Origin of the sequence: Macrococcus sp. PK (assembly GCF_022501545.1) — a bacterium.
In the GTDB taxonomy this organism is placed as follows: domain Bacteria; phylum Bacillota; class Bacilli; order Staphylococcales; family Staphylococcaceae; genus Macrococcoides; species Macrococcoides epidermidis.
Genome location: NZ_JAEPRF010000018.1, coordinates 1 through 57,671, shown reverse-complemented (window position 1 = coordinate 57,671; position 57,671 = coordinate 1). Strand labels below are relative to the sequence as shown.

Below are 57,671 nucleotides of genomic sequence, written 5' to 3'. Positions count from 1 at the left end.
ATCTTAACAATTGATAAGCAACGTGCCATTGTGAAGTTTTATTAAAAAGTTTTTCAAGTTTTTGTTCTGTTGATAATTCCGTCATACGTTCTCCTCCAATACTTCTTTATTATAAACAATATCTATTTATATAGGGGAATTAAATTTAATGAATTTTCATTATTTAATTGTTCTTTGTTTTAAAAAAGAAGCAGCATCGCTACTCCTTTTCATTAATATCAAAACCATATTTTTGATACACTTTTTTACTTTGATTATTCTGTAAATACTGATAAAGTTCCTCAGTTTCTTTCTTATGTTTAGTGTCTTTTATTTTAGCAATTGGATATGTTATCGGCTCATGTAAATCATCTTGAATTTTGAGTGTATGCTTTATTTTATTTGTTGATTTGAGGTCTGATGTGTATACGATACCTGCTTCAGTATTATTGGTTTCTACATAGGTCAATACTTGACGTACGTCCTTCGTTAATACTAATTTTGATTTGACTTTTTGATATAGTTTTTTGTTTTCTAAGGTTTGTTTACCATATTCGCCTGCAGGTACTAATTCCGGATTGCCAAGTGCAATTTTTTTTATCTTTTCTTGTTGTAAATCATCAAGAGATGTTAGTTTCTCTTCTGTTATAAGCACGAGATGATTTTTCAGTAAAGACTTTGTATCCTCTTTATCTACAGCTTTATTTTTTACTAAATCATCAACTTTATCCTGTGCAGCTGAAAAGAATATGTCAACCGGAGCACCGGACATTATCTGTTGCGCTAATGCACCAGACGCACCATAATTAAATTTAATATCAACATGCTTGTGTTCGGCTTCATAAGATTTTTCGATATCATTTAATGCATTTTTTAAACTTGCTGCCGCTGAGACAGTAAGTATTACTTTTTCCTGTGACCTTCCTTGTTCTTTCTCTTGATTTACACAGCCACTAAGTAATATACAGACAATAAATATTAAAAATGTTTTCTTCATTATTTGCCTCCTAGAATTATTATGTATATTTTACCATATAAAAAAGACATACTACGTCATAACGTAATATGTCTTTTAACTTAAATCCGTCATTTAATTAATTTCTGATTAAATAATCAAACGCACTTAATGCTGCTGTTGCACCAGAACCCATAGAAATAATGATTTGTTTATATGTCTGATCTGTACAGTCCCCTGCCGCAAAAATACCTGGTACATTTGTAGCACCATTTTTATCAACGATAATTTCACCGCGGTTATTTCTAGCAACTAAGTCTCCAACAAATTCAGTGCTCGGTACTAAACCGATTTGAACAAATACGCCTTCCAGATCAAGCGTATGTTCTTCATTTGTATTGCGATCAACGTACGTCAACGCTTTTAACGTAGCATCTCCAGTTAATTCTTTTGTTGCAGCTGATTTAATAATCTCAGCATTATTTAATGATGCTAAACGATCTTGTAGTACTTTATCTGCACGTAATTCTTCACCAAACTCTAGTAATGTAACATGTTTAACAATACCTGCTAAATCAATTGCTGCTTCAACACCTGAGTTACCGCCGCCTACAACTGCAACGCGCTTACCTTCAAATAATGGACCATCACAGTGCGGACAATATGCCACACCTTTTGTTTGATATTCAGCTTCTCCTGGCACGTTCATGTTACGCCATTTTGCACCTGTTCCGATAATTAATGTTTTAGATGTTAGTTTACCGCCATTCTCTAAAGTAACATGTACTAACTCATCAATTTTTTCTAACTTTTCAACACGAACAGCATTCATTACATCGATATCATAACTGTTAATATGTTCTTTTAAGTTTTGCGAGAATTCTGGTCCAGTCGTTTCTTTTACTGTAATAAAGTTTTCAATACCAGCAGTATCATTAACTTGACCACCGATACGTTCAGCCACAATACCTGTACGTAAACCTTTACGTGCTGCATAAATTGCTGCACTACCACTCGCGGGTCCGCCACCGATTACTAATACATCAAATGTTTCTTTTGCATCAAATTCAGAAGCATCTGCTCCACCACCAAGTTTACCGATAATCTCTTCAACAGTCGCTTTACCGCTACTAAATTCTTCACCATCTAAGAACATTGTAGGAACAGCCATAATATCTTTAGATTCTTCTCTAAATGCTGCACCATCAATCATTGTATGTGTAATATTTGGATTTAATACCGCCATCATATTTAAAGCTTGTACAACATCTGGACATTTCGTACAAGTTAAGCTAATGAATGTCTCAAAGTTAAAAGGTCCTTCTAACTTTTTAATTTGATCAATAACAGATTGATCTGCTTTAGGTGCACGACCACTTACTTGTAATAAAGCTAAGACTAGAGAAGTGAATTCGTGTCCAAGTGGTACACCGGCAAATGTAATACGTGCTTCTTCACCAGGACGTGCTAATGTGAAGCTGGGTGTACGTTTCAAAGGTGCTTCTTTTAAAGTGATACGTGAAGACATCTCTTTGATTTGAGTGAGTAAGTCCATCATATCTTTACTTGTTTTATCATCTCCAGCACTCGCTGTAATTACAACGTCGCCCTCCATTAACTCTAAATATTGAGCTAATTGTTGCTTTAATGTATCGTTTAACATTACATTTCCTCCTTTAAAGGATAAATTTCTATATTTTATTACAATAGATACCACAACGCAAAAATTTGCGTTGTGGCAGTCTTTTAATATTTATTTATTGTTGATTAAATTAGATTTTACCAACTAAGTCTAAACCAGGTGTTAAAGTTTCTCCGCTTTCTTTCCATTTTGCAGGACAAACTTCACCATCATGGCTAGCTACATATTGAGCAGCTTTAACTTTGTCTACTAATACTGAAGCATCACGACCAATTCCATCATTGTTGATTTCCATTGTTTGAACAACACCATCTGGATCGATTAAGAATGTCGCACGTTGTGCAAGGCCTGCTTCTTCATCTAACACATCAAAGTTGTTAGCAATAACGTGAGATGGATCACCAATCATTGTATATTGAATTTTGCTGATAGCTTCTGAATGATCATGCCATGCTTTATGTGTAAAGTGCGTATCACATGATACAGAATATACGTTAACTCCTAAACCTTGTAACGTTTCATATTGATCTTGTAAATCTTCTAATTCAGTTGGACAAACGAAAGTGAAATCTGCTGGGTAGAAGCATACGATATTCCAGCTACCTTTCATTGATTCATTTGATACTTCAACAAACGCATCTGATTTTGGATCATAAGCATTCGCAGTAAATGGTAAGATTTCTTTGTTAATTAATGACATGTGTAATTCCTCCTGAGAATTTAAATAAGTTATTTTAGACAGCCCCTAGATTAGAATAATTCTAATCTCTACAAAACTTATTATTACATGATGCTCGTTTTAAGTCAACCAACTCAAACTTTAAAATTGTGAAAAATATTTGACGTATTATTTAATATTTTTTTGAATAAAAATAGTTACTGTATTTAAATGGCATAAAGATTACTTTTTTCAATATCAATTACAGTAACTTATTCTCATTTACTTGAGCATTAAAGTAACAAACACAGCCAGTATAACTAGCGGAATAACATAGCGCAGCAAGAATGCCCAAAGTTTAAATAGCCCTCGATATTTTTCATCCATTAATTCCTGCTTTGCAATTACAGCATCTAGTTTGTAACCCGCAAATAACGCATAACATAATGCTCCAATCGGTAACATAATATTCGAAACTAAATAATCCATATTATCAAAGAATGTTCCCGCTAAAAACTTCACCTGGCTTAAAGTACCATTCGATAATGCAGAAGGTATACATAAAATAAACAATAGTAATGCGATTACATACACATATTTTTTTCGTTTCTTTTCTTCATTTTTAATTGCATTTGAAACATTAATTTCAATTAAAGAGATAGATGAAGTAATAGTTGCAAAAAAGAATAGCGATAAAAATATAAGATAAAAGATACTGCCGAACGGCAACTGATCGAATACATACGGTAAAACGATAAACAATAAACCCGGACCTTGCGTATTATCAATACCTAGTGAGGCAGTCGCTGGAAATATTGCAAGTCCTGCTAGTATCGTAACCAGTATATTTAAACCTACAACAGAAAAGGCAGATTGGACAATGTCCGTCTTCTTATCTAAATACGATGCATATGTTAACATGCCACCAAACCCTACTGAAAGCGAAAAGAATGATTGACCTAAAGCAAAAAGTACGCCTTCTGCATTCAGTGAATTAAAATCAGGTTTCAGAAAATATACAACACCATCCATTGCATTTGGAAGCGTTAAAGAACGAATGATAATCACAATAAATGCAATAAACAACATAGGCATCATGATTTTTGAAGCTTTTTCAATCCCATCTTGAATACCACGGGAAACAATTATCGCAGTAAGAAAAATAAATAATGCAGCGCCAAGTATTGCATATATCGGGTTACTAATCAATTGACCAAATAATCCCTCGTAATTCTTCGTGTGTTGATTTGTAACTATTACATAAACAGTCCTCATCATATAGAGTAAAATCCATCCACCAATTACACTATAAAAACTAAGTAAGAAGAAAACACCAACATTACCGATATGACCGATTAGGTTAAAATATTTATTACCAGTAATTTTTCCGAATACCTCTGTGCTATACGTCTTTCCATGTTTACCTATTACAAATTCTGCTAGTAATAACGGCATACCTATAAATAATGTGAATATCATGAACAATACTAAAAATGCTGCACCACCATTATCAGCCATGACATACGGGAATTTCCACATCGCACCAAGTCCTATCGCCGAACCTGCACTTGCTAATATAAATCCAATTTTCGATCCCCAAACAGTTCTTTTTTCCATGTGTAATCCCTCACTTCATATAATTTTTTAAACAAAAAAGAGGCCAATGCACATGCATTGACCTCAAAAAAGAGACCTTATGCATACGCAACCGGCCTCAAGTAACGCGAATGAAGCCGCCATAGACACTTATATCTATGACGGGCATAAATATAAGTTATGACAGCTGCCACCACATATTTAATTTTGCACTGTTCTGTACAAAAGTCTTCATTCTAAATTACCTCACTTGTTTAAGATTACTGATAATTCTATCAGTATATTGTTTATGCGTCAAACAAATCTATTTAACGTACATCTGTTATATGCGTTATCGGAAAATACATTGCCAATAAATAAGCACTTACAACCATTATCAAAAAGACAGCTATCAATAAAATATCCCGATAGCTAAATGGCACATGGTAATAGTAAGTTCTAGTACCATTATGGAATCCTTTTTTCTCCATTGCAACAGACAGACGATGTGCACGTCTAATATTTTGACTTAATAGCGGGATAATCAAATGCTTTATGCGATTCAATCCTCTGTATTGGCTCGAATCTATAACGTGATAACGCATTTTCAATGCATTGCGTAATTGGAAGAATGACTCAAACATCATCGGCACCATACGGATTGCTGCCATAAAGGCATAGGCATATTTAGGTTTCACCTTTAAATGTTGCATCAAACTATAGAATACTTTTACAATTTCACTTGTAAACGCAATACTTAAACCAAAGAAACTGACTGTAATTGTTCTAAGTGATAAATGTATTCCTCTATATAAACTTTCTTCTGTAATATGCACGATGCCCCATTGAAATAGCGTAGTACTGCCGTCACCATAGAAAATCATAAATAATGACGAAGTGAAACTAAATAATATCATTACACTTACAAAAGCCGTAATAAGTTTCAAACGCACACCACTCAATCCAATCATAAAGATAAACATAATAATCGCTAGATATAGCATCCAGTCAAAATGATGAATGAATATGACAAGTGCAAATAGTAAGACTCCTAATATCAACTTAGTAATCACATTTACATGATCCATAAATGTATGATAAATCTTAAACTGTTCGTACATTATCACCCCTCCTCATTTCAGAAAGTATGCCATCCTGAATGCGTAACACGGTAGAAGGGTATCGCTTTATGATTTCGTCATCATGCGTCACCATAATAATCGTCTGACCGGATTGCACACGTGCTTTAAATAACTCAATTAGTTCGAACGTATTATGACTATCGAGACCAAATGTCGGTTCATCTAGTAACACAATATCAGCTTTTGTACTTAATGCCGTCGCAACACTCAATCTTCTCTTTTGTCCCATAGAAAGTTCAAAAGGATGACGATCTTTTAGATGGTACAGATTTAATTGCTTTAATAAATTTGATGTACGTTCCCCAGCTCGGCTTTTATCTAAAAATTGAAAGTTAAAGAAGATTTCATCGTATACACTACCTTGAATAAATTGCAGTTCAGGATTTTGATAGACGAGGTACATATTACGTGCTGCATCTTTTACTTTCTTCAAAGTTTTATCATCGTATTGCATCAAACCTTTATACGGGATAAGCTGCATCAAAGATTCTAATAACGTTGTTTTTCCTGTTCCGTTCTTTCCAGTAATCGCAATCCATTCATGACTGCTAACGACAAGTTTATCAATATGATACAACGTCTTTTCTTTACGTTTTACTGCCACATCTTTTAACACGAGTTCAAATTCATTTGACATATGCTCATAATGCAATGGTTTTGGTGCACACTTATATGCATTAGGATGCCATACACCATACTGGTTCAATAAATCTTCATGTTGCTCAAGAATAATTTGTGGTGTGCCTTGTGTAACCAACTTACCATCAGCATCCATCAGAATAATACGATCAACATATCGCCAGATATGCTCAACTTTATGTTCTACGATAAGTACTGTCTTATCCTGCCATAAATCGATCATCAATTCCCATAAATGCTTTGTTGCATCGCTATCGAGCATCGCTGTAGGTTCATCTAAAAACCACGTATCAGCATTCTGCAGCAATGACCCTGCGATTGCGAGTTTCTGTTTCATACCACCACTAAGTTGATTGATTGGTTGCGAAGGTTCAACATCCAGTCCTACTTTAATCAAAACATCATTAATTAATTGATTCATTTGCGATTTATCAACATTTTGATTTTCCAGAATAAAAGCTAGTTCTTCATATACTTTCGGCATACAAAATTGACTGTCTGGATCCTGAAATATAACACTAGCATTCATGTCGCGTTCTAACACATCATATTTCATCGGTAAATCGATCAACTCAGGGACGATGCCACTTAGTACGTTCAACAATGTGCTCTTTCCAGAACCTGAAGGTCCGAGCAATAATACTTTTTCTTTCTCTGCTATCGTAATATCGATACCGTCAAATATCTTTTCTGTTTCACCGGGATATTTCAATCTTAAATTTCTAAAAGATAACATCATCTATAAACTATCGTAATCTGATTGAGTTGATGTTCTGAATAGCTTCGTTACACCAGTCTGATCCAATGTTTTAACAATTAAATATGACAACACCCCGGTTACTAATGCGCCACTAATCAAACGCATTATAATATAAAGCAGCACGTTCCATCCTGCTACTTCAGACATATATCCATAGAAATACTCAACTGGCAGACTTATAATTGCAGCTGCAACACCCGCTAATATACACACCATCATGCTACGTGATTGATATTTGAATAACATAAATACAAATTCACATGCCAAACCTTGTAAAAATGCAAAAACAAACGTCGGAATATCAAATTTCCCCATTACAATTGTCTCTCCTGCACCTGCTGCAAACTCAGCCAGTAATGCAATTCCTGCTTTTGGAACAATTAAATACGCCACAACTGCAGCCATAAACCAAACACCATATATTAACTGTTCAAAATGTAGCCCCAGTGGTTTCATTGCCTCATAAGGTAACCAGACAAAATTGTACGCTACTGCAAATAATACTGCTACTAATACTGTCACTAAAATTTCTGACAAATTCAAACCCTGACTATTTCTGTTCATTTTCATTCCTCCATAAAAAATACGCATCCTTCTATAGAGAAGACTGCGTACGGAAAAATAGCCACACTTATACTGTGACTATACACTTCCCTACGCTAGTATCATCTAGATCAGGTTCAAAGGGTCTAAGGCTACAGCCTTATCTCAGTTTTTTATAAAACACCCCTAGTGCGCTTATTTGATTTGTTATGTTTACAGTACTCGCGAAACTAAATTTTGTCAACTCGAAATTTTATTTCAACGTCTAATCATGAATAAATTGCAAAGTGCTATTTTATTCATTTCAGTTCATAATATGTATAAATATTCAAAAAGAATGTGAGTGATTTCTGTGCCAAAGATAACTATTTTACCAATATCAGAACAAGATTTACAACCACTAATCTCCATCAGTAAAAAAACATTTGATGAAACTTTTAGACCAGATAATAAAGATGAAATCATCGATCATTACCTGTCAACATCTTTCACCGAAGAAAAAATGAAAGCGCAATTGGACAATCCGAATTCAGAATTCTTTTTTGCTTACTCTGATAAATACGTTGCAGGTTATTTAAAAATAAATATAAGCGATGCACAGACCGAATCGATGGCTGAAGATACACTTGAAATAGAGCGCATCTATGTCGATAACCGTTACCAGAAACAAGGCATCGGTAAACAGCTATATGACAAAGCAATTGAACGTGCAAAGAATCATAATATAAAAAGAATTTGGTTAGGTGTATGGGAACATAATCATAATGCTCTTGCATTCTATGACAAGATGGGATTTAAACATACAGATTCTCACGTTTTCCGAATGGGGGATGAAGCTCAAACAGACTTTATCATGACGCTGGATTTATGATATTGTTCACTATTTCACAATTTTACTCTATACACCTTTCTGAGTAACGGATATAATAATATTGTATTTAATGCATTCATATATTTTGTATAACAGGAGGGGTCACAATGCCCATAGAAATTCCAGCTAAAACTATCGAAGATACTTATGCTTCGAAAGGCAACATTGAAAACGTATTAAACCAAGTAGCAATGAAAGAAGTGATGGCAGATAAGACACCTGGGCGCTATATGTTAAAAGCGATTATGTCAGGTTTTTTACTAGCTATTATGGCAGTGCTTCAACTTGCAGCTAAGACACAATTTGCTTCAACTGAAAATGCAGGGCTTATCAATTTAGTAGGGGCAATTGCATTCAGTATCGCACTCGTAATGATCGTTCTTACTAATTCTGAATTATTAACAAGTAACTTTATGTTCTTTACAGTGGGTTATTATTTCAAAACAATCACAATGGGTAAAATCATAAAAATATTCACGTTATGTTTCCTGGGAAATATTATTGGTGGATTTATCTTATTTGGAATGATGACAGGCACTAAAGTTATGACACCTGAAATGGTAGCAGCATTAACGAAAACAGTAGATGCAAAAACAATAGCATCAAGTTGGCATGCAATTCTAATTAAAGGGATATTCGCTAACTTCTTTATAAATATCGGTATTTATATTTCATTACAATGTAAGGAAGTATTAGCTAAAGTATTCTTTATCGGTGTCGGTGTTGTAATCTTTGTATTTATGGCTTATGAACACGTTGTTTACAATGCAGGATTATTTGCCGGTATGATATTCTACAACATCGATGCATTATCATGGATAGATGTACTCAAAAATATCTTCTACGCATATATCGGTAACTATATCGGTGGTGGTTTATTTATCGGATTAGTTTATGCATACTTAAACGGTAGAAGAGACGATGTCATCAGAAACTAAATAACTTTTTATTTGCGTGAAGTGTAAACTTCACGCATTTTTTATATTTTTTTGATCATGCAATAAGCTGGATATCTTTCGCCTTCTATTTGATTACCTTGTTCAAATCCAAGTTTTAAATACATGTCGTGTGCAACCGAATTAGGGACATCCACAAGTAACGTTATATATTTTATATGCGGAAAATGACTCATAATGAATTCCGGTAAAGCAATTAATGCTTGTTTTGCATAACCTTTTCTTAAATGTCTATGATCCGTCGAGAAAGATCTTATATATATACTGTTATCCACTTTAAATTGACTTTCAAACTCACTATGTTCATGTAACACAAAAAATACAACTGCTTTACCTTCATCATTTAACCCAAAAATCGGTGTACGATTACTATCTTTCTTCGCAACACTGACATTTACTTCTGGGCTTTTAACAAACCTTAATTGTTCATCAGTCAATTCAAATTGCTCTAATAAATCTTTATTGTGGTGAGTATATTGAATGAGTTTCATGAAAACGTCCCCTCTATAATCATGCTATTTCTTAAAGATTATTATTAAACGATAACAAACACAAGTAATTGCTGTTTATCGATATATTTTCCAGGGAAAAAAATGAAAAAAGATATGGAGGGTTTCTATGGACATTAACCAATATAAAGTAACACCCAATACTAAATTTGATTTCAATAATTATAAATCATCAGAAAACGAAAAACAAAATAACGATAAAATAAAAGTCGATATCATGCCTGATTTAACAGAAAAACTTGAAAAGCTCCATCTAAAATTACATGCTGCTGAAAAAAATGGTATTATCGTTGTGCTGCAGGCGCTAGATGCTGCCGGAAAAGATGAAGTGATTAGTTATATCTTCTCTAACCTGAGCGCACAAGGTTTAAAGACAACTTCATTTGGTAAACCAAATGAAACTGAACTTAAACATGACTATTTATGGCGTTATCATGAAGGTTTGCCTGAGCGTGGACAAATTGGAATCTTTAATCGTTCATACTATGAAGATGTGCTTGCCCCAAGAATTCATGATTCTGTTGAAGAACACGAAACACCTAATAATGAAGTGGATGACACTATCTGGAAAACACGATTCCGTCAAATCAATGATTATGAACGTTATTTAACTGAAAATGGATTTGAAGTCATCAAATTTTTCTTTAACATGTCTAAAAATGAGCAACGTGATCGCTTACTTGAGCGAATGACTAATAAAGATAAGAACTGGGAGTTTTCATTCAATGACGTAAAAGAGCGTGAGTATTGGGATGACTACCAAAAAATATTCTCTGAAATGTTAGAAGCAACATCTACTGAACATAGCCCGTGGTTCATTTTACCTGCAGATGATGAATGGCATACAAGACGTATTGTTACAGAAGTTATGATAGATACGATAGAGCGATTAAAGCCTAAGTTTCCTGAAATTTCACCGGATAACCAAGAAAAGCTAGAAGAATATATCTATAAATTAAAGAATGATTAATATTGAGAGCGACAAGTTAAATCAAAAAAAGTTCATAAAATGTTAAACAAAGTATTATTCTTTGTATAAATACATTCCTTTCGTTAGAATTACTAAATTATTTGCGTTACGATGAGAGTAATACTATACGTAAAGGAATGTTCGTTATGAAAAATGAAAAATGGCATCAACGCTCTATCGATGACACACTTCATGCGTTTAACACCTCAATAAATAGCGGTTTGTCCCATGAACAAGTGGAAGCAAACCAGTCAACTTATGGTCTAAATGCACTTCCAGCAAAGCGAGAGAAGCCTAAAATCATTAAGTTTTTCGGCCACTTTAACGATATTTTAATATATGTATTACTAATTGCTGCAGCGATTACAGGATTTTTAGGACACTTTCTTGATATGTCGGTTATCATTCTTGTTGCAGTTATTAATGCAATCATTGGTTATGTACAGGAATCGCGTGCTGAAAAAGCATTAGAAAGTATTCGTAAAATGATGACGAGTGAGGCCGTAGTAATTCGTGATGATCGCAGTCAAACTATTCCAGGCGAACAATTGACAATCGGAGATATCGTTATTTTATCATCCGGTGAGAAGATACCTGCAGACTTACGATTAATAGAAGCGAATAATTTAAAGATTGAAGAGTCTGCTTTAACTGGTGAATCTGTCCCAGTCCAAAAAAATACACGTCAAATCTCAGAAGATGCTGTACTCGGTGATAGAAAAAATATGGCTTATTCAAGCTCATCTATTACTTCAGGTTCTGGAATCGGTGTAGTTGTTGCAATCGGCAAAGACACTGAACTTGGTAAGATTAATCAGGCAATGACTGACACAGAACAGATGACAACCCCATTGATGCAACAAACCGGTCAGTTCGGTAAATCAGTGAGTATTGGTATTGTTGTAATTTCTATCGCAATTTATTTATTTGGTTTGTTTTATCACAATTATCCAGCAGGCGAACTACTCTTATCTGTTATCGCGCTTGCAGTTGGTGCCATACCTGAAGGATTACCTGCTGTTATTTCAATTATTTTAGCACTTGGTGTTCAGTCGATGGCAAAGAATAATGCCATCGTAAAGAACTTACCTTCAGTGGAAACTTTAGGTTCAGTTTCCGTGATTTGCACCGATAAAACTGGTACGCTTACAAAAAACGAAATGACTGTAACTTCAATTGATTTAATGCATAATCGTTATGAAGTTACGGGCACAGGTTATGAACCAATCGGAGAAATTATACCCAAGCATACTGAAACACCAGAAGCAGAACAAGAATTATACCAGTTCCTAACATGCGTTAAAACAGTCAATGAAGCACGTCTCTCACAAGATGAAAATGGTCATTTTCAAATTACCGGTGAGCCCACTGAAGGCTGCTTAATGACACTCGTACATAAAACTAATTTAGAAATTCCAAACTTACAGGCAATCGATAAAATCCCATTTGATTCACTTTATAAATATATGGCATATCTCGTCGAAGATCAGGGCAAGAAACGTATTTATATCAAAGGAGCACCTGACAGAATATTTGATCGTGTATTTACCAATTCTGATGATAGGCAGGTCTGGGAAAATAAACTAAGTGTAATCGCTAAAGAAGGTAAACGATTAATTGCAGCAGGATATAAAGATGTGCCTAGTGACACAACCACACTCTCACATGACGATTTACAAAGTGGCATCACCTTGCTTGGGTTAGTAGGGATTATAGATCCTCCACGTGAATCTTCAATAAAAGCAGTAAAAGAATGTCAAAAAGCCGGAATTGCAGTAAAAATGATTACAGGTGACCATAAAGAAACTGCAATGGCAATTGGGAAACAACTCGGAATCGGTGATGGTACTAAGGCCATTGAAGGTCGCGAACTCGATAATATGAATGAAGAAACATTATACGAAGCCGCGATTGAATACGATGTGTTTGCTAGAACAAGTCCGGAGAATAAATTACAACTCGTAAAAGCATTGCAAAAACATGACGAAATAACATCAATGACCGGTGATGGTGTTAACGATGCACCAGCATTAAAACGTGCTGATATCGGTGTTGCAATGGGCATTAAAGGAACTGAAGTATCTAAAGATGCCGCGCGTATGATACTGGTTGACGATAACTTTGAAACAATTGTAGATGCGGTACGTGAAGGACGTCGTGTCTATGATAACCTGAAGAAAACAATACTATTCATTTTACCGACAAACGGTTCTCAAGGACTACTCATTTTAGCAGCGATTCTATTCGGCATATCCATACCACTTACTCCTATCCAGGTACTTTGGGTGAACATGGTAACAGCGATTACCATATCTTTTGCACTTGCATTTGAACCTCTCGAACCAGGTGCAATGAATAGAAAGCCAAGACATAAATCTACACCGTTACTAAGTCATTATTTCTTATTTAGAATACTACTCGTATCAGTCATTGTAGCTGGTGGAATACTTCTTGCAAATATGTATTTAAGTCATCTTGATTTACATAAAACTGTACTGAATACAATCACATTGCAATCACTAGTATTTTCTTTAATCTTCCATCTATTTAATTGCCGACACTTAAATCAATTTGCAATTAATCAAGATTTCTTTAAGAATAAAGTCGCATTTATCGTCTCTGGTTTACTCATCACACTACAATTACTCATTACGTATGTGCCATTTTTTAATACGATATTAAAAACTGCCCCACTAACATTTTCACAATGGATGATTCCAATAGGTATCGGAACTGCCGTTTTTATCCTGATTGAAATCGAGAAATGGATCACAAGAAACATATTTAAATATGAGGCATAATTAGAATAAGCGATGTACAAGTTTAATGTGCATCGCTTATTTATCAATGTAATTCTATCGTTATTTTTGTACCTTTATCTTTTTCACTGTTAATATCGATAGTAAAGTCATGTACATCTAATATCACTTTAACGATTGCCATGCCTAGACCATTTGAAGTGACATTATCTTCGTTCACATTTGACTTATAGAAACGCTCAAAAATCATTTTTCTCGTCACATCAGTCATCCCATAACCATGATCTTCAATAATGAATTGTTTATTATTCTGTTCTTCTTTCAGTTCAATATGAATTTCACTGTCATTCGGACTATATTTAATCGCATTCGATAATAAATTAGTAATCATTTGATAGCATAAATCTCTATTTCCCAGGACATATACATCTTCTAACGTGGTACTCAAAAATATATCTTTCTGATTAATAGTGTACATATTATCTCGGATAACTTCTTGAATAAGCATTTTAAAATTAAAGTTTTGTTTCGTTAATGATATTTTATTCTGCTCAATTGAGGCTAAAAGTAATAACTGCTTCGTCAGACCACTTAAACGTAATGATTGATGTTCAATCTGATTAAGTAAACTCAAATCTTGTGTTTCTTTCAATTTTTTTATTTGTCCGATTAAATTTGTAATTGGAGATTGTATTTCATGACTTACATTTGCCACAAAGCGCTGATTGATTTCCTCATGTTGCTTTATCTTCTTACTCATCTCATTCATTTCTTCAGCAAGGACACCTAATTCATCTTTACGATTAACCGATGTTTGATAACCACTCTGCTCACCAATACGTTGTGCAGCTTTTTTTAGTTCGATTACTGGATGCACAATAAACTTAGAAGAAATAAAGACGAGCAATATTGATATGACAATCGTTAAAAGCAGTAATGCCGCTAAAAATGTTCGGAATTCATGCATACTTTCACCAACATCCGGTCTTATAAATACTGTATATTGCTGATGATTGATCTGCATTTTCGTGCCTACTGTATTTCTTGATTCATTATCAAAAAATCCAGTGATAAATAGATTGAATGGGCGATTTTTAATACCGTGATAAACGCCATCTCGTTCCATTTTAATCGTATCTAATTTGAGGTTATCTAATCTAAATTTTGTTCCATAATTTTCTTTTAAATCATGGTTATTGATTGCCAGTACTTGAAAATTCAAATCCCCAAGTTGCGCAAAAAACGCTTGTGGTTTTATTTCAGGGTGTTTTTCAATATATTTTTTTTGAGATAATAATACTTGCGTCACCCTTGCATCATTTTGTTCTTTCAATATGACGTGATAATACATATTAGAAATTACAAAAGCAATTACTGCACTAATGAGCATGACATGAAGCGTTGTAACAATAAACCTTGTAGATAAATGTTTAAACATGATGCACCTTATACCCTACACCACGTACTGTTACGATTTCCATTTGCGTATCATAATTTTCTAATCGCTTCCGTATACGTTTAATATGAACATCCACGGTACGTTCATCTCCCTCAAAATCAAGCCCCCAAATTGCTTCAATTAATTGCTCACGCGTAGCGATATTAGGTTGATGTTTAACTAAATAATACAGTAGTTCAAATTCTTTACGTGGCAAATAAAGTGTGTCCTGATGTATATGGAGTTCATATGAATCCTGGTCTAGTTCCACATTTCCTATTTTAAATGATGTGATATCTAAGTTATAACGTTTCAAGATTGCATTCGCTCTAAAAAGTAATTCGTCAAATTCAAAAGGCTTTGTAACATAGTCATCACTACCCGCTTCAAATGCGATGCGTTTATCACCCAACGCATCACGTGCTGTAAGCATAATAACCGGCAGTTGATGACTCTCTTTTATCGTTTCACATAATTCAAATCCGTTCATTCCGGGCATCATAATATCAACTACACACAAATCTATCTTCTCATTTTCCAGAACTTTAAGGGCAGCCTCTCCACTACCTGCGCTATATACTTCATAATGATGTTTTATAAATCCTTCCACTACTTGATTTCTTATACTTTGTTCATCATCTACAATTAAAATTTTATTTTTCATCCAATATACTCCTTTGTTCATATTCTGTTCATATTGATTGTTTATGATAACACTATCAACAAAACGAGAAAGGTGATCATTATGAATTTAGCACTTAAAGAAGTTAAGTATTACAAAATGAAATATGTATTGATTGCAGCAATCATATTTCTATTAGCATTTCTGGTATTATTTGTTTCAAGTTTAGCACAAGGTTTAGGAAAAGATAATATTTCATTTATAGAACATATGGATGGTAAGTATTTTGTCGTTTCAGAAGATGCAGATAACAATTTGCTCAACGCACCACTTGATAAAGAAGATGTAAAAGTTTTAAAAGATTTTAATATTCCTTTAGTTCAGATGCAACCGATTAAAATTCAAAACAACGATAAGTTTTTACTGACTACCATTTCTAAATTACATGCATTGCCAAAAGATGGCGATGTCGCTCTAGATGTTCATCTTAACAAGTCGTATGACTTAAAAGATAAACTAAATATTGTAGATAGCAATGAAAGTTTACGTATTTCAGACTTTGAAAAATTTCAAATGTATTCGCACATGCCTGTAGGTCTTGTTAATCAAGCAACTTATAACAAAGTTGTACCACATGAAGCTATCAACACAGCAATCATTAATCAACATGTATTAGACAATGTTTCAATTAAAGAGTTAAAACAAGACTTAAAACATTCTAAAATCATAACACCTGAAGATGCGATGAAAGCTATCCCAAGTTATGAAGCTGAGCAAATGCCTTTAAACTTAATGGTATTTTTCTTATTTTTAATCTCGGCTATCGTCATCACGGTATTCTTCTATATCATTACGATTCAGAAGACAACTGAATACGGCATTTTAAAAGCGATTGGAACAAGTCATAAAAAACTTATATTTAAACTGATTCAGGAAGTATTTATTATAGTAATTTTTAGTGTGTCATTAGCTATCTTTATTATTACCGCTATCAATAACTTTATGCCGCCAGGCATGCCATTTTATCTAAATAATAATCTTATTATGATTCTAGCTGGACTGTTCTTATTTGTATCGTTTATTGGTGTAATGTTATCTATCATCAAGGTGCTTAAGATTGATCCAATAGAAGCAATAGGAGGAGAATAATATGATTCACGTGAAACATCTTACAAAATCATTTAAACAAGGTGATACTGAAGTAACAGTATTAAAAGATATCAATTTTGAAGTCGCACCAGGTGAAATCGTATGTCTATATGGTCCATCTGGTTCCGGGAAAAGTACACTACTCACGATTATTGGTGCATTACTTAAACCAACGCGTGGTGATGTACTGATTGAGAATAAATCAATAACTACATTGAAACAGCATGAACTTACACAACTTCGTTTAAGTGAAATAGGCTTTATCTTTCAAGCCTCACATCTTGTTCCATTCTTAAAAGTGAAAGAACAATTGATGCACGTAGCGCTTGAAAATAAAATGGATAAAAAAACAGCAAGTAAACGTGCTGATGAATTACTCAACACTTTCGGTCTTGGACATCGTACAAAACAATATCCTAAAAATTTATCGGGTGGAGAAAAACAACGTGTTGCCATTGCACGAGCCTTCATGAATGAACCTTCATTAATACTTGCTGACGAACCTACAGCAAGTCTTGACTTTGAACGTGCAACACAAGTCATTGAAGCGATTCGTGAACGTGTAAAAGCACAACAAAGTGCATGTATCATCATCACTCACGATGATCGTATTTTTAAATATGCCGATCATCTTTATCGTTTAGAAGGCGGAAAGATGGTAAAAGAAAGATAAATATAAACATAATAAACCAAAGACATATTAACGTCTTTGGTTTATTATTATGGGAGAATTTCTTATTTTTCTTTAATGTGTAACTTCTGAAGTTGCGATACCCGTCACTGACTTGACCTGAACTTCCTTAAATTTCTCTTCTGTATCTGCCTTACCTAAAAATGTACCTAGGAATGCTGCAATAAAACCTGCTGGAACAGAAATAATCGCAGGATTAGCAAGCGGGAAAATAGGATCCATATTTATAAAACCTGTTCCTGCCGGGTTCATAACATTCGGACTTAAAATCACTAATATAATAGATGTCAAAAGTCCTACAACGATTCCTGCTATAGCACCTTGCGTATTAAATCTCTTCCAGAATATCGTATAAACAATTACCGGTAAGTTTGCACTCGCTGCTACACAGAATGCCAATGATACTAAGAAAGCAACGTTCATATTTTGTGCAAATAACGCTAATACAATTGAAAGAATAGAAACTGCTAATGAGGCAATCTTTGCTGCACTCATTTGTTCTTTCTCACTAATGTTACCCTTCTTAATAATCTCACCATAAATATCATGTGCAAATGCAGAAGCTCCTGATAACACAAGACCTGCAACAACTGCTAAAATCGTTGCAAATGCTACAGCACAGACAAATGACATGAGCAAATCTCCACCAAGTTTATCTGCAAGTAACGGTGCAGCCATATTTCCAGCAGGATTCGCTTTTATAATTTCCTCACGAGATAAAAGACTAGCAGCACCAAAACCTAAAAATATCGTTAAAATATAAAAAATACCGATAATCCAAGTTGCCCACATTACAGAGCTTCTTGCTGTTTTAGCATCACTCACCGTAAAGAAACGCATTAATATATGTGGTAACCCTGCCGTTCCAAATAACAGGGCAATAATCAGCGAAATATTATCAAGAGGTGATTTACCTTGGGAACCTGGATTAATATATTCTCCTTTAAAGTCAGCTGATTTAATATTTTTCATCTGACCAAACATTTCAGCAATGCTGAAATTAAAGTATTTTAATACTAGAAAAGAAATGATGAGCGTTCCAACCATTAGAAGAATCGCTTTAACCATTTGAACCCAGCTTGTTGCTGTCATCCCCCCAAACAATACATAAACCGTCATCATAATGCCAACAATAATAACCGCCCAAGTATATGGAATATTAAATAACAGTTGAATTAATGCACCTGCTCCAACAAGCTGTGCTAACATATAGAATATTACTATCGTGATTGATGAAACTGCAGCCATCGCACGCACTTTTTTTAATTCAAAACGTGCTGCGATCATATCTGCTAAAGTATATTTCCCTAAATTTCTTAATGGTTCAGCAACGATGTATAATACAATTAAATATGCCGTTAAATAGCCAATACTATAGAAGAAGCCATCGAATCCCCAAAGTGCGATAGCTCCCGCAATACCTAGAAATGATGCTGCCGATAAATAATCTCCTGCAATCGCTAAACCATTTTGCCAGCCTGTTAAACCTCCACCCGCTGTATAAAAATCTTCAGCAGAATTCGTTCTTTTTGAAGCAAAATATGTAATAAGTAGCGTTAAACTTACAAAAAATAAAAACATAATAATGACCGTCATATTCATGAGCGAGACCCCCTTTTATACTCATTAATGATTCGCTCACTTGCGGCATCGAACTGCTTCGCTTTACGCATATAAATTGTGACTAATGTCCAGACCATCACAAATAATAAGAATGCATAAATCCAGGCCCATGAAATATTCCAGAAAGCAATATTATTCAAAATTGTCGTATAACCAGTCAGAATCGGAAAGAGCAATGTCGCAACGATAAAGAACAACGTAATCGGAAAAATAAACTTTTTTCTCGCTGCAACTAAATCATTGAAATCTTTCGATGCTGCAATTTTGTTATAATCCTGTTGATTCATGAAATCATCTCCCCTTTATGTCGTGTAAAAATTCCTCCCAAGTTTCATTTTATTAATTTGTCAGAATATTGTCAATTTTTAAAATAAAATAACCGTTGATATATTAATCAACGGCTTTATAAGAATATTTAATGGATAACAAAGCTAAAACAATAAATATACTCCCTACAATCATTAAAGCATTGTAAGGTAAATGCCAGGCAATGATAAGACCACCTATTGCTGCTCCGAGTGCCATTCCAAATTGTGTAGATGACGTACTAAATGTTTGATTAAAACCTGCATTTGTATCTGAAATTTGAATTAAGCGCATTTGTGTCGGTGCATTCATCGACCATCCAGTTAGGCCTAACAACATGACATTGATACTTAATGTCCATACATTATACTGTGTCACAATAAAAGCAAGTAAAACAAAGATATAAACTGTCATTAACATCGTTAATGTCTTTTTAACACCTAGTTTCTCTATAAATATACTTCCTAAACCACTTCCGACTATACCACTTACACCGTACAGTAAATACAGCAGACTTACCATAGATGCTTGTAAGCCTAACTGATTAAAGTAAGGGGTTAAATACATATACAAAATGCTTTGACCCACAAAAAATAAGAACGATTGCATATGTGTAAATAGTATTCGATGATCTTTCAAAGCGCCCCACTGACTAAAAAATGACGTCGCTTCTTTTCCTGGAATACTCGGAAAAAATAAAATTACTAAAATTAAAATAATTAAAGATAGAGTGGCCGCAAACAAAAAGATCATCTGCCAATTGAATCGTTCTGTAATTAATATACCGAGTGGAATTCCTAACACGAGTGAACCACTTATACTCATCATTATCATACTAATCGCTTTCGTTTGAAAACTTTGAGAAACTACATTGACCGATAATGATAACCCGAGGCCAATTAACATTGAAACACATATCGCAAGAATAACCCTGGATATTAGTAGCATCGTAAAACTTATGCTTAACGCACTCAATACATTCCCAAAAATAAATAATATGATGAAACCAATCAGTAGCTTTTTTCTATTGAACGCTGCTGTTGACGACATCAATATCGGTCCTGCAAGCGCAAAAAATAACGCAAAAATTGTTATCAAATTACCTGCCATCGGAATTGATACATGATAATCTTTCGCAATATAAGGCAATATACCTGAGACCACTAGCTCGGTAAGACCTGCAAGAAATGTAAGCATTGCCAGTATTAATAGATTCTTATTCATATTTATCCTCCAAAAAAATAGCACCTTCCAAATGGAAGGCGCTGCAAGTTGCCAACAAAATTAATTGTCACCTATTTAGTTCATTATATCAATTTATTATATTCTGTAAATACTAACAGCGTACATATTTACGTTTGAAACCAATCCTATTTTTCTCAATCGCTTTCTCAATCGTCTCTAATGGTTTCACTTCGCCAGTTGGTTTGTGCTCTCGATTAAATGGTACGGCACCAACTGACTTTGCAACTGTTGTTGCTTTATCATGTAAATCTACATATGAAATTGCTACACATTGAATAAAGTTACCTATCCCTACTTTCGTTCTATCAGGAGCAGTATGAATTTCTTTCTCAGCGCGATCTAGCATCTTACTTAACTTTTCGGTATCAAATGTATCATCTTTCTTATGTCCAAGTAACCAGCTATAGCAGTTCCAGCCGGCACTCATCTTTAAATCCTCTCCAGAATCAATCCATTTATCCGCAATTTGCTGCGCAATATCTGCTTCTGAGAGCGTTACTGCTACAACATAATCAGATAACATATAAAAGTATGCGCCCTCAATCCATCGCTCATAATCTTCTTCTGTCATAGCATTGGGATCTGCAATTACACCTGCGAAATACATTGCATCATAGTTACCAGTCGCATATAGCTTATCTGCAAGCTCCTGATCTTTCTTGATTATTTTACGCATTGGCTTCATTGCACCCGTTGCTACACCGAATAAAGGTTCTTTTGCGCCATTGCCCATATATATTTTCTTCATACGTTCTTTGCCAAGAGATTCAAGTTCTGCCATTACTTCTTCAAACGTCATTTTTCCATCTCCCTGTTACTCGTAGTATAATGAATATTACATTTATTATACTGATTACTATGGAGGTACTCCAATGATAAAAGTAAAAAATCCAGATCCCATATTTTTAGAAGGAAATGAGCACGCGATACTTCTTCTTCATACATTTACCGGAACAGTTAGAGACGTTAAACAACTGGGCTACCATCTACACGAGCAAGGATACACGGTGCTTATCCCATCCTATCCAGGGCACGGATTGCCTATCCAGGATTTTGTGAAATATGATATCGATAACTGGTGGCAAACAGTTGAAGATAGCTTTTTAAAATTAAAGGAACAATATAATAATATCTCTATAATTGGTGTCTCTTTAGGCGGTCTATTTTCACTTAAGCTCGCAGAAAAATACGATGTTAATCAAATTATCGTGATGAGTGTTCCGATGAAAAAAGATCCTGAAGGTATAAAATACCGTTTGAAACAATTTGCACCGAGAATGCACAAAGTCATTTCTTCTGAGCCTTTTCCTGAATCAAATTATCAGCTTATCGATAATTACACAGGTGCCAGTAAGTTTGTTGATTATATTAAAGATATAATGAACAACTTAAATAAAATCAATAGTTCGACAATCATACTGTATGGTGATCGGGATGATACGAGCTATCATGACAGCGCTCAATTTATTTACAACAGTATTCAGTCCAAAAAATTTATTGATCATTATGCTAATGCCGGCCATTTAATGACAGTAAGTAAGGATAAAGAAAAACTTTATACAGATATATTGCATTTTTTAAGGCAGGATATTTAATATCCTGCTTTTTACATAGATTTATATTCTGTTTCAAGTGCATCGGCCAACATTTGGATTGCTATTAAAATCAACACGACAAATGTACAAGGTACCATAAATGTCCACCATGAAGAATACAACTCTGGCATATGAAACCCTAATAATGTCGTAAGCTCTGGCATAATAAGTGTAAAATCATTGCCTAAACATGCTTCAAAACCATCGCATGTCTTCGTTCCTCCAAAGAAAATACGAAAAAATGAAATATGGCTGAGTACCATTAATGCTTGATATAACATGCGGACAAAGATAATCAATAATCTATTCTTAATATTGGGATAAACATGACGTATTAATTTTTGTGTCTTGCTGGCACCAATTACGGTTGCAGCATCCATGTATTCTGTATTCAATATTTGTTTCACCTGATCTCTAACGACTACCATTGTCGTTGGTACCATCACAAGTGCAATCACGACTAACATATACCCTATTCTAAACGGCATATCATAGCTAAACTTACCTTTTATTGCTGTCAGTACCGGAAATAACAACATATATGTAACGATTGCCTGCGGTATAAAATAATATGCATTCAAAAATCCATCTGTAACAATATCTGCTGTTCCTTTACGAAAAGCGAGATAACTTCCCAGAATAACAGCAATGATAAATGAAATAAGAACAATACCAATGACAAAGATAAACGTGATGCGGTATCCATGCCAGCTCTCCATAAATATTGACGCGCCGAAGCGATCAGTACCGAACCAATTGACAACGCCAGGTGGCACTGGATTTTTTATTTCACTTGTCATCACGTTAAATTTATATACTTTTACTTTGTTCTGAAGCATATCAAAGTAAAAGACACTTGTTATAAAAGGTAAGATGAGGATAATCAATGCCAGCCATATCTTAAATAACTTCCTCATAACTTCACCCCCGTTCTAAATTCAACGAGTTTCTGAATGATAAATAACGCGATATATATCGGAACAAACATTAGTACCAATATCGTCATCAACATTATGGGGGCGTGATAATAATATAAGAATTGTGTAGCGCCAAAATAACCTAATATGACTTCCATAATTAATAGACTGGATAGCGTCATCCAGACGACCTGCTTAAAATTGATGTAAAATGTTATCCATACATTTGACAAGACATGCTTGTGCAGAATTTCAAATTCATTGAGTCCTTTTGCGCATGCGAGTACTACATAATCTTTATCCAGTTCCTCAGTAATCACCTGATCCAAAATTTTATATAACTGGACAAATGGAATTACAGACAGCATGATTGCTGGAAATACAATCGCTTCCTGTTCCCCGTAACTTGCTACTTCCATTATTAATATACCTGTTTGCTGATAAAAAAAGATAATAAAGATAATGACACAAGGAATATAAAAGATATCCGGTAAATAACCTAAAATTTTTACGAATCGCTTCATTATGTAATCAATTAACTTAAATCTTTTAGCTATAACAACACATAATATACTTAAAATAGTACCGAGCATTATACTTAAAAATAAAATAAGCATTGAATTTCGCCATGGTCTAAAGATAAAAGATAAAAACGGATGTTCTATGTAACTACCTGGTGTCTTAAAAGTGACTGTATCGATATGCATTAACTGTTTAATAAATTGGGGGAAAGCCTCAAAAAAATGAGATAAATCAAATTTAAAATTCTGATTAAAAAGTAAAATAAAGGCACTCAATAGAAAAAAATTAAATAATACTAATATTACTTTTACTCCATTCACAAATATTTTATTCAATAGCGTGGCACTCCTCTCTGAATATTAAACACAAAAAAGACAGCAATGGCTGTCTTTAATGCTTAATGTACTTTTTCATCAAAGTGTTCTTTTCTTAAACGTTCCGGATAATCTACTGTCCAGAATGTCGCATTCGGTAGTTCGTTTGGATCTGGTTGATATATCGCATATTTCCCTGACCCTTTCTCTTTCTTCTGTCTCTCAAAATCCTTAAGCGCACGTAATGCAGGTTTGTGCAGAATCCATATTGCGATAATATTACACCACGCCATTAATCCTACACCAAGATCACCCATTGCCCACGCAACGTCTGCTGTTTTTATTGCACCGTAGAATGTTGCACCAACAATAATTAAACGTGTGACGTTAATTAAAAACTTATTTAAAGATACACTACCATTTTTCGTCAAATAAGATACATTGGTTTCTGCGATATATGCATATGCTAATATGGTAGTAAATGCAAAGAAGAACAGTGCAATGGCAACGAAATATGAACCAATACCCGAATATGCCGGGTCAAATTGATAACCACTTCCATGGAATGCTTTATCAATACCCGCTTGAACATACATTGCTGTTCCAGAGTAGTCCTTCTCTCCATCAGCATTTAGTGCATATACACCGCCATCGTTAATTAAGTTCGGCATATCACCCTTCATCGCGCCGTCCGTTGTATTGAATGTACCTGATAATAAAATAATTAATGCTGTTGCAGTACATACAAACAACGTATCAACATATACCGAGAAAGCTTGAACTAAACCTTGTTTAGCAGGGTGTGATACTTCTGCTGCTGCTGCCGGATGAGGCCCTGTACCTTGACCAGCTTCATTAGAATAAAGTCCACGTTTAACACCGATTTCAATCATTGCACCAAGTATCCCACCAAACGCTGATTCCATATTGAATGCTGACTTGAATATTAATGCAAATAAACCAGGGACTTTATCAATATTAAGAACAATAATAACAACCGCTAATAAAATATATAAGATTGCCATAAAAGGGACTACTGCAGTCGCTACAGATGCAATCCAGCGAACGCCTCCAAAAATAATCAATGCTAAAATCACTACAAGCGCTATACCGATAATCCATCCTTCGAATCCAAAAGCATTCTTCATAGAACTTGCAATGGCGTTAGATTGAATACCAGGTAATAATAATGCTGTTGATACTATTGCCAGTATTGCGAATAATATCGCATAACCTTTCGCAAATCTGCCTTTCATTCCTGCTTCAATATAATATGCGGGACCCCCACGATACTCACCGTTAATCTCTCTCTTATAAATTTGAGCTAGTGTAGATTCGATGAATGCTGAACTCGCACCCAAAAACGCAGTCATCCACATCCAGAATACAGCTCCCGGGCCACCGATATAAATTGCTGTTGAAACACCGACTATATTACCCGTCCCTACACGCCCAGCAAGCGATAAAGCAATTGCCTGGAAACTAGAAATTCCTGTAGGTGACTTCTCCCCTTGAAACATCAGTCGGATCATCTCTTTTAAATGCCTGACTTGAAAGAACTTCATCATTAATGAAAATGAAATCCCTGTAATTAACAACCCATACACTAACGGTTTACTCCACACAATATCATTTAGAAAACTCACAATACCTTCCATAACTACACCCCTTTAATGTATTAACGAGAAATACTTACTTCTATATTATATAGTCACATATTACATGTTGCAATAGTATTTATTGATTATTCTGAATATTTAATTAAATATTCATTCTAAAACATTGCGATTTAGGGGTTCAATGATTAATAAATAATCATTTCCAATGAATAAATAAGCGATAATCGATATAATAGTATAAAATACCAATACTGATGGAGGTTGCATATGAACATTTTAATTACAGGCGGTACAGGACTAGTAGGTTCAGCTCTTATAAACACTATTCAGCAAAAATATAAACATGCGCATATTTATATTACAACGAGAAGCGATAAACAAAGCTCGAATGGCATCAGCTATATCAGCTGGAAAAAAGATGATTGGTATAAGGCAGTACCACAATTAGATTTAGTAGTTAATCTGGCTGGGGCATCTTTAAATAACAGATGGACGAAAGAACATAAAGAAGCGATCATCAAAAGTCGTATTGAAAGTACTGAAAAGCTTATTCCGTTATTTGAATCTCTCATCAAGAAACCTTTCTTTATATCAGCAAGTGCGGTAGGTTATTATCCCGCTTCTAAATCTTTAACTTATAACGAAACCAATGCATTCTCACCGTTTGATTTCTTATCAAAGACTATTTATCTATGGGAACAAGCAGCTCGAAAAATTGAAGCTTTAGGTGTAGAAACAGCAATCTGCAGATTTGGAGTAGTTTTTTCTAACCAAGGTGGGGCATTACCTTTGATGATAAAGCCTTATCAATACTTTGCAGGTGGTAATATTGGTGATGGACAGCAGCCATACAGCTGGATTCATATCGATGATCTTGCAGAAAGTATACTTTATATTTATGACAAACAATTAACAGGTATATTTAATATGACTGCTCCTCAACCTGTGACACAACAACAGCTCGGAACAACCATTGCGCGTGTTATACACCGACCACACTGGACGAAAGTACCCAACAAAGTAATGGACATTGTACTAGGAGAGCAATCCGTAATGGTTACAAAAGGACAAAGCGTATTACCTGATCATCTATTGCAGGCCGGATATACATTTAAATATCCTACAGTTCAGTTAGCTCTGGAGCAGTTGTACGGTGAATAAAGAAGGAAAGAAAGCAGTTGAAAAGCTGTGGCGAAAAGAAAAGTATAAAGTGATGTACTATAACCAGAATCAATATAACTTTATTCGTCAACTGATGCGTGAACAACTGGATGATATACACATATTAGAACAAATTATTGATGAAACATGTCGCATGACACCAACGCGAGGCTCGAAGTTAAATAGCTATCAGCATATGTGGGGATATTTCAAAAAAATTGCTACTGAAGATGAAAAATCACAATATCGAACATTTATTCAAAACTTTGATAATAAAGAATCAGAACTTCATACATTACTTAAGCAGCTTGCTGAAAAATATGATGTACAATATTTAAAAAACAGCAGCATCTTATTTTAAAGATGCCGCTGTTTTATTTTATATTAAATTGCTGTTTTAATAAATTTACATCCTTTGTCCAGAAGTAGCGAATATGATTTGCCTGGTACGCGACCTGAATTAAACCATTCGTCATCCAGGTAGATAGTAAATCAAAAGGCACACCCATTGCATGAATCTCTTCATCTGTCACAAAATCTTTGTGCATAATATCCCTCTTTATTTGTATGAATTAATTCATATTTTTAACTACAATGCAGTTAAAGTCAATATTATAAAGATAATTTATTTTACTGTTTAACAGCGCTATATCCACCTTTAATATTAATAATATCGTTATATCCTAATCGATGTAACACACTCACTGCTATCGCACTTCTGACACCTGATTGACAATGAACATAAATTCTTTCCTCTTTTTTAAATGGTATTTCCTCTTTTTCTAATTTACCAAAATGGACATGTTTTGCATTATCAAAATGTGATTCTTGCCATTCCTGATTGTTGCGTACATCCAAAATATTAATTTGTGTTTGATCGATTGATTTGAAATGTTGTGGTTCAATTTGTTGCATTGATCCACCAGTCACATTTTTAACGTAACCAGTCACATTATCAAATCCTATTAATTTTAAATCATTTGCTGCGTTCTGCACGTCTTCGAACGAACCGATTAACTGAATCGGTGTTTCGTAGTCCAGATACCATCCTACAAATCCTAAAAATTTGCTGTTATACGGCACGTTAATACCTTCACTTAAATTATCTAAGAAAATTTCTTTCGCCCTTAAATCAATGCTCTTTATACCGTCAAATAAATTTTGTAGTGGTGGTACTATGGCATTATCAATTAATGCTACACCATCACGATTCATATGTTTCATTTCTTTGAAATAATATGGTGGTTCTGGTTGTTCACTTGTTAATGTTTTAATGAAAGTTGCTTCATCTTTAATTTGAAATGCCCAGCTCTTTTCACGTTCATATCCTAAAGTTGTTACTGGAACTGCACCAAGTGACTTACCACAGGCACTGCCTGCACCATGTCCTGGCCATATTTGAATATAATCTGGTAATGCATCCATCTTTTTAAGCGATTCAAACATTGCTTTTGCGCCGATATCAGTAGTATCTTTTATGCCGGCTGCTTCTTCTAATAAATCCGGACGACCGACATCTCCTACGAAGATAAAGTCTCCAGTAAAGAGTCCCATCGGTACTTCTGTTGCATTATCAAACAACAGAAAACTAATACTTTCAGGCGTATGTCCTGGTGTATGGATTACTTTAAGTTTTACATTGCCGACATTAATAATATCGTCTTCTTTTAGTAATTGATAATCTCCATTAATATGCTGATATGACCAGTCATCTCCACCTAATCCAGAGACAAATGCTTTAGCATCTAACGTTTCATTCGCTTCTCTTAATCCAGATGCGAAATCTGCATGAATATGTGTTTCAGTGACTTTATTAATTGTCAGCCCTTCTTGCTCTGCAGCTTCAATATAAGGTGTAAGATCTCTCAGGGGATCGATGATGATTGCTTCTCCTGTTTTTTGACAACCTACTAAGTAAGACATTTGTGCTAATTGCTGATTAAAAAATGATTTAAAATACATTCTTTTCCCTCCATTATCAATTAAATAAATAAGTTTAAGTTTGCTTTTTCAGTATCACCTAAATATGTTGCTACTCCACCATATTCAACACCTTCAATTAACTCTTCACGTGTTACAGCCATAATATCCATACTCATCGTGCATGCTACCATCTTGATTCCCATACTTTGTGCTTTATTAATCATTACTTCTAACGAATCCACTTTCTTCTTATTCATTACGTGTTTAATCATTCGAGACCCCATACCACCCATATTCATTTTAGAAATAGGTAATTTTCCAGCATGCTTTGGCATCATTTGACTAAACATTTTATCCAATCCTTGTTTATCTACTTTTATTCCAGGACGTTTGATGACGTTTAAACCCCAGAATGTAAAGAACATCGTCACTTCTTTACCCATCGAAGCAGCACCTGTTGCGATAATAAATGACGCTAATGCTTTATCTAAATCTCCGCTAAATACTACCATCGTAGCACCATTCTTTGTTTCAACTAATTGGTGTCCATTACTATCGTTCATCACATTTACAGGTATACTTTGACCTTTTTGAATAACTGCAACGACTTTACTTCCTTCTGTTTCATTTTTAATAACCGTATGACCAGTCACTTTAGCCCAAGATTCAATATCCTGACAGAAACCAAAGTCAGTAACGTGTATTTCTAGTTGTTCACCATCCTGCATATCATCTAAATTTTCTTTTACTTTTAATATTGGACCTGGACATTGCAATCCACTTGCCTCTACAAATCTTCTATCTTCTCTTAATGTCATTGGTTCTACCTCTCCACTTTGTTCTGTATCATTTATTTTTTCTTCAACATGTTTATTTATATTCGTATCATTCTTAACCTGATTGAATTTTGATGCTATTTTTGTTTGCGACAAGTAGTTCTGTTTATATAATTTATAGCCACCATCTAAATTAATAACATCATAGCCTTCATTTTTTAAGATGCGTGCTGCATTATATCCACGTTGTCCAACCTGACAATAAATAACCACCGGTGCTGTTTTATCTATTTCTGTTAAACGTGTTCTCAATTCGCCAAGTGGTATATTTTTAGAGCCTTCAATGTGTCCCATTTCATGTTCAATCGGTTCTCTCACATCAATGATTTGATATTTTGTGTCGTCAATCTCACGCACCTGCATCATCTTCATTTCATCTTCTAATACGTTTTGTGCAATATAACCTGCCATATTTACAGGATCTTTAGCAGAAGAGAACGGTGGTGCGTATGCAATTTCAATGCGCTGTAAATCTGTAACTTTCTGTCCAAATGTAATTGCACTTGCAATCAGATCAATACGTTTATCTACGCCTTTACGTCCAACGATTTGTGCACCGTAAATCTCACCTTCAGTTGAAAATAATACTTTAATTGTCATTGGCGTCGCACCTGGATAATAACTCGCATTAGATTGACCAGAAACATGGATGACATGATATTGCTTTCCTAAAGTTTTTAAAGTTTTTTCATTTAATCCTGTACTCGCAACATTTAAATCAAATACTTTCGCAATTGCAGTACCAATGGGGTTAAATTTCTCTACTGCTTTACCATTTAAGTGATCTGCAAGTAATCTACCTTGTCGATTAGCAATCCAGGCAAATGGAATGTGAACCTCTTGTTCACTAATTGCATGTGTAACTTCAGCAACATCACCAATGGCATAGATCGATGCATCTGAAGTTTGGAATACATCGTTTGTCTTAATCGCATTTTTTACACCTAAGTCTAGTCCAGCTTCTTCAGCTAGTGTAGATTCCGGCAATACACCAATAGCCATCATCACAATATCGGCATTGACAATATCTCCATTACTTGATTGCACAGTTTGTTCATTTATCTTCTCAATTGATTGGTTTAATCGTAAATCCACACCTTTATTAATCATATGGTTATGCACTTCCATTGCCATATCCATATCAATCCCTGGCATGACCTGATCACCTAATTCAAATAAAGCAACATCTAAGTCTAATGCTTTCAAGTTTTCAGCCATCTCTAAACCAATGAATCCTCCACCTACAACAGCTGCTGACTTTACATCATTCTTCTGGACATATGAAATAATATTATCCATATCAGGTATATTTCTTAACGAGAAGACATGTTCAAGATCACTTCCCCCTATAGGAACTCGTATAGGTTTCGCACCTGTTGAAAGTATTAATACATCGTATGCAATTTCACTATGTTGTCCATCTGCCTCAATCGAAATTGCCTTGTTTTCTCTATCAATCGCAACAACATTTGTATCTGTTAAAACATTAATATTCATTCTGCTTTCCATGAGTTCTGGTGTCTGAATTAACAATTTACTTCTATCTTTTATTTCATTTCCAATATGATATGGCAAGCCACAATTAGCAAATGAAACGTAACTACCTCTCTCAATTAATGTAATTTCATCTTGTTCATTTAATCTTCTTAATCGTGCCGCTGCAGACGCTCCACCTGCAACGCCACCAACAATTACTATCTTTCTACTCATTTATTGTTCCTCCTCAATTTAAATACCTATAGGGGTATATTAAACCATATATATCAGCATGTCAAATACCCTACCCCCTATTTTTAATATTTGACAAAAATACCCCATTAGGTATATAGTAATAGACATTACAAAACAGAAAGAGGTTATATAATGGAATACGATAAAAGTGCGATGAACAGACTTAAACGCATACAAGGCCAGTTAAATGGTGTTATTAAAATGATGGAAGAAGGAAAAGATTGCAGAGACGTCGTGATGCAGCTTAGTGCTTCTCGTAGTGGGATTGAACGCTTAATTGGAGTAATTGTCAGTGAGAATTTAACAGAATGCGTTAAAGAAAGTGTTAAAAATAATGAAGATACAGATGAACTTGTAAAACAAGCTGTTAATCTGTTAATAAAAAGTAGGTAATTAATATGACAAACTATCAAACAATTAATGTCGAAACATTAAAATCACTATTAGACCATAAAAAAATCAATCTCATCGATGTGAGAGAAGTTTATGAATATGAAGCGAATCACATTCCCAAAGCAGTTAATATACCCCTATCAGTATTAGCAGAAAATACTGATCAGTTCAATAAAAATGAACACTATCACATCATTTGCAGATCAGGTAACCGAAGTGGGCAAGCTTGTCAGTATTTAAGTGGTTTAGGGATAAAAACGACTAATGTAGATGGTGGCATGCTAGATTGGGAAGCTTTATAGTGGCATTTATATTATTTGCTGTTATTGGAGCTCTCGGTGCATTCCTTTCAGGGCTTATTGGTATAGGTGGTGCGATTATTATGTATCCGATACTATTATTTATTCCACCATTATTTAATATCGATATGACACCAACGACTGCAGCAGGCCTCACTGCCGCTCAGGTATTCTTTAGTACATTAAGTGGTAGTATTAGCCAAAGAAAGAACGAAAACCTTAATTTTTCTATTATTATACCAATGAGTATCGGTATTCTTTTAGGAAGTATTACAGGTGCATATGTGGCATCTATATTCGATGAAAATATCATCAATATCGTGTATACATTTCTCGCTATTGTAGCGGTTATCCTTATGTTTATTAAAGTGAAACCAAATGAAAAGGACGCAAAGTATCATAAAATAGCATTATTTATTGTCGCTGCAGTAATAGGAATATTATCAGGTATTGTAGGTGCTGGGGGCGCATTCTTAATCGTTCCAATCCTACTTACCTTCTTTAAAGCACCTTTTAGCGTTGTAGTTGCCAACAGTATCATCGTTGCTTTCGTATCGTCAATCGGAACATTTATGACGAAATTTATTACAGGCAGTATAAATTTGGAGTATGCATTACCATTAATTATCGCCAGTTTAATATTTGCTCCATTTGGAACGAAAGCATCTAAAAATACAAATCAATCTATATTAAGATTGATACTTACGACTTTAATCATCATCGCCGCAATTAAGATGATAATAGATATAATATAAAAGAGAGCCCCAAGGCTCTCTTTTATTTTTTACACCGTCCATGACATTGGATTCGGATTTCTATTCAGTTGTTTCACATTACTCTTAGGTAAATTTTCACGTTTAACGACTTTCGGTGTCATACCACTATTAATCCTTTTATATAACTTCGGATCCATATGATTCGTTCTAAAGCTTTTGAACACTCTATGCGTTATTTCTTCACATGTCGGGCAAGTATCTGCCTGCAAGTTACTGCTCATCGTCTTCCATACTTCATATTCTCCACACGTTGTACAATTAAATGTATACTTCGGCATTATTCATCCAGCTTCGGAATAATGTTATTTGTGAATATTTCTTTTAATACGAATCATCTCATCTTCTTTTAAATTAAAGAGATGCTCTTTTTTAAATTCATCGATATTTATATCGTATTTTTTATCAACCTTATACGGAATTCCTTCCGCACTTAGTGCATGAGCTATTTCAACAACAATAAAATCAACATCCAAATGATTTGATATATAATCGTATAATACCTCATAGACTTTTTCAAGCTCATTATGACTTGCATTATAATATAATTCATATTGAATAAAACATTTTGAACCAATAAACGTCTCATTTGTTTGTATTCTGTATTTATTCAAATAGTCATTTTCAATATTAATATTAGATGAAATATAATAATAATAAGTCATAATTTCTCCTATATGTCTGTTATCAATTTGTATTTAGCGCTTATGTGCTTTCTCCGACAATTGTTGCTCCAATATTTCAATTCTTTTCTCCAGTTCTTTCTTTTTAAGTGCTTCTAATTCAAACTTATTATTTGTTTTCTTTCTTTGATTATCAATCATCATTCTAATCGAAAAACCAATTTTAATCGCAATAAGAAATAAGAAAAAATAAAAAACAATAAGCCAAAATGTTTCCATATTTTTCACCACCAAATCACTTTTTATTTGTCATCTTCTATCATTATACCTACATATAATTTTTCTTTTTCTAAATGAAATGTGATATCTGAATTTGCGATTTCTTTTTTATATTTAGTAATATTAAAAGAATAATCTTTACCATCATATGACTGTAGCATATTAATTATTTTTTTATTTTGTGCGTACTTTTCTTTTTCCCCTGCCATACCTGTTGCTATAATTTTATAATTATTATCTTTTTTTATTATATGGAAAGGTGCAATTGTAAATTTGTCTTCTTTTTCTTTATATTGTTCAAAAGTCATTATTGCAGGAATTACTTTATCCTTTTCTGTTTGTTTTGTTTGTTTCACATAAAATTTATATGAATTAATTTCGACTTCTTTACTAATAGATTTACCAAATGCATCTGCTGCTTCATTTATACTGTTAAATTCTTTATCCTTCAACTCTTCAGGAGTTGTTGCAAAATATCCACGAATATTAGGATAGTCATTTTTATTTAATTGCCATGTATAATAAGATCCTATGCCAATAATTAATACAACCATACATATAATTGGCCAAAATATTTTTTTATTCATTCGACTCAGCTCCTTTAGTTGTATAAGTATATACTACTCCATTTTTTCCTATTTTAACCTTAAATTTAACTTAAAGTTTATTAGAAAGATAAAATACAGATAATAAAAAGCCCTATGTATATAGGACTTATCAATTAGAGATCCGTATTTTTCTCTGATAATACTTTATCTTTTTCGACTAACTCTTTTTCTAATAATGCAATACGTTTTTTTAATTCTTCTTTTTGAAGATTTTCTAATTCTACTCTACTTTGTACCTTCATCGAAGAATTTTTTATCAATCTTCTAATTGCTAATCCAATTGTAATTGCCAACCAAATAATAAATAAATAATAAGCTATTACCCATATTATTCCCATTTCCATTTTATAACACATCCTTTTCTATAATATATCCTCTAATTGTAAAATATTCAATAATTTTATCAAAGAAAAAACCAAGTGGTTATCCACTTGGTTTGAATTGTTATCCTAACTGATCCAGCAGTATCGACGTTATCACACCAAATGCTGTCATTAGTCCGACAAGTCCGCCGCCTTCTTCATATGCTTCCGGCATCATTGTTGATCCAATCATCGTAATAATCCCACCTGCTGCAAAGCTTGAGATAATTGAAATCACACCTAAACTTGCATTGTCTAAGAAGACATATCCGAATAACGCACTTAGTCCTGCAACGATTGTTACGACAGCAAATAGGAATATAATCTTTCCTTTTGATTGTCCGCTTTTTAACATCCCTGTCGTACTTGATAATCCTTCGGGTATGTTACTGATAAATATTGCGATAAGGAGTAATAGACTAACACCTTTCCCACCGATCAAACTCATCCCAAGCATCATCGATTCGGGTATCGCATCCATCACTGTCCCGATAAATATACCGAGTCCTGAATCATTTTGATTAGATGATTCTTCTTTCACTAATTCATGCTGATTTGAACGCTTTCTGTGTTTACCACCGTGATGCGCAATGACCGCTTCTAAGATTGTAAACGTTAATGCGCCTGCGATAAAGCCGATCACTGTATTGATGATATGACTTTTCTCCATCGCATCCTGCAGCAGTTCAAATGTTGCTGCTCCTATTAATATCCCTACACCAAACGCCATAATAAATCCTAATACTTTTCTAGGTATCTTTATGACCATACTCACAATCGCTCCTAATAATACTGCAAATCCCGATACTGCGCCCCAAAAGAATGCACTGCCCATTGTATCACCTTTTTCTATGTATAATACATTGTTTTACCCATTTTCTATTGTAATAAATGTATTGTGATGAGATTTTTATATTTATTTCTATCTTATTTCTATTTTATTTTTCTCCATAAGAAAAAGACCCCGTAAGGTCTTTTGCTCTAGTCTATTGTAAGTCCTTCACCAACAAATGTCTGATATGCTTCATACATTCTTCCTGGTACACCGCTTTCAGCACTGTTATAACGATTGAAGTTCTTATCATTCACTACTTCTTTGATCATCTCAATCGTGTCATCACTTCTCGGGTCTTCAATCTTCTTCCCTGTCGTTTCTTCAGCAATCACAAATAATCTTACTAAATATCTCGTATATGAATCATCTTTATCGAGTGTAATCTCTAATTCTTCTGTTAGTTCTTTACTCGTCTCCACAAAACATCTGAAATCTTCAAAGAAGTCTCCAAATCTTATCAATACATGCCGATAATGTTCATCTGATAGCTTCATATATCTGAATGCCAATTGCTTAACCACCCTTAATTTTTAGTCAATTCTAGTGTATCACTTTTGTAAGCGCTTGAAAATGTCGAATTTATTTATCGTGATAATACTTATGCTTCGTCTATGCCATGTGCTGCTCTAATTCCACTAAATATACATCCACCAAGGAAAGTGCCTTCAAGTGCACCGTATCCGTGTACGCCGCCGCCTCCAAATCCTGCGACTTCTCCTGCTGCATATAATCCATGGATTGGTGTATCTTCCTGACTGATAACCTGACTGTTTAAGTCGGTTTGTATTCCGCCTAACGTCTTACGGCTGATAATATGCAGTTTAACAGCAATTAATCTTTTAGATTCAAGCATTTTATGTGGTTTAGCGGTTCTAATCAGCTTGTCACCAAGAAACTTTCGTGCGCCGTGAATAAATGTCACTTGTGGATCTTTACTGAACGGGTTATCGAGTTGCAGGTCTCGTTCTATAATCTGTGTCTTAATGTGATCTGCATCTAGTAATTCACTGCCTGCTAATGCGTTCATCTTACGTACAAGGTCGTGAATATTCTCTGCGACGATAAAGTCTTCTCCTTTTTCTTTAAATGCTTCAACGGGTCCTGTCGCATTTGCTGAAAGGCGTTCTTTTAATAGTAGCTTAATGTCTTTTTCAGTGAGATCCGGATTTTGTTCAGAGCCTGATAAGACGAATTCTTTCTTTAGGATATCTTCTGTTAAGATAAACCATGAATAGTCATATCCTGTCTTACAGATGGTTTCCAGTGTATGTAAAGTATCAAAGCCCGGATAGTCTGGTGCTGTCAGGCGATTGCCTAATGCATCAAACCATAATGATGATGGTCCGGGAATGATTCTAATCCCATGATTATTCCAGATCGGTGTATGGTTGATAATGCCTTCAGTATAGTGCCACATGCGGTCTTTATTCACGAGTTTCACGCCTGCTGTTTCACTGATGCCTAACATCTTACCATCTGTCGAGTCCGGTACACCTTGTATCATCGTCTCCGGTGCTTTGCCAAGTCGGCGTGGCCAGTTTTTCTTAATCAGTTCGTGATTTGCTCCGATACCACCTGTCGTAATAATGAGGTATGGTGTTTCTAGTTTAAAGTTGTCAATGATTTCACGGTTCGATGGTTCACCACGTTCAGCATGACTTGGCTTTAGAATTTTTCCTGCTATAGAAGTGATGGTGTTGTCTTGTATGTTTAACTGTGTCACTTGATGGCGCTCTAAAAAGCGAAAATTGCCTTTCTGTTCTTCAGCTAATACGTAGTTCACAAATGGTTCAATCAGACCTGGTCCAGTTCCCCATGTAATGTGGAAACGTGGTACTGAATTACCGTGTCCAGATGCACTAAATCCACCACGTTCTGCCCATCCTAAAATCGGTGTCAGTTTAATCCCCATACTTTCTAGATATGCTTCTTTTTCAAATGCTGCAAATTTAATATATGCTTCCGCCCATTGTTTCGCCCAGTAATCTTCTGTATCTAATCGGTCAAATTGTGCTGTATTTAACCAGTCACGTTGTGCAAGTTCGTAACTGTCTTTAACACCCAGTCTTCTCTGTACTTTTGAATTAACTAAGAATAATCCTCCGAAACTCCAGAATGCTTGTCCACCGATTGCTGTCTTCGGTTCCTGATCGATCATCGTCACGTGATGTCCATTTTTCAATAGTTCTGTTGCAGCAACTAATCCTGAAAGTCCTGCACCAATAATTGTTACCTCTTTTTTCATGATCAATTCCTTCTTTCTTTAGACAGTCTTAATATGATTATAAACGAAAAAGACAAAGCATGATTGTTCACGCTTTGTCTAAATCATATTTTATTGATTCCATAGATCGATCAATGATTGAATAGACATAAATCCTGCACCGATTGTAGCAAGTACTGCAATCACACCTAAAATGAGTAACCACGTTGGATGTTTATAATCTCCAACGATACGTTTATTTTTAGATGCAAAGAGAATTGCAGTTAATGTAATCGGTAAGATTAATCCGTTAAATGCACCTGCTAGTACTAATAATTTCACTGGTTTACCTACAAGTAAAAAGACGATTGTAGAGAATACGATAAATGAAATTACGACGATATTATTGTGTTTCGTAAATACTGGATGGAATCCTTTTAAGAATGAAGCTGATGTATATGCTGCACCGATAACTGAAGTCAGTGCTGCAGCTAATAATACTAAACCAAAGATTTTAGGTCCGATTGGTCCTAAAGCATGCTGGAACGCAGAAGCGGGTGGGTTCGTTGGATCTAACTTCACACCAGTAGCTACAACACCTAACACTGCTAAGAATAAACAGAAACGCATTAATCCTGTCGTTAAGATACCTAAGTTTGCTGCACGCGATACGAATGGTAAATTCGCTTTACCAACCATACCGTCATCAATCAGACGGTGAGCTCCGGCAAACGTAATGTATCCACCAACAGTACCACCGACAATTGTTACAAGTGGCATTACAAGTCCTAATGGATTATCAGGCATTACCATCTTCGTTAAAGCTTCCCCATATGGCGGTTGAACTTTAATCATAACAAATGCTACTGTCAGTAACATTACTACACCTAGAATCTGTGTTACAACGTCCATCATCTTATTTGCACTTTTACTACTGAATATGATGATTGCAAGTATTCCTGTAATCACTGCACCAATTCTCACGTCAATACCAAGTAATGCATTGAAACCGAGTCCTGCTCCGGCAACGTTACCGATATTAAATGCTAGTCCTCCAAGTACGATAAGTATCGCGATAAAACTTCCTAATCCTTTAAATACTTCATTTGAAATATCTTGTCCACGTTTACCTGTTACGGTTAACACACGCCAAATATTTAACTGTGCGCCGATATCAATAATGATACTCAGTAAGATCGCAAAGGCAAAACTCGCCAGGAATTGTTCTGTAAAGATTGTCGTCTGTGTTAAGAAGGCAGGTCCAATTGCAGACGTTGCCATTAAGAAGATTGCGCCGAACAGTAATCTGCGCTGTGCAGCTGTCATTTTTGGTTTCTCGTTGTTCATAATAAGCCCCTTTTCTTTGTTAGATTGTAGTGATATCTATATTTTTTTGTAACAATGTATCACGAATTTGTTCAACAAAAGCTAATGCTTCTGGTCCATCCCCATGGACGCAAATTGAATCTGCCTGAATTGGTATTAACTTACCTGTTTCTGTCTTTACTTGTTGATCTATGATCATGCGCAATACATGTTCAACCGCTTCGTCTACATTATGAATCATCGCATTATTCGCTTTACGAGAAACAAGTGTGCCTTCATCTGTATAATTACGATCTGCAAATACTTCGTTAATCGCTGTTAAGCCATTTTCCTGTGCGACGCGTACTAAATTACCACCCGCAATACCCATCACCTTTAATTTCGGATCAAATTGCTTGATCGCATTCACGATAGCTTGCGCAAGCTTTTCATCATTAAAGGTTGCATTGTAAAGTGCACCGTGTGGTTTAACATGATTTAATTCTACTTGATGTTTATTACAGAATGCCTGTATTGCACCAAGCTGATACGTAACGAGGTTCTCAACTTCGTCATAGCTCATATCGACTTGTTTACGACCAAACCCCATGAGATCATTGTAACCAGGATGTGCACCGATGCCGGTATTATTTTCCTTACACAGTGCTACCGTACGATTTAATACATTGAAATCCCCTGCATGCATACCACATGCGATATTAGCAGAAGTAATTAAAGGTATAATCGCTTCATCATTGCCAATCGTGTAATTACCAAAGCTTTCTCCTAAGTCTGCATTTAAATCAATCTTCATCTTTAGCCCTCCAGGAAGTGATTTTTCTCTAAGAATTTAATATCGATAATATTTTCCTGATACCTTGGATGCTGCATAATACGATACTGATAATCAAGATTTGTCGGGAAGCCGGTAATCACCGTCTCATCAAGAATAGATAACATTCTGCGTATCGCTCTATCACGCGTCTTCTCAAATGTTATAAATTTACCGATCATTGAATCATAATACGGAGAAACCATACACTTTTGATATAAGAATGTATCGATTCTTACACCTGGTCCACTAGGTAAATTTAAATATTCTACTTTCCCCGGACTTGGTCTAAATCCGTGATCTGGATCTTCAGCGTTAATTCGACATTCGATACTAAAACCATTAATCTGAATCTCATCCTGCACAAGCTCGAACTTATCGTATAATGCGATATTAAGTTGTGCTTCGATAATATCGACGCCAGTCACCATTTCGGTTACCGTATGTTCTACTTGAACACGCGTATTCATCTCTAGGAAGTAATACTCTTTTGTTGACTCAACGTATAAGAATTCTAGCGTACCTGCACCACGATAATTAATATTTTTCGCTGCGTTGACGGCATCACGTGTCATGCGTTCTCTTACTTCATCCGGTACGATAGCAGCAGGCGCTTCTTCTACAAGCTTCTGATTGTTACGTTGAATAGAACAATCACGGTCGTAAAGATGTACTGCATCTCCTTTACCGTCACCAATGACCTGCACTTCAATATGTCTTGCAGTCTTAATAAATTTTTCTATGTAAACACGGTCGTCTCCAAATGCTTTCTTTGCTTCTGATTTAGCCGCATTAAATAAATTTTCGAAATCTTCCATACGGCTGACGATACGCATCCCTTTACCGCCACCACCAGCGACTGCTTTAATCACCATCGGTACGCCGATTTCCTGTGCTTTCACCGTCGCTTCAGCGAGTGTCGGTATTACATCTTTTGAACCAGGTATTACAGGTACACCAGCAGTGACCATCGTCTTACGCGCCTCAGCTTTATCACCCATCTTCTCGATTGTTTCAGGTGTAGGTCCGATGAATACTAAATCATGTTCAGCACATAGTCGTGCGAAATTAGCATTTTCAGCTAAGAAACCATAACCCGGATGTATCGCATCTGCACCTGTAATTTCAGCTGCAGCAATCACATTATTCATATTCAGATAACTTTCAGTTGAACTAGATGGACCGATACAAACTGCTTCATCTGCTAAAGTAACGTGTAAGCTATCCACATCTGTCGTAGAATAGACAGCAACCGTCTTAATGCCCATCTTCTTACATGTTCTAATAATTCGAATCGCAATTTCTCCTCGATTGGCAATCAATACTTTCTTCAAAGTGTCACCCCCTATTTTTCTTTAATTGTCACTAACGGTTCATCATAGCCTACAGCAGTTCCGTTCTCGATATGAATCGCTTCAATAACACCATCAACATCAGCATGAATATCATTCATTACTTTCATCGCTTCGATGATACCGATACGGTCACCTTTCTCAACTTTGTCACCGACACGGATAAACGGCTCTTTTGATGCTTCATCCTGCATATTATAGAATGTTCCTACCAGTTGAGACTTTTGTACGTGATGTCCATGCTCGACAACTTCCTGCTCTGGTTGTTGTGTTACTTGTCCTGGTACTTGCTGTACCGGATAGGCCTGTACTTCTTTAATTGCTTTTTCGATGTAGTATTCGTTATCGCCTTCTTTTACCGAAATAACTTTTAGTTCATTACTATTCATCATATCAATGAGCTGTTGTAATTTATCTGAATTCATTATGATTCCGCCTTCTCTAATAAGTTTTGGATTTTTTGACTCGTGTGTCTGATATCAAATGCATGCATGCTTACTTCATTTATAATCTTCATCATCTTTTTCTTCTCTGCTATCGCTTCTTCTAAAGTGCCTTCAACGAGACGAATCTCACTCCCAGGACCTTTTTGCACAAGTGTAGGGATATCACTGAAATATACTGTTCCTAGCTTTGCATATCCGCCGACAGTTTGACGATCATTCATCAGTATAATCGGCTGACCGTCAGACGATACCTGGATTGAACCGAGCTGAACCGGTTCAGAGATGATATCATAGTTCGTCTTCACTTCTAATATTTCACCTGACAGACGGATACCCATTCTATCTGATGTATTAGAAATTTCGTATGTGCTTGATAGTGATGCCGCTAAATTTTTAAATCGGTCATATTGACGACCTGGAATAAAACGAATCGTGCTTACTTTATCGATAAAATGCGTGTTAACGCGTCTCGTTTCAACAATTTCCGGTTGATTGAATGCAAGAAAATCATCTTTAATCAACGTACGTCCATCTAATCCGCCTAGTTTAATCTTCATATGCGTTGAATAGCTACCCTGAACTTTCGGTAGATTAAAACCACCTTTGACCGTCAGGTAAGTACGGTATCCATTTTTAGCAGTCTTAAATGTTAATATATCGCCGGCTTTTGCGTTATATACACATCGATTAACTACAGGCGTATCATTTAACTCAGCAAGCATATTACCACCAGTAATGATAAATGCATTATCTTCAGTAAATTTAAAGATGCCACCCTGCATCGTCATCTCAATACTCATATGATCTGTATTACCAAGCAGATTGTTACCTAATAATAATGCACGATAATCCATTGCGCCTGCTGGTGATAAACCAACATTTTGAAAGCCTGTGCGTCCGAGATCCTGTATTGTAGAATACATTCCCGGATGTATGACTTGAAGTCCCATTATTGTACCTCCGTTTCAATTTCATAAGTACCGTTATTTACAGCCTGTTCAATGTTATCATATTCTTCTTTTGAGATGCGTTTAAACTTAATATAATCTCCAGCTTCATAGTAAACTTCAGGATCGCGTTTCGGATCGAATAGCTTTAAAGGTGTCTTTCCGATAATGTTCCATCCCCCAGGTGAAGCTAATGGATAGATACCAGTTTGTGCATTTGCTATACCTACAGAACCCGCAGGAATTTCTTTACGCGGTGAAGCTTTGCGGGGTGTTGCAATCGACTCATCTAATCCTCCTAAAAATGGAAAGCCAGGCATAAAGCCTAACATATAGATAAGATAAGGTTTACTTGTATGTATTTGAATGATTTCTTCTGTCGTTTTATTATGTAATGAAGCCATTTCATCCAGATCAAGATTGAACGGTGCCTCGTAACACACAGGAATAACGTATGTCGTTGTCTGCTGTTGATCTGTTGAAGATAGTGTAAGACTCTGTAAAGATTCACTTAACTTTTCATGATCTGTCACTGTATCATCGAAATAAATAACGAGCGTGTTATAAGAAATGACAAGCTCTAATATGCCACTGATAGCGCTATTTTGTATCGCAGATTTTAACTGGATCACCTGCGCATTAATCTCAGGATCAATACGCTCTTCAAAGACGACGCTCATACAGTTTTCATTGATATTTACAATATTCATGATGTAACCCCTTTCTTTTTTACCTAAATAATCATATCATAATAGTCTGATAATTTAAATTACTTATTTTGAAAGTTTAAAGTAATAAAGAGCAACAATAATTAAACGACATTTATTAAACATATAAATATACCTCATAAAAAAACCATTACACAATTTGTGTAATGGTCTAAGATGTCTTATAAAATGCCTAATCCACTTGATTGAATGTCTTTAGCGAATCCTTTAACTGTATCTACTGATAATTCATCGATGTCACGACCGATATTCGGAATCTTCTTCACAACGTCCCCTGGACATGTGATAATGTCGCAGCCGATTTCATCTGCCTGAATCACGTTATAAAGCTCGCGACATGATGCCCATAAAAGTTTCACGCCTTCTTTTTCGTGACAAACTTTTACAGCAGCACGCATTAATGGCATAGGATCTACACCAGTATCTGCGATACGGCCAGCAAATACTGAAACGTATGTTTCAACACCTGGTTTAATTGCTTTTACGATTTCTGTCACCTGCTCGATTGTATAAACCGCAGTAACGTTTAATTTAATATCCTGTTCAGATAATTTCTTGATTAATGGAATCATAGATTCGCCTTTCGTATTCACGACAGGAATCTTAACAAATACATTTTCACCGAATGACTGAATGATTGCTGCTTCTTTCTCCATCGTTTCCATATCATCGCCGAATACTTCAAATGAGATAGAAGCATCTGGTATTGCCTTAACTGCAGCTTCTGCAAAAGCTGTATAATTTTCTACACCAGCTTTAGCCATAAGTGATGGGTTTGTCGTAAATCCATCAACTGTCTGGTTTTGGTAAGCTGTTTTCATTTGTTCGATATCCGCACCATCAGCAAATACTTGCACATTTAAATTTTTCATTATTATTCCTCCACATTTAATGTAAACACTTCTACTTATTATAATCACATAATGTATGATATTGCTAATGATTGAGTATACTTGTTTGTTTTTTCAATATATTTACTATTCTTTTCAGAATTTTATATTTTTGTTGTCATTTGATGTGGTAAAATAAAATGATTAATGAATGGAGGAACATCATGAAAGCGAACAAATATGTTTACTTCTCTATATTTTTTGTTATCTTAAGTATCTTTTGTAACGGTTATAATCCCGTGCTGGCAATACTTTTCGGTTCTATCAATGCCATCATACTGTTTACCGGACTAGTAAGCTGTATTTTACTTATTATTAGTATTGTCTTAATTGATAAAGCTTTGAAGCAGCCTGAAAACATTTCAAGCGGTTTATATAAGGTCGCGAAAATTTGGCCATGGGTCATCTTAGTTGTTATTCTCTTACAACTTGCTAGTATTCTGTTTAGATTTGGTATCATTTAAGGATTGATTCGTCAATCCTTTTTATTATGGAGGTTTTTATATGGTCTATCTTTGGATTGCATGTATGAGTGTCTTCGGTGCATTATGCAGATATAGTATAAGTTTAGCGCTTCATGCACCGCTGTATACAATTATCGTGAATCTCATCGGCGCATTTGCTTTAGGATTTTCTACAACTTACTTTAGACGGCTATCCTGGTCATCGCACATAAAGACTGGAATTACAACCGGTTTTCTAGGAAGCTTCACTACATTCTCTGCACTGAGTAAAGACGTTGCCGATCTCTATTTAGCACATCATTATCTTTCACTTTTCATCTATTATAGTATTAGCATCCTTGGAGGTATGATATGTGCTGTTATCGGTATGAAATGGGGTGACAGAAATTGATCTATGTTGCAATCGGTGCACCATTCGGGGCTATGTTACGATATTATATCAGTCAGAAGATGAATGGGCGTTTTCCATTTGGTACACTGTTCATTAATTTATTAGGTGCATTGTTGTTAGGCATCGTTGCACGTTTTGATATGACAACGATGCTTTTCCTCGGTACTGGTTTTTTAGGCGCATTCACAACATTTTCTACGTTGAACATTGAGATTGTTAAACTGTATGAAACGAATAAAAACTGGTGTATTTTCTATATAACAATTACCTATATATTCGGTCCATTACTCTACTTGTTTGCATATACATTTCATTTATAATTTTTTTGTAAATTTAGCGTAATTTTTTCTTAAAATTATCACAGCTTATATATTTATACATTATTATAATATTGAAATTAAAATTTATTTTGGAGGGAACACCGTGAAACGAATTGCATCAATGGTATTAATGTTAACGTTATTAATCTCAATGCTTTTCCAAAGTCCTTATGCACTTGCAGATGTGACGACAGAACAGCCAACGACAGAAGCACCAGCTACTGAAGTAGCAACGACTCAAGCAGCGACAACTGAAGCGCCTACAACTGAGAAAGCTACGACTGAATTACCAACGACTGAACAAGCAACAACAGAAACTCCTGCTGGACCGAACTCAGTAAAGATCTTACATACAAATGATATGCATGGTCGTTTAGATGCTGAAGATGGCCGTGTTATCGGCATGGCAAAGGTAAAGACAATCAAAGATAAAGAACAACCTACATTGATGTTTGATTCTGGGGATGCTTTCCAGGGCTTACCATTATCTAACTTCTCAAAAGGTGCTGACATGGCAAAAGCGATGAACGCTGTTGGTTACGATGCGATGACTGTTGGTAACCATGAGTTTGATTTCGGTTTTGAAACTGCGATGAACTATAAGAAACTATTAAACTTCCCTATTTTAAGTTCAAACGTTTATAAAGATGGAAAAAGTGTTTATGCGCCTTCTGCAATTATCGAGAAAAATGGTAAGAAATATGGTGTCATCGGTGTAACAACACCGGAGACTGCTACAAAGACGCACCCGAACAACATTATCGGTGTATCGTTCCTTGATCCAGTTGCATCTGTAACTGCAGAAATGAAAAAGCTAAAAGGAAAAGTTGATGCATTTATCATCTTAAGTCACTTAGGTATCGACACAACAACGAAAGAAGCTTGGCGTGGTGATAATTTAGCGAATAAGATTGCCGGCAACAAAGATTTTAAAAATAATGCAATCGTCATATTAGATGGACATTCTCACTCTGTCATTGAAAATGGTGAATTAAAAAATACGGTAATGCTTGCTCAAACAGGTACGGCACTTGCAAACATCGGGAAAGTTACATTTGATTTACAAAATAAGGTTGCAAGTAATCTGAAAGCTTCAATGATTAAAGAAGCAGATACGAAAGAAGTTACACAAGATGCTGCAGTTAAATCTATCGTTGATACTGCAAAAGATAACTTTGGGAAAGCAACTTCTGAAGTCGTATTCCACAATCCAGTACAACTTCAAGGTGAACGTAACGACGTACGTACACGTGAGACAAACTTAGGTAACGCAATTGCTGATGCAATGGAAGCATATTCTGTTAACGGATTTGATGCAGCTGGTGACTTTGCTGTAACTAATGGTGGAGGTATCCGAGCTTCAATCGAAGGTAATAAAGATGTAACAATCGGAGATATTATTAAAGTATTACCTTTCGGAAACACTATTACACAAATTAACGTCAAAGGTACTGACGTTAAAGCAATGTTTGAACACGCTTTAAGTGCACCCGTTGTTGAAAAAGACGGAAAAACAGGATTAGATGCAAACGGTGCCTTCTTACACATCTCTAAATCAATCAAAGTTCATTATGACATGACTAAACCTGCTGGTGAACGTGTTTATGCAATTGAAGTATTCAACAAAAAGACAAACAAATTTGAACCATTAAACAATACTAAAACATACAAAGTTGTAACAAATGATTTCTTAGCCGTTGGTGGCGATGGTTATACCATGCTTGGTGGACCTCGTGAAGAAGGACCATCATTAGATGCAGTTGTACGTCAATACTTTAAAGCTGCTGATATGACAGCTTATACAAGTGAAGCATTACAACGTATCTTAGCAGGAAACGCGAGTGCGTATCAACCAGTTGTATCTGAAGAAGTAACGACTGAAAGACCGACAACTGAAACTGTAAAACCTCAAATTGACGTACCTACAGAAGAAGATGGACGCGAAGGTTTCATCATCAACACAGAAGATTCTACTGAAGAACCTGTCGTATTAGAAGTTACGAAGGCTGCTCATGATGATAAAGTCATTCCATTTGAAACTGTTGCAAAGACGAATGAAACAAATTTAGATACGACAATTCAAGCGGATCAAGTTGCAGATGATACAAACAAACCTGCAATTACTGAAGCGGTTGAGCAATTACCGATTACTGGTGAAGCGGCTGGTACAGGTGCTGCTGCAATCGGATTATTAGGATTAGGATTAGGATTATATTTAGTGAAACGTAAATCTGCATAACAAATAAGCCTTGAGTGAAATTCACTCAAGGCTTATTTGTTACGGATTTAAATGTTCAATTTGGTCCATAATATTTTCAAGTTCTTCAACTTTATACTGGAATCTACCATGGAAGACAAATTTTTCGAAGAATGTTTGCAGTTCTTCTTCACCTACAATCACCTTCACACCATTATCTCTCGAATAATTCGTAATGTGTTCACTACCTACCCCTTCTGCATTGTAGTACGCAATCGATGTTACCGGATACGGTAACTCAAACACTTTCTCTAAACGTTCTGCTTTTAATTTCAATGCTTCAATCGAGTGGTTATATGTTCTGAATTCAGCATTACCGTCTTTGTTCTTATCGAGTACGATTGTCTGTTCAAGCTTCGGATCAAGCTCTAATATGTTGAATACACCTTCTAGCATCGGTTCGCCAGCAAACTGCATCTCACTTACACCGTGATAAATATGACCTGTCCAGTAATTAGAATCTATCAGGTAGATACCTGTTCTCGTCAATACGACATGATCAAGTTTATCAGTGCTTTTCACGCGTTTACCAGGAATATAGATATTTGCAAGAACGTGCATATCTTCCGGACGAATACGCTCCTCACGAATGAACTGTTCTTTTAACTGAATTAAAGTAAGGTCTGTTAAATATTCACCTTTATCTTTCGAGAACATCTTTAAAGATTCGATATGTGATGATTTCTCATCGATTGTTTTCTGTAATGTTTCTTTTTGTTCTGCTAATTCTTTTTTATATTGAAGTCGAGACTTTTCACTCTCATCGTGATACTCATCTGATCTAATTTTCTGTGCTTTACGAAATTCTTCTTCTTTACGCGCAATTGATTTTTTCTTGCTGGATAATGCGAGTAACCATAAGACGAAGAATAATAAAGCCAGGACACCTAAACCAATTAACACATAAAACAAAGTACTTCCTACTTCTACTGACATATCATTCACCTTTCTAACCGTATTTCCTTTATTATAATGAAATTTCAGAAGAACTTCATCGAAAATATGAAAGTAATTTGTGAAAGTTTACTCTAATTAAAAATATTAATAAGAAATTAATATTCTGAACAAAGATTAACAATGTTTAATAAAATATAAATTCTTAATTAATAATGATATGAAATAATTTAAGTGTCCTAAAAATATTTTTGGGCAAAATTAAATTTTCTCGGAGGATGATACCATGGCAATGTATAAACGTTTATTATTAGCAGGTACTTTCGCATCAGCATTATTATTAGGTGCATGTGGTGAAGAGGAAAAAACTGACGACGCAAAAACTGAAGATGCAGCAACAACTGAAGAAGAAACTACTGAAGATGATGCAGCTACAGAAGAAGAAACTACTGAAGATGATGCTGAAGAAGAGACTACTGAAGAAGAAACTGAAGAAGCTTAATATTTTTTTATTGACTATCTCGCATGAGGTAGTCTTTTTTCATCCTACGAATAAAGCTAAAACGGCGGAATAGAAGTGGCCACTACGACAAAAACCGAACAAAAACTATAAATCAAAGAACGATTTATTAGTTTTGTCCGGTTTTTGCTTGTGGCAGAACACTTCTATCCCTGCCTCTATTTATTTAAATTTGCTTTTAAATCTTCAATTTTATCTGTCGCTTCCCATGGTAAATCAACATCTGTACGACCGAAGTGACCGTAAGCAGCTGTTTGTTTATAAATTGGGCGGCGAAGATCTAACATCTGAATGATACCTGCTGGACGTAAGTCGAATGTTTTACGTACTGCATCAACAAGTTGTTGTTCAGTGTATTCAGAAGTACCATAAGTTTCAACTGAAATAGATACGGGTTGTGCTACACCGATCGCATAAGCTAATTGTACTTCACATTTGTCAGCTAGACCTGCTGCAACGATGTTCTTCGCAACATAACGCGCTGCATAAGCACCACTACGGTCAACTTTAGTCGCATCTTTACCAGAGAATGCACCACCACCGTGACGCGCATATCCGCCGTAAGTATCTACGATAATCTTACGGCCAGTAAGACCAGCATCCCCTTGAGGTCCACCGATTACGAAACGACCAGTTGGATTGATGAAATATTTTGTTTCTTCATCAATTAATTCAGCTGGAACAACTGGTTTAATAACGTGTTCTTTAATATCAGCCTGAATTTGTTCTAATTCAATCTTCTCATGGTGTTGAGATGAGATAACGATAGTGTCAATTCTTTTCGGTTTACCCGCTTCGTCATACTCAACAGTAACTTGTGTCTTACCATCTGGACGTAAGTATTCTAAAGTACCATCTTTACGCACAGCAGTCAGACGGCGTGCTAATTCATGAGATAATGAAATTGGTAAAGGCATTAAGCTTTCAGTTTCATTACATGCAAATCCAAACATTAAACCTTGGTCACCAGCACCGATTGATTCGATATCTGAGTCAGATAAGTTACCACGGTCTTCTAATGCACGGTCTACCCCTTGAGCAATATCAGGCGACTGCTCATCGATTGCAGTAAGTACTGCCATCGTCTGGAAGTCATAGCCGAATTTAGCACGTGTATATCCGATTTCTTTTACAGTATCACGTACTACTTTAGGAATATCAACATATGTTGATGTAGTAATTTCACCTGCGATTAATGCCATACCTGTTGTTACTGATGTTTCACACGCTACACGTGCTTTTGGATCTCCTGTAAGAATTGCATCTAAGATTGCATCTGAAATTTGGTCAGCAATTTTATCTGGATGTCCTTCTGTTACTGATTCTGACGTAAATAATTTACGATCTGTCATTTATAAACACTCCTAATAAATATATATTTCACGGTTCAAGCTATAAATAAAAAATAGCCCTCTCTCCTATTAAGAGAGAAGGCTAATTATACATAATTAGTCCATTCTGCTCTTATCGTTCAGACAGCTGTCTGCAAACGGTTTGGCACCTTACTTAACAATGAAGTTAAGGGTTGCTGGGCTTCAAAGGGTCCATGTCCCTCCACCACTCTGGATAAGAGAATCCGCAAGTTAGATAATACTAAACTTTTTGTACACTGTCAATATATCGGATTTATTCACAAATTTTCTGAATAATATTTTATCTATAAAATTTTATTTATATTTAATGTAACACTTAAAACCTTATGTTATACTATTTCATGAAACTGCTTACATCAGCAGAAAATATAAACTTGGGGGACCTTTTAATGAGCGAACAAATCTTTGGTAAACTAGATAACTTATTAAAGAGTGATAGCGTATTAAATCAATTATCAAGAACACAGTTAATCAACGAAATTTTAGCAAATCGTGAAGGTGTATTAACAGAGTCAGGTGCTGTCAGAACTGAAACTGGTAAATATACAGGTCGTTCACCAAAAGATAAATTTATCGTTGAAGAAGAAGAAACAAAAGACCAAATCGACTGGGGTACAATCAACCAACCTATCTCTGAAGACATCTTCTTAAAATTATTAGACCGCGTTTTAGACTATTTAGGAACAAAAGATAAAGTTTATGAATTCAATGGTTATGCAGGTGCAGATCCTGCTACTCAATTAAATTTACGCGTCATCAATGAGTTAGCATGGCATAACTTATTTGCACGTACAATGTTTATCCGACCTGAAACATTCAATGAAGGTATCTTAATCGATCCAGACTTCACTATCATTTCTGCGCCACACTTTAAAGCAGATCCAAAAATCGATGGTACAAATTCTGAAACATTTATCATTACAAGTTTCAAACATAAAATTATCTTAATCGGTGGTACTGAATATGCTGGAGAAATGAAAAAAGGTATCTTCGGTGTAATGAACTACTTATTACCAACACAAGGTGTAATGAGCATGCATTGTTCAGCAAACGTTGGTGAAAATAAAGACGTTGCGTTATTCTTCGGTTTATCAGGAACAGGTAAAACAACTTTATCAGCTGACCCACACCGCAAATTAATCGGTGATGATGAACATGGCTGGAACGATAATGGTGTATTCAATATCGAAGGTGGATGTTACGCGAAGACAATCGACCTTTCTCGTGAGAAAGAACCACAAATCTATGATGCGATCCGTTACGGTGCGATTTTAGAAAATGTTAAAGTTGATGAAAAAGGTTTCCCAGACTATGAAGACAAATCATTAACTGAAAATACACGTGCAGCATACCCAATTGAAAATATCGATAACATCGTATTACCTTCAATTGCTGGTCATGCTAAAACAATCATCTTCTTAACAGCAGATGCATTCGGCGTATTACCTCCAATCTCTAAATTAACGAAAGAACAAGCAATGTACCACTTCTTGAGTGGATTTACATCTAAATTAGCAGGTACTGAGCGCGGGGTAACGAGCCCACAACCAGTATTCTCAACATGTTTCGGTTCTCCGTTCTTACCATTACATGCAACAGTATATGCGAATATGTTAGGTGAATTAATCGACAAGCATGGTTCAGACGTATACTTAGTAAACACTGGATGGACTGGTGGAGAATATGGTGTAGGTAGCCGTATGAGCTTAACACATACACGTTCTATGATCCGTCGTGCAATCAGTGGCGAAATTAAAAACTCTGAATTCACTCAAGATCCTATCTTCGGATTATATGTACCAAATTCAGTCGCAGGTGTTCCTAAAGAAATCTTAATGCCTCGTAACGCTTGGGTATCTCAAGATGCTTACGATGAAAAAGCAAAAGATTTAGCATTACGCTTCCAGGAAAACTTCAAGAAATTCGGTGAAAAGTCAGCAGAAATTGAAGAAAAAGGCGGCTTTATATTTAGAGGATAATAATAGAGGCTGGAACTGAAGTGTTCTGCCACAAGCAAAAACCGAACAAAACTAATAAATCGCKCTTTGATTTATAGTTTTTGTTCGGTTTTTGTCGTAGGGGCAACTTCTGTTCCGCCATTTAAGCTGTTAAAGATAAAAGGCTTAAAATTTAAGTCACATCTTCATTTTATTCTACAGCTAACATCCATCTATAAATTTCTTCTAGTATCTTGCGTTCATTATCAGGTCGAAGGACGTGTGCTTCATCTTCTAAGTAAATCGCTTCATGCTTTACACCTAAGTTTTTAAGTCTTTCTTCAAGCATCTTGCCATGCGCGATATTAACCTGCTTATCTTCTGTTCCGTGAATAATCATAATTGGGGGACTGTCTGCTTTGATCAGATTAATACCTTCGCGTTTATCATAGGCGGCTTTATCTGAAATCGGACCGACGATGCGCTTTAACATGCTGCGCAAGTCTAGTCGCTCATCATACATGTAATAAATACTCGATACACCACCCCATGTAATAAAGGATGTCACATTACTATCCTGATACGTAACGAGTCCTTGAATACCCCCACGTGAAAAACCTATAAAGTGTAATGGTACATCTGGATACTTTTTTCTTAATATACGCACAAGCGCATATACATCCTCACGGTCACTTCCACCAAACTCATCCTGACCATTATGATGCGTTCCACGGTAATAAGGTGCTGCAACAAGTGTATTCGGATAGGCAAAACGCATCAGTCCAGCTGGTCTAAGCGTCCCTACCTGCCCTTTTCCACCGCGAAGATATATAATGATGCGTTCTACAAGTTTCGGCTCATATAATAAGCCTTTAACTTCAAATTCGTCAGACTGATAGGTTATCTCCTGAAAACTTATATCTTTATAAGTTGCAGGAATTACTTTACTCGTGATGAACATCAAAACGCTCCTTTAGTGTATCTAATAGGTATAGAATACAGTCATCTTTTAACAGGAAACTTTTATCTTCTGTCTGAATGTCAGCCAGCGCCTTTGCAATTACCGGACCATCTGTTTCCAGATAATCTTCACGCTTGTCGATTTGCGCTACTTCTACATAGAAGACATCTTTACTGAATGGTGACTGATCATATACGGTATAGGTACCTATAAACTCATAATTACGCACTACACCACCAGTTTCTTCATATAATTCACGATGCATCGCCTCAATAGGTGTTTCATCATACTCAACCTTACCACCCGGGAATTCAATACCTCGAATTTTATTATGCGTAAGTAGCATATTACCCTTAAAGTTTGCTATTATTAGTACATGTTTACTTGTTGGAATATCAGCCTTATCTTTAATTTCGAGGATTACTTTATTTCCAACATGATCTGTAAATATCATTAATCTGCTCCATTCATCACAAAATTATCTATCTAGAGGTCTCTATGAAAAAACTAACTGTACTTTTTATTATTTTAACATTAATTATTACCGGTTGTGCAGCACCACAGGAAAAAAAGAAACCATTGACGAAAGACCAGATTATCGCTCGAATGCAGAAGAATATTAAAGCAACAGACAGCATTTCTCTTGATGCCACTAATAAGACAACGATTTCATATGATAAGTTCACAACAAAGTTTACACAGGATACAGCATCTCAATTTGATACGATCAATAAAAGTGCGCTACTTATTAAAGCTGATTCAAATAACACGAAATATCCTGTAAAGTCTGTTATATTCAATATGGATGAGGGGAATATAGAAGCCTTTCCTGAACCTCAATATTTAAATTATCGTGCTCGTAATGCCGATATTCAGTACTTTTCAAGTGTCCAATCAAATATGGTCAATTTAACAGATATTGTTCAAAATGTCGTCAAAAAAGAAGTTGATAATATAAAAACGACGGATAGCACGATTCAATATCAAGGTAACTCTCAAAATTTAAAACATCTGTTTGATTACGGCGTCGATTTCTCAAGCATGAATCAAGTATCTACATTTAATGATCTCACTGATATTAAAATTCAGAGTGGTTCATTTGATGTTGAATTATCACCCGTGAAGAAGCTGCCAAAAACGCTGTACTTTGATATCAAGGTCAATGCTAAAATTAAAAATAAACCTGTCACAATATTGATGAAACAGGAAACGCACTATAAGAACTTTAATAAAACCAATGTATCTATGTATAAAGCAGAAGAAATTGATTAGGAGATTATTATGAAACAACTATTATTAGCTGGTATTAAATTTTACAGAAATTATATCTCACCAATGACACCACCCACATGCCGCTTCACACCGACATGTTCCCAATATGGATTAGAAGCAATTGAAACACACGGTGCATTAAAAGGAAGCTATTTAACGATCGTAAGAATCCTTAAATGTCATCCGTTTCATCCCGGTGGTTATGACCCGGTCCCAGACAAAGAACATCATCATCATTAAAAAAGGAAATTCCGAAATGGAATTTCCTTTTTATCTATACAGCTTTATTAATCGTAAGCAGCTAATAATGTGAGATGAGATTTCTTTACTTTTGGTACAGAAATATTGAGTCGATTGTCGTTAATTATTTCATCATATTCAGTAAAGTCATGCGCAAAATAGGTACCTTTCGGCGTAATGTCCGGTACAGTCTGAAACGTTTCACCGAGCAGCGCAGTGAAATATTTACTGAGACCAAATTCATACATGCCGCCGGATACGAGCTTCATTTCTGGTAAGTCTTCTTTTATCTTAAGTGCACTAGTCACGCCACCTAATCTACTATATTTAATAACTGCAGTATTAACGCCTATATTATAAAATTGTTGTATCGTATGCGCATCAGTCGCACTTTCATCAATAGCAAGATTAACCTTCGGATTCAAGCGATGCATTGAACGATAATCTTCAATAGAACTGAACGGCTCTTCAAAATAAAGAATGTCATACTCAGAAAGTTTACGGATCAAGTTAAAATGATTTGCATCCATTAACCCGTTTGCATCGATGACGATCTCTACATCACTCGTCTTACGAATGGATTGTACTTGCGCTAAAATATTGTGATGCATCTTTAATTTTACACGTGTAGCGTTCGGTTGAATAACACGTGCATCATGATGTAACGTTTGACCGATCAACACAGTCACTGGCTTTAGCGTATTAAAATATTGATACGCAATGATATCAAAACAACTGGATGCATTCGGTTTTTCAGAATCAAGTAAAGCATTGAATGCTTCTATTGAAGATATCGGTCTATTTTTTATTATTTGAAACTGATTGACGAGTGATTGATAAACCGTTTCAATCGTTTCAAAATGATACCACGGTGTCTCAAAACTATTTGCTTCCGCATAATATTCCACACCATCAATTACGATACCTGCTACAAGTACCTTCCGCTCATTTAAAGTAATAAGATTTGTCTTGATCGGCGCTTTAAAAGGTGCAGCATATGAATAAATATTAAGCTTTGAGATATTCATGGATAAACCATTCCTTACATTGATGACGTGATATTTTTCCGTTCGATGTTCGTTTTAAATTATTTACTCGAATAAATTGTTTAGGATGCTTATATTTTGCGATATTGTTATTTAATGCATTCTGAATAGTTGCATCCATATTATCATCCGCTTCATATAAACAAACCGGCACACTGCCCCACTCTCTGTCCTTAATACCAATAACACAAGCTGCTTGTACAGACGTATGACTTAATATGGCCTGCTCAATTTCTGAAGGATATATATTTTCTCCACCTGAAATAATTAAATCTTTGCGACGGTCTAATATATAAAGATGATCCTCTTCGATATACCCGATATCTCCTGTTAAGAAATATCCATCTATGAATGCTTCTTGATTTGCACTTTCCGGATAAAGATAACCGTGCATGACATTATCACCACGAACACCAATTTCACCGACCTGATTCACTGCATTAAATAATTGGATATTTTGATTGACCTGACCGACACTCTTTGGATACTTTTGAATATCTTTTGGTGATGCTGTAATCATTTGAGAACATGTTTCAGTCATTCCAAATGATGTATAGATAGGTAGGTTTGCACTTCGTGCCTGAATAAGTAAACGATCATCTAGTTTAGCACCACCAATCAGTATGCCTTGAAGGGCATATTGCTGGTTAAGTCCTTGTCTTAAGAGACGTTCTAACGTTTGGGGTACAAGCGAGATATGTGTGATCTCTTTTTCTTTAATATCGTCGATAATCTGCTTAGCATCAAACTTTTCATGCAATACGACAGTGCAGCCATCAATCACTGCACGTAATAATATGCTTAATCCGCTTATATGAAACAATGGCAGAACATCCAGCCAAATTGAATCATGGTCATACGTAAATATCTGTTTACAATTTCCGGCACTTGCTAAATGATTAATAAAGCGTTGAGGTACTGCTTTCTGAACACCAGTCGTCCCTGAAGTAAACATAATAGATAATATATCTTCTGGATGATTCGGTTTGGCAGTTAATGTTGAATGCTGATTTATTGCCTTTCTAACAAACTCTGATTTATGTATAGCAGAGATGTGCGTGTAATTATTATTTGAAAATAAAAGCTCTGTATCCACAGACGTCATTTGCTTTCTCATTTCATGTTCAGTCAGATGCTTATTGATCATCACTATTTCAATATTCGCAATTATCGCAGCATGAATAAAATAACAATCCATTAATGTATTTTCCGCTACAAGCGCAACACGATGATGTTGAAGTTGATCGAGTTCGTATGCTACTTTTTGAGCTTGTTCGTAGAGTAATTGATAAGAAATATGTTGATCTTGATATAAAATTGCTGTTTTATCTGGATATCGATTTGCTGTTGTCTTAAGCCACTGCATAATGCCACGTCCTCTTAGTTAATATAATTATCATATCAAAAAGAAGAAGTTGATACATCGGAATGCGCTTTAGTGCTAGATGTTGATATATATTGTTTATCAACA

Annotated in this window: 62 protein-coding genes and 2 riboswitches (1 of these 64 running past the window's edge); of the genes, 20 read left to right on the top strand and 42 right to left on the bottom strand. The window is 35.3% G+C overall.

The annotated features are described in order from the left end of the window. The 8 genes from JJJ02_RS12045 to JJJ02_RS12010 all read right to left on the bottom strand — a co-directional run. Positions 1-85, bottom strand: partial view of a YdeI/OmpD-associated family protein gene (locus JJJ02_RS12045; protein WP_240839000.1) — the 5' end (the start) only. 512 nt of this gene lie to the left of the window's left edge; 85 of the gene's 597 nt are visible here — the first part of the coding sequence; the start codon lies at positions 83-85; its stop codon lies beyond the left edge, outside the window. A gap of 114 nt (positions 86-199) precedes the next feature. After that, complete coding sequence (modA, locus tag JJJ02_RS12040) at positions 200-976, bottom strand: molybdate ABC transporter substrate-binding protein (protein ID WP_240838998.1); 777 nt, start codon at positions 974-976, stop codon at positions 200-202. A 97-nt stretch (positions 977-1,073) separates the two neighbouring features. After that, positions 1,074-2,597, bottom strand: a complete 1,524-nt coding sequence (ahpF, locus tag JJJ02_RS12035; protein WP_240838996.1) for an alkyl hydroperoxide reductase subunit F — start codon at positions 2,595-2,597, stop codon at positions 1,074-1,076. A gap of 109 nt (positions 2,598-2,706) precedes the next feature. Continuing rightward, complete coding sequence (gene ahpC, locus JJJ02_RS12030; RefSeq protein WP_239242122.1) at positions 2,707-3,276, bottom strand: alkyl hydroperoxide reductase subunit C; 570 nt, start codon at positions 3,274-3,276, stop codon at positions 2,707-2,709. A gap of 240 nt (positions 3,277-3,516) precedes the next feature. Then, positions 3,517-4,851: a sodium-dependent transporter gene (locus JJJ02_RS12025; RefSeq protein ID WP_240838994.1), complete on the bottom strand. Its 1,335-nt coding sequence runs from the start codon at positions 4,849-4,851 to the stop codon at positions 3,517-3,519. Positions 4,852-5,138: 287 nt separating this feature from the next. Further along, complete coding sequence (locus JJJ02_RS12020) at positions 5,139-5,930, bottom strand: energy-coupling factor transporter transmembrane component T family protein (protein ID WP_239242124.1); 792 nt, start codon at positions 5,928-5,930, stop codon at positions 5,139-5,141. Then, a complete protein-coding gene (locus tag JJJ02_RS12015; RefSeq protein ID WP_240838992.1) occupies positions 5,914-7,326 on the bottom strand; it encodes an ABC transporter ATP-binding protein in 1,413 nt (470 codons plus the stop codon). The genes JJJ02_RS12020 and JJJ02_RS12015 overlap by 17 nt, the downstream gene beginning before the upstream one ends. A 3-nt stretch (positions 7,327-7,329) precedes the next feature. Continuing rightward, a complete protein-coding gene (locus tag JJJ02_RS12010) occupies positions 7,330-7,914 on the bottom strand; it encodes an ECF transporter S component (protein WP_240838990.1) in 585 nt (194 codons plus the stop codon). Positions 7,915-7,984: 70 nt separating this feature from the next. Further along, a riboswitch (TPP riboswitch) is annotated at positions 7,985-8,091 on the bottom strand. 154 nt (positions 8,092-8,245) lie between these two features. On the opposite strand from JJJ02_RS12010, the gene JJJ02_RS12005 reads away from it, so the two are divergent. Together JJJ02_RS12005 and JJJ02_RS12000 are read left to right on the top strand one after the other, a co-directional pair. Next, the gene (locus JJJ02_RS12005; protein ID WP_396614745.1) at positions 8,246-8,764 is read left to right on the top strand and encodes a GNAT family N-acetyltransferase; all 519 of its coding nucleotides are present in this window, start codon (positions 8,246-8,248) and stop codon (positions 8,762-8,764) included. 107 nt (positions 8,765-8,871) lie between these two features. After that, entirely contained in the window at positions 8,872-9,702 is an 831-nt protein-coding gene (locus JJJ02_RS12000; RefSeq protein WP_240838988.1) for a formate/nitrite transporter family protein, read from the top strand. Positions 9,703-9,743: 41 nt separating this feature from the next. Here JJJ02_RS12000 and JJJ02_RS11995 read toward each other — a convergent pair whose 3' ends face one another. Further along, positions 9,744-10,211: a GNAT family N-acetyltransferase gene (locus JJJ02_RS11995; RefSeq protein ID WP_240838986.1), complete on the bottom strand. Its 468-nt coding sequence runs from the start codon at positions 10,209-10,211 to the stop codon at positions 9,744-9,746. Positions 10,212-10,338: 127 nt separating this feature from the next. Between JJJ02_RS11995 and JJJ02_RS11990 the strand changes: the two genes are divergently transcribed. Further along, the gene (locus JJJ02_RS11990; protein WP_240838984.1) at positions 10,339-11,199 is read left to right on the top strand and encodes a PPK2 family polyphosphate kinase; all 861 of its coding nucleotides are present in this window, start codon (positions 10,339-10,341) and stop codon (positions 11,197-11,199) included. A gap of 146 nt (positions 11,200-11,345) precedes the next feature. Next, on the top strand, positions 11,346-14,000 hold the full coding sequence (locus tag JJJ02_RS11985) for an HAD-IC family P-type ATPase (RefSeq protein ID WP_240838982.1): 2,655 nt from the start codon (positions 11,346-11,348) through the stop codon (positions 13,998-14,000). Between the two features lie 43 nt (positions 14,001-14,043). Here JJJ02_RS11985 and JJJ02_RS11980 read toward each other — a convergent pair whose 3' ends face one another. Further along, positions 14,044-15,396: an ATP-binding protein gene (locus JJJ02_RS11980; RefSeq protein ID WP_240838980.1), complete on the bottom strand. Its 1,353-nt coding sequence runs from the start codon at positions 15,394-15,396 to the stop codon at positions 14,044-14,046. Further along, positions 15,389-16,060 (bottom strand): response regulator transcription factor, encoded by a 672-nt coding sequence (locus JJJ02_RS11975; protein ID WP_239242134.1) that lies wholly within the window; start codon positions 16,058-16,060, stop codon positions 15,389-15,391. Before JJJ02_RS11975 ends, JJJ02_RS11980 begins: the two co-directional genes overlap by 8 nt. An 81-nt stretch (positions 16,061-16,141) precedes the next feature. Between JJJ02_RS11975 and JJJ02_RS11970 the strand changes: the two genes are divergently transcribed. Both JJJ02_RS11970 and JJJ02_RS11965 read left to right on the top strand, forming a co-directional pair. Then, entirely contained in the window at positions 16,142-17,167 is a 1,026-nt protein-coding gene (locus tag JJJ02_RS11970) for an ABC transporter permease (protein WP_239242135.1), read from the top strand. A 1-nt stretch (position 17,168) separates the two neighbouring features. Beyond that, a complete protein-coding gene (locus JJJ02_RS11965) occupies positions 17,169-17,840 on the top strand; it encodes an ABC transporter ATP-binding protein (protein WP_239242136.1) in 672 nt (223 codons plus the stop codon). A 72-nt stretch (positions 17,841-17,912) separates the two neighbouring features. On the opposite strand, the gene JJJ02_RS11960 is transcribed toward JJJ02_RS11965, so the two are convergent. From JJJ02_RS11960 to JJJ02_RS11945, 4 genes are all read right to left on the bottom strand, one after another. After that, positions 17,913-19,460 (bottom strand): solute symporter family protein, encoded by a 1,548-nt coding sequence (locus JJJ02_RS11960; RefSeq protein ID WP_111716076.1) that lies wholly within the window; start codon positions 19,458-19,460, stop codon positions 17,913-17,915. Further along, positions 19,457-19,768, bottom strand: coding sequence for a DUF485 domain-containing protein (locus JJJ02_RS11955; protein ID WP_111716075.1), 312 nt, complete (start codon positions 19,766-19,768; stop codon positions 19,457-19,459). Before JJJ02_RS11955 ends, JJJ02_RS11960 begins: the two co-directional genes overlap by 4 nt. Before the next feature lie 103 nt (positions 19,769-19,871). Next, positions 19,872-21,011, bottom strand: coding sequence for an MFS transporter (locus JJJ02_RS11950; RefSeq protein ID WP_239242138.1), 1,140 nt, complete (start codon positions 21,009-21,011; stop codon positions 19,872-19,874). A 112-nt stretch (positions 21,012-21,123) separates the two neighbouring features. Next, the gene (locus JJJ02_RS11945; protein ID WP_239242139.1) at positions 21,124-21,831 is read right to left on the bottom strand and encodes a DNA alkylation repair protein; all 708 of its coding nucleotides are present in this window, start codon (positions 21,829-21,831) and stop codon (positions 21,124-21,126) included. A gap of 73 nt (positions 21,832-21,904) precedes the next feature. Between JJJ02_RS11945 and JJJ02_RS11940 the strand changes: the two genes are divergently transcribed. Beyond that, complete coding sequence (locus tag JJJ02_RS11940; protein ID WP_239242140.1) at positions 21,905-22,627, top strand: alpha/beta hydrolase; 723 nt, start codon at positions 21,905-21,907, stop codon at positions 22,625-22,627. Between the two features lie 11 nt (positions 22,628-22,638). Here the strand turns inward: JJJ02_RS11940 and JJJ02_RS11935 are convergent, their stop codons facing one another. The 3 genes from JJJ02_RS11935 to JJJ02_RS11925 all read right to left on the bottom strand — a co-directional run bounded on the left by JJJ02_RS11935 (position 22,639) and on the right by JJJ02_RS11925 (position 26,038). Continuing rightward, positions 22,639-23,544 (bottom strand): ABC transporter permease subunit, encoded by a 906-nt coding sequence (locus JJJ02_RS11935; protein WP_111716067.1) that lies wholly within the window; start codon positions 23,542-23,544, stop codon positions 22,639-22,641. After that, positions 23,541-24,251 carry an ABC transporter permease subunit gene (locus JJJ02_RS11930; protein ID WP_240838978.1) on the bottom strand — a complete coding sequence of 237 codons (711 nt, stop codon included), beginning with the start codon at positions 24,249-24,251 and terminating at the stop codon, positions 23,541-23,543. The genes JJJ02_RS11935 and JJJ02_RS11930 overlap by 4 nt, the downstream gene beginning before the upstream one ends. Positions 24,252-24,463: 212 nt before the next feature. Then, positions 24,464-26,038, bottom strand: coding sequence for an alanine/glycine:cation symporter family protein (locus JJJ02_RS11925; protein ID WP_240838976.1), 1,575 nt, complete (start codon positions 26,036-26,038; stop codon positions 24,464-24,466). A 228-nt stretch (positions 26,039-26,266) separates the two neighbouring features. Here JJJ02_RS11925 and JJJ02_RS11920 point away from each other — a divergent pair, with 228 nt between their 5' ends. Beyond that, positions 26,267-27,160 carry a TIGR01777 family oxidoreductase gene (locus tag JJJ02_RS11920; RefSeq protein WP_240838974.1) on the top strand — a complete coding sequence of 298 codons (894 nt, stop codon included), beginning with the start codon at positions 26,267-26,269 and terminating at the stop codon, positions 27,158-27,160. Continuing rightward, the gene (locus JJJ02_RS11915; protein WP_240838972.1) at positions 27,153-27,521 is read left to right on the top strand and encodes a DUF1722 domain-containing protein; all 369 of its coding nucleotides are present in this window, start codon (positions 27,153-27,155) and stop codon (positions 27,519-27,521) included. Before JJJ02_RS11920 ends, JJJ02_RS11915 begins: the two co-directional genes overlap by 8 nt. A 13-nt stretch (positions 27,522-27,534) precedes the next feature. Here JJJ02_RS11915 and JJJ02_RS11910 read toward each other — a convergent pair whose 3' ends face one another. The 3 genes from JJJ02_RS11910 to JJJ02_RS11900 form a co-directional block, all read right to left on the bottom strand. Then, on the bottom strand, positions 27,535-27,708 hold the full coding sequence (locus JJJ02_RS11910) for a hypothetical protein (RefSeq protein ID WP_170122511.1): 174 nt from the start codon (positions 27,706-27,708) through the stop codon (positions 27,535-27,537). An 82-nt stretch (positions 27,709-27,790) separates the two neighbouring features. Further along, on the bottom strand, positions 27,791-29,122 hold the full coding sequence (locus tag JJJ02_RS11905) for an MBL fold metallo-hydrolase (RefSeq protein ID WP_240839174.1): 1,332 nt from the start codon (positions 29,120-29,122) through the stop codon (positions 27,791-27,793). 20 nt (positions 29,123-29,142) lie between these two features. Continuing rightward, entirely contained in the window at positions 29,143-31,629 is a 2,487-nt protein-coding gene (locus JJJ02_RS11900; protein WP_240836741.1) for an FAD-dependent oxidoreductase, read from the bottom strand. Positions 31,630-31,782: 153 nt separating this feature from the next. Here JJJ02_RS11900 and JJJ02_RS11895 point away from each other — a divergent pair, with 153 nt between their 5' ends. The 3 genes from JJJ02_RS11895 to JJJ02_RS11885 are packed head-to-tail and all read left to right on the top strand — an operon-like array spanning position 31,783 to position 33,097. Further along, complete coding sequence (locus JJJ02_RS11895; protein ID WP_240836739.1) at positions 31,783-32,043, top strand: metal-sensitive transcriptional regulator; 261 nt, start codon at positions 31,783-31,785, stop codon at positions 32,041-32,043. A 5-nt stretch (positions 32,044-32,048) separates the two neighbouring features. Next, positions 32,049-32,345 carry a rhodanese-like domain-containing protein gene (locus tag JJJ02_RS11890; protein ID WP_240836737.1) on the top strand — a complete coding sequence of 99 codons (297 nt, stop codon included), beginning with the start codon at positions 32,049-32,051 and terminating at the stop codon, positions 32,343-32,345. Next, on the top strand, positions 32,345-33,097 hold the full coding sequence (locus tag JJJ02_RS11885) for a sulfite exporter TauE/SafE family protein (RefSeq protein ID WP_240836736.1): 753 nt from the start codon (positions 32,345-32,347) through the stop codon (positions 33,095-33,097). The genes JJJ02_RS11890 and JJJ02_RS11885 overlap by 1 nt, the downstream gene beginning before the upstream one ends. A gap of 29 nt (positions 33,098-33,126) precedes the next feature. On the opposite strand, the gene JJJ02_RS11880 is transcribed toward JJJ02_RS11885, so the two are convergent. From JJJ02_RS11880 to JJJ02_RS11810, 15 genes are all read right to left on the bottom strand, one after another. Next, entirely contained in the window at positions 33,127-33,396 is a 270-nt protein-coding gene (locus JJJ02_RS11880) for a zinc ribbon domain-containing protein (protein WP_240836734.1), read from the bottom strand. Positions 33,397-33,420: 24 nt separating this feature from the next. Then, positions 33,421-33,780 carry a hypothetical protein gene (locus tag JJJ02_RS11875; RefSeq protein WP_240836732.1) on the bottom strand — a complete coding sequence of 120 codons (360 nt, stop codon included), beginning with the start codon at positions 33,778-33,780 and terminating at the stop codon, positions 33,421-33,423. 33 nt (positions 33,781-33,813) lie between these two features. After that, entirely contained in the window at positions 33,814-34,026 is a 213-nt protein-coding gene (locus JJJ02_RS11870) for a hypothetical protein (protein WP_396614711.1), read from the bottom strand. A 14-nt stretch (positions 34,027-34,040) separates the two neighbouring features. Continuing rightward, positions 34,041-34,604: a hypothetical protein gene (locus JJJ02_RS11865; RefSeq protein ID WP_240836728.1), complete on the bottom strand. Its 564-nt coding sequence runs from the start codon at positions 34,602-34,604 to the stop codon at positions 34,041-34,043. A gap of 134 nt (positions 34,605-34,738) precedes the next feature. Further along, positions 34,739-34,969 (bottom strand): hypothetical protein, encoded by a 231-nt coding sequence (locus JJJ02_RS11860; protein ID WP_240836727.1) that lies wholly within the window; start codon positions 34,967-34,969, stop codon positions 34,739-34,741. A gap of 100 nt (positions 34,970-35,069) precedes the next feature. Beyond that, positions 35,070-35,822 carry a ZIP family metal transporter gene (locus JJJ02_RS11855; RefSeq protein ID WP_096076036.1) on the bottom strand — a complete coding sequence of 251 codons (753 nt, stop codon included), beginning with the start codon at positions 35,820-35,822 and terminating at the stop codon, positions 35,070-35,072. Between the two features lie 146 nt (positions 35,823-35,968). Next, positions 35,969-36,331 (bottom strand): hypothetical protein, encoded by a 363-nt coding sequence (locus JJJ02_RS11850; protein ID WP_099576767.1) that lies wholly within the window; start codon positions 36,329-36,331, stop codon positions 35,969-35,971. A gap of 89 nt (positions 36,332-36,420) precedes the next feature. Beyond that, on the bottom strand, positions 36,421-38,067 hold the full coding sequence (locus JJJ02_RS11845) for an FAD-binding dehydrogenase (RefSeq protein WP_240836725.1): 1,647 nt from the start codon (positions 38,065-38,067) through the stop codon (positions 36,421-36,423). Positions 38,068-38,157: 90 nt separating this feature from the next. Then, complete coding sequence (locus tag JJJ02_RS11840; RefSeq protein WP_240836723.1) at positions 38,158-39,372, bottom strand: NRAMP family divalent metal transporter; 1,215 nt, start codon at positions 39,370-39,372, stop codon at positions 38,158-38,160. Between the two features lie 19 nt (positions 39,373-39,391). Beyond that, positions 39,392-40,144 (bottom strand): LamB/YcsF family protein, encoded by a 753-nt coding sequence (locus JJJ02_RS11835; RefSeq protein ID WP_240836717.1) that lies wholly within the window; start codon positions 40,142-40,144, stop codon positions 39,392-39,394. A 2-nt stretch (positions 40,145-40,146) separates the two neighbouring features. Then, positions 40,147-41,496 (bottom strand): acetyl-CoA carboxylase biotin carboxylase subunit, encoded by a 1,350-nt coding sequence (accC, locus tag JJJ02_RS11830; protein ID WP_111716372.1) that lies wholly within the window; start codon positions 41,494-41,496, stop codon positions 40,147-40,149. Between the two features lie 11 nt (positions 41,497-41,507). Next, complete coding sequence (locus tag JJJ02_RS11825) at positions 41,508-41,939, bottom strand: acetyl-CoA carboxylase biotin carboxyl carrier protein (RefSeq protein WP_239243230.1); 432 nt, start codon at positions 41,937-41,939, stop codon at positions 41,508-41,510. Further along, positions 41,939-42,910, bottom strand: coding sequence for a 5-oxoprolinase subunit C family protein (locus JJJ02_RS11820; protein ID WP_099576756.1), 972 nt, complete (start codon positions 42,908-42,910; stop codon positions 41,939-41,941). The genes JJJ02_RS11825 and JJJ02_RS11820 overlap by 1 nt, the downstream gene beginning before the upstream one ends. Continuing rightward, on the bottom strand, positions 42,910-43,617 hold the full coding sequence (gene pxpB / locus JJJ02_RS11815) for a 5-oxoprolinase subunit PxpB (protein ID WP_240836716.1): 708 nt from the start codon (positions 43,615-43,617) through the stop codon (positions 42,910-42,912). Before pxpB ends, JJJ02_RS11820 begins: the two co-directional genes overlap by 1 nt. A 179-nt stretch (positions 43,618-43,796) precedes the next feature. Further along, positions 43,797-44,507, bottom strand: coding sequence for a transaldolase (locus tag JJJ02_RS11810; protein WP_240836715.1), 711 nt, complete (start codon positions 44,505-44,507; stop codon positions 43,797-43,799). A 182-nt stretch (positions 44,508-44,689) separates the two neighbouring features. On the opposite strand from JJJ02_RS11810, the gene JJJ02_RS11805 reads away from it, so the two are divergent. From JJJ02_RS11805 to JJJ02_RS11790, 4 genes are all read left to right on the top strand, one after another. After that, complete coding sequence (locus tag JJJ02_RS11805; RefSeq protein WP_099576750.1) at positions 44,690-44,989, top strand: hypothetical protein; 300 nt, start codon at positions 44,690-44,692, stop codon at positions 44,987-44,989. 40 nt (positions 44,990-45,029) lie between these two features. Beyond that, positions 45,030-45,380 carry a fluoride efflux transporter FluC gene (locus tag JJJ02_RS11800; RefSeq protein ID WP_240836713.1) on the top strand — a complete coding sequence of 117 codons (351 nt, stop codon included), beginning with the start codon at positions 45,030-45,032 and terminating at the stop codon, positions 45,378-45,380. Further along, the gene (locus JJJ02_RS11795) at positions 45,377-45,700 is read left to right on the top strand and encodes a fluoride efflux transporter FluC (protein WP_240836712.1); all 324 of its coding nucleotides are present in this window, start codon (positions 45,377-45,379) and stop codon (positions 45,698-45,700) included. The genes JJJ02_RS11800 and JJJ02_RS11795 overlap by 4 nt, the downstream gene beginning before the upstream one ends. Before the next feature lie 103 nt (positions 45,701-45,803). Then, positions 45,804-47,939: a 5'-nucleotidase C-terminal domain-containing protein gene (locus JJJ02_RS11790; RefSeq protein ID WP_240836710.1), complete on the top strand. Its 2,136-nt coding sequence runs from the start codon at positions 45,804-45,806 to the stop codon at positions 47,937-47,939. 39 nt (positions 47,940-47,978) lie between these two features. Here JJJ02_RS11790 and JJJ02_RS11785 read toward each other — a convergent pair whose 3' ends face one another. Beyond that, on the bottom strand, positions 47,979-48,893 hold the full coding sequence (locus JJJ02_RS11785) for a nuclease-related domain-containing protein (RefSeq protein WP_240836708.1): 915 nt from the start codon (positions 48,891-48,893) through the stop codon (positions 47,979-47,981). Positions 48,894-49,137: 244 nt separating this feature from the next. Between JJJ02_RS11785 and JJJ02_RS11780 the strand changes: the two genes are divergently transcribed. Continuing rightward, positions 49,138-49,353: a hypothetical protein gene (locus JJJ02_RS11780; RefSeq protein WP_239243223.1), complete on the top strand. Its 216-nt coding sequence runs from the start codon at positions 49,138-49,140 to the stop codon at positions 49,351-49,353. A 176-nt stretch (positions 49,354-49,529) separates the two neighbouring features. On the opposite strand, the gene metK is transcribed toward JJJ02_RS11780, so the two are convergent. Further along, positions 49,530-50,723, bottom strand: coding sequence for a methionine adenosyltransferase (gene metK, locus JJJ02_RS11775; protein WP_111716361.1), 1,194 nt, complete (start codon positions 50,721-50,723; stop codon positions 49,530-49,532). A 109-nt stretch (positions 50,724-50,832) separates the two neighbouring features. Then, a riboswitch (SAM riboswitch) is annotated at positions 50,833-50,944 on the bottom strand. 189 nt (positions 50,945-51,133) lie between these two features. Here metK and pckA point away from each other — a divergent pair. Next, positions 51,134-52,723, top strand: a complete 1,590-nt coding sequence (pckA, locus tag JJJ02_RS11770; protein WP_111716359.1) for a phosphoenolpyruvate carboxykinase (ATP) — start codon at positions 51,134-51,136, stop codon at positions 52,721-52,723. Between the two features lie 169 nt (positions 52,724-52,892). Here pckA and JJJ02_RS11765 read toward each other — a convergent pair whose 3' ends face one another. Both JJJ02_RS11765 and ytkD read right to left on the bottom strand, forming a co-directional pair. Then, positions 52,893-53,642, bottom strand: coding sequence for an alpha/beta hydrolase family protein (locus JJJ02_RS11765; protein ID WP_111716357.1), 750 nt, complete (start codon positions 53,640-53,642; stop codon positions 52,893-52,895). Beyond that, positions 53,626-54,096: an RNA deprotection pyrophosphohydrolase gene (gene ytkD, locus JJJ02_RS11760; RefSeq protein ID WP_239243222.1), complete on the bottom strand. Its 471-nt coding sequence runs from the start codon at positions 54,094-54,096 to the stop codon at positions 53,626-53,628. The genes JJJ02_RS11765 and ytkD overlap by 17 nt, the downstream gene beginning before the upstream one ends. A gap of 44 nt (positions 54,097-54,140) precedes the next feature. On the opposite strand from ytkD, the gene JJJ02_RS11755 reads away from it, so the two are divergent. Both JJJ02_RS11755 and yidD read left to right on the top strand, forming a co-directional pair. After that, positions 54,141-54,914, top strand: a complete 774-nt coding sequence (locus JJJ02_RS11755; RefSeq protein WP_239243221.1) for a hypothetical protein — start codon at positions 54,141-54,143, stop codon at positions 54,912-54,914. Between the two features lie 9 nt (positions 54,915-54,923). Next, entirely contained in the window at positions 54,924-55,154 is a 231-nt protein-coding gene (gene yidD / locus JJJ02_RS11750; protein WP_199798128.1) for a membrane protein insertion efficiency factor YidD, read from the top strand. A 47-nt stretch (positions 55,155-55,201) separates the two neighbouring features. On the opposite strand, the gene JJJ02_RS11745 is transcribed toward yidD, so the two are convergent. Both JJJ02_RS11745 and menE read right to left on the bottom strand, forming a co-directional pair. Then, on the bottom strand, positions 55,202-56,182 hold the full coding sequence (locus tag JJJ02_RS11745; RefSeq protein WP_239243220.1) for an enolase C-terminal domain-like protein: 981 nt from the start codon (positions 56,180-56,182) through the stop codon (positions 55,202-55,204). After that, complete coding sequence (menE, locus tag JJJ02_RS11740; protein ID WP_240836706.1) at positions 56,163-57,566, bottom strand: o-succinylbenzoate--CoA ligase; 1,404 nt, start codon at positions 57,564-57,566, stop codon at positions 56,163-56,165. The genes JJJ02_RS11745 and menE overlap by 20 nt, the downstream gene beginning before the upstream one ends. Positions 57,567-57,671 lie beyond the last annotated feature (105 nt).

Bases quoted from the DNA above. Each gene is read 5' to 3' on its own strand.
- modA (WP_240838998.1), bottom strand. From the start codon at position 976: ATGAAGAAAACATTTTTAATATTTATTGTCTGTATATTACTTAGTGGC.
- ahpF (WP_240838996.1), bottom strand. From the start codon at position 2,597: ATGTTAAACGATACATTAAAGCAACAATTAGCTCAATATTTAGAGTTA.
- ahpC (WP_239242122.1), bottom strand. From the start codon at position 3,276: ATGTCATTAATTAACAAAGAAATCTTACCATTTACTGCGAATGCTTAT.
- JJJ02_RS12025 (WP_240838994.1), bottom strand. From the start codon at position 4,851: ATGGAAAAAAGAACTGTTTGGGGATCGAAAATTGGATTTATATTAGCA.
- JJJ02_RS12020 (WP_239242124.1), bottom strand. From the start codon at position 5,930: ATGTACGAACAGTTTAAGATTTATCATACATTTATGGATCATGTAAAT.
- JJJ02_RS12015 (WP_240838992.1), bottom strand. From the start codon at position 7,326: ATGTTATCTTTTAGAAATTTAAGATTGAAATATCCCGGTGAAACAGAA.
- JJJ02_RS12010 (WP_240838990.1), bottom strand. From the start codon at position 7,914: ATGAACAGAAATAGTCAGGGTTTGAATTTGTCAGAAATTTTAGTGACA.
- JJJ02_RS12000 (WP_240838988.1), top strand. From the start codon at position 8,872: ATGCCCATAGAAATTCCAGCTAAAACTATCGAAGATACTTATGCTTCG.
- JJJ02_RS11995 (WP_240838986.1), bottom strand. From the start codon at position 10,211: ATGAAACTCATTCAATATACTCACCACAATAAAGATTTATTAGAGCAA.
- JJJ02_RS11990 (WP_240838984.1), top strand. From the start codon at position 10,339: ATGGACATTAACCAATATAAAGTAACACCCAATACTAAATTTGATTTC.
- JJJ02_RS11985 (WP_240838982.1), top strand. From the start codon at position 11,346: ATGAAAAATGAAAAATGGCATCAACGCTCTATCGATGACACACTTCAT.
- JJJ02_RS11980 (WP_240838980.1), bottom strand. From the start codon at position 15,396: ATGTTTAAACATTTATCTACAAGGTTTATTGTTACAACGCTTCATGTC.
- JJJ02_RS11975 (WP_239242134.1), bottom strand. From the start codon at position 16,060: ATGAAAAATAAAATTTTAATTGTAGATGATGAACAAAGTATAAGAAAT.
- JJJ02_RS11970 (WP_239242135.1), top strand. From the start codon at position 16,142: ATGAATTTAGCACTTAAAGAAGTTAAGTATTACAAAATGAAATATGTA.
- JJJ02_RS11965 (WP_239242136.1), top strand. From the start codon at position 17,169: ATGATTCACGTGAAACATCTTACAAAATCATTTAAACAAGGTGATACT.
- JJJ02_RS11960 (WP_111716076.1), bottom strand. From the start codon at position 19,460: ATGAATATGACGGTCATTATTATGTTTTTATTTTTTGTAAGTTTAACG.
- JJJ02_RS11955 (WP_111716075.1), bottom strand. From the start codon at position 19,768: ATGAATCAACAGGATTATAACAAAATTGCAGCATCGAAAGATTTCAAT.
- JJJ02_RS11950 (WP_239242138.1), bottom strand. From the start codon at position 21,011: ATGAATAAGAATCTATTAATACTGGCAATGCTTACATTTCTTGCAGGT.
- JJJ02_RS11945 (WP_239242139.1), bottom strand. From the start codon at position 21,831: ATGACGTTTGAAGAAGTAATGGCAGAACTTGAATCTCTTGGCAAAGAA.
- JJJ02_RS11940 (WP_239242140.1), top strand. From the start codon at position 21,905: ATGATAAAAGTAAAAAATCCAGATCCCATATTTTTAGAAGGAAATGAG.
- JJJ02_RS11935 (WP_111716067.1), bottom strand. From the start codon at position 23,544: ATGAGGAAGTTATTTAAGATATGGCTGGCATTGATTATCCTCATCTTA.
- JJJ02_RS11930 (WP_240838978.1), bottom strand. From the start codon at position 24,251: ATGCATATCGATACAGTCACTTTTAAGACACCAGGTAGTTACATAGAA.
- JJJ02_RS11925 (WP_240838976.1), bottom strand. From the start codon at position 26,038: ATGGAAGGTATTGTGAGTTTTCTAAATGATATTGTGTGGAGTAAACCG.
- JJJ02_RS11920 (WP_240838974.1), top strand. From the start codon at position 26,267: ATGAACATTTTAATTACAGGCGGTACAGGACTAGTAGGTTCAGCTCTT.
- JJJ02_RS11910 (WP_170122511.1), bottom strand. From the start codon at position 27,708: ATGCACAAAGATTTTGTGACAGATGAAGAGATTCATGCAATGGGTGTG.
- JJJ02_RS11905 (WP_240839174.1), bottom strand. From the start codon at position 29,122: ATGTATTTTAAATCATTTTTTAATCAGCAATTAGCACAAATGTCTTAC.
- JJJ02_RS11900 (WP_240836741.1), bottom strand. From the start codon at position 31,629: ATGAGTAGAAAGATAGTAATTGTTGGTGGCGTTGCAGGTGGAGCGTCT.
- JJJ02_RS11895 (WP_240836739.1), top strand. From the start codon at position 31,783: ATGGAATACGATAAAAGTGCGATGAACAGACTTAAACGCATACAAGGC.
- JJJ02_RS11890 (WP_240836737.1), top strand. From the start codon at position 32,049: ATGACAAACTATCAAACAATTAATGTCGAAACATTAAAATCACTATTA.
- JJJ02_RS11880 (WP_240836734.1), bottom strand. From the start codon at position 33,396: ATGCCGAAGTATACATTTAATTGTACAACGTGTGGAGAATATGAAGTA.
- JJJ02_RS11875 (WP_240836732.1), bottom strand. From the start codon at position 33,780: ATGACTTATTATTATTATATTTCATCTAATATTAATATTGAAAATGAC.
- JJJ02_RS11865 (WP_240836728.1), bottom strand. From the start codon at position 34,604: ATGAATAAAAAAATATTTTGGCCAATTATATGTATGGTTGTATTAATT.
- JJJ02_RS11860 (WP_240836727.1), bottom strand. From the start codon at position 34,969: ATGGAAATGGGAATAATATGGGTAATAGCTTATTATTTATTTATTATT.
- JJJ02_RS11855 (WP_096076036.1), bottom strand. From the start codon at position 35,822: ATGGGCAGTGCATTCTTTTGGGGCGCAGTATCGGGATTTGCAGTATTA.
- JJJ02_RS11845 (WP_240836725.1), bottom strand. From the start codon at position 38,067: ATGAAAAAAGAGGTAACAATTATTGGTGCAGGACTTTCAGGATTAGTT.
- JJJ02_RS11840 (WP_240836723.1), bottom strand. From the start codon at position 39,372: ATGAACAACGAGAAACCAAAAATGACAGCTGCACAGCGCAGATTACTG.
- JJJ02_RS11835 (WP_240836717.1), bottom strand. From the start codon at position 40,144: ATGAAGATTGATTTAAATGCAGACTTAGGAGAAAGCTTTGGTAATTAC.
- JJJ02_RS11825 (WP_239243230.1), bottom strand. From the start codon at position 41,939: ATGAATTCAGATAAATTACAACAGCTCATTGATATGATGAATAGTAAT.
- JJJ02_RS11820 (WP_099576756.1), bottom strand. From the start codon at position 42,910: ATGGGACTTCAAGTCATACATCCGGGAATGTATTCTACAATACAGGAT.
- pxpB (WP_240836716.1), bottom strand. From the start codon at position 43,617: ATGAATATTGTAAATATCAATGAAAACTGTATGAGCGTCGTCTTTGAA.
- JJJ02_RS11810 (WP_240836715.1), bottom strand. From the start codon at position 44,507: ATGAAAAATTTAAATGTGCAAGTATTTGCTGATGGTGCGGATATCGAA.
- JJJ02_RS11805 (WP_099576750.1), top strand. From the start codon at position 44,690: ATGAAAGCGAACAAATATGTTTACTTCTCTATATTTTTTGTTATCTTA.
- JJJ02_RS11800 (WP_240836713.1), top strand. From the start codon at position 45,030: ATGGTCTATCTTTGGATTGCATGTATGAGTGTCTTCGGTGCATTATGC.
- JJJ02_RS11785 (WP_240836708.1), bottom strand. From the start codon at position 48,893: ATGTCAGTAGAAGTAGGAAGTACTTTGTTTTATGTGTTAATTGGTTTA.
- JJJ02_RS11780 (WP_239243223.1), top strand. From the start codon at position 49,138: ATGGCAATGTATAAACGTTTATTATTAGCAGGTACTTTCGCATCAGCA.
- metK (WP_111716361.1), bottom strand. From the start codon at position 50,723: ATGACAGATCGTAAATTATTTACGTCAGAATCAGTAACAGAAGGACAT.
- pckA (WP_111716359.1), top strand. From the start codon at position 51,134: ATGAGCGAACAAATCTTTGGTAAACTAGATAACTTATTAAAGAGTGAT.
- JJJ02_RS11765 (WP_111716357.1), bottom strand. From the start codon at position 53,642: ATGTTCATCACGAGTAAAGTAATTCCTGCAACTTATAAAGATATAAGT.
- ytkD (WP_239243222.1), bottom strand. From the start codon at position 54,096: ATGATATTTACAGATCATGTTGGAAATAAAGTAATCCTCGAAATTAAA.
- JJJ02_RS11755 (WP_239243221.1), top strand. From the start codon at position 54,141: ATGAAAAAACTAACTGTACTTTTTATTATTTTAACATTAATTATTACC.
- yidD (WP_199798128.1), top strand. From the start codon at position 54,924: ATGAAACAACTATTATTAGCTGGTATTAAATTTTACAGAAATTATATC.
- JJJ02_RS11745 (WP_239243220.1), bottom strand. From the start codon at position 56,182: ATGAATATCTCAAAGCTTAATATTTATTCATATGCTGCACCTTTTAAA.
- menE (WP_240836706.1), bottom strand. From the start codon at position 57,566: ATGCAGTGGCTTAAGACAACAGCAAATCGATATCCAGATAAAACAGCA.